Origin of the sequence: Streptomyces chryseus, assembly GCF_014650755.1 — a bacterium.
Classification (GTDB): Bacteria; Actinomycetota; Actinomycetes; order Streptomycetales; family Streptomycetaceae; genus Streptomyces; species Streptomyces chryseus.
The window spans coordinates 55,155-111,132 of sequence record NZ_BMVO01000020.1 but is presented as its reverse complement, the minus strand read 5'-3'; the positions used below and the strand labels follow the sequence as shown (position 1 = coordinate 111,132).

Sequence of the window (55,978 nt, the reverse complement as noted above, 5' to 3'; positions counted from 1 at the left end):
TGAACGGCGACTCCAGCACCGATCTGGTGGTCGCCGGGATCGTCGACGCCCCCAACGTCTTCGGGACGGACGCCTGGTTCGTCAAGGGCGGCTCGACGCCGGCCTCCGGCAAGACCCTGCGCCTCACCACCGATTACGCCGACCCCCAGAAGGGCGTGATCGCCGACTTCAACAAGGACGGATACGGTGACATCGCGTTCGGCACGATGATGAACGCCAACTACAAGGGCCAGGTGACCGTCTGGTACGGCTCCTCGACCGGCCCCGCCACCAGCGCCCGCATCACCCAGGCCACGAGCGGTGTGGCCGGCACCCCCGAGACCAACGACCGCTTCGGCTCCTCGGTCTCGGCCGCCGACATCAACGGCGACGGTTACAAGGACCTCGCGATCGGCGTCCCCGGCGAGAAGCTCGGCGACCAGGCGGACGCCGGAGCCGTGCACGTCCTGAAGGGCAGCAGGAGCGGCCTCACCGGTACCGGCTCCCAGTGGTTCGACCGCGACACCGCCGGCATACCCGGCACCGTCCAGTGGAACGACAACTTCGGCGACCTCACCCGCCTCCGCGACACCGACCGCGACGGGTACGCCGACCTGTACGCCACCGGCATCGCCGCCGACTCGCTGCGCCTCCCCGGCACGGCGTCCGGCGTCACCACGACGGGCGTCTCCTCGGCCGACGCCGACGTCATCGCAGGCATGCTCCAGTAGGAGCCACCGCGCACCCGGCCGCAGAGGCAACGTCCCCTGCGGCCAGGTGCCGAGCCGAGTTCCCCCTGCGGCCAGGTGCCGACAAGCTCCCCCTGCGGCCGGGTGCCGAGCCACGTTCCCCACCCGGTCGCACAGGCAAGGCAGCCCCCGGCTACTCCCCGCCCAGTTCCGCCAGCGCCCCGTCCGTCAGGCGGTACACCGTCCACTCGTCCTGCGGCTCCGCGCCCAGCGCCCGGTAGAAGTCGATCGACGGCTCGTTCCAGTCCAGTACGGACCACTCCAGCCGTTCGTACCCCCGCTCGACGCAGATCCGCGCCAGCGACGCCAGCAGCGCCTTCCCGTGCCCGCCGCCGCGCTGCGCGGGCCGCACGTACAGGTCCTCCAGGTAGATGCCGTGAACTCCCCGCCAGGTGGAGAAGTTCAGGAACCACAGCGCGAAACCGGCGACCTCCCCGTCCTCCGTCTCCGCGATGTGCGCGTACGCCGCCGGACGCTCCCCGAACAGCGCCTCCCGCAACTGCTCCTCACTGGCGCGCGCCTCGTGCAACGCCTTCTCGTACTCGGCCAGTTCGCGGACCATCGCGTGGATGACGGGGACATCGGCGGGTGTGGCGTCTCGAATCATCCCCGCAGCGTAAGCAATACCCGCGCGACCTCCGCCTGCTCCCCCGGCAACTCGCCCTCCTCCTCGTCCTCGTCCTCCAGGTCCCACAGGCTGTTCTGCAGTACGCGCCCGAGCGTCCACGCCCGTGCCCGCGCCCGGTCGAGCCCCAGGACCTCGGTCATCAGGTGGAAGCGCGGCAGGACCTGGTCCGCCTCGAACCGGTTCACCAGCGCCGGCAGCAGCTCGAACCCCGGATCCCCCGCCAGCGGCTTCGGGTCGATCACCACCCACGGCTCGCGCCGCCCCGAGCCCGGCAGCGGCGCCAGCACGTTCTCGAAGTGCAGGTCCCAGTGGAGCAGCCGGCCGCCCGCCTCCCCGACGACCTCCCGCACCGCCCCCGCGCACCGCTCCAGCAGCCGCCGCTCCGCCGGATCACCCAGCGCCCGTACCGCCCGGGGCACTTCGTCGAGCATCGCCGCCGCGACGTCCTCCAGACGGCGTACGCCCCGGGGCGCCGTCACCGCGTTCAGCCGCACCAGCAGTTCCGCGAGCACCCGGACCGCCGCCGTCGTGTCCGCCAGCACCGACAGGTGCCGGGACTCGTCCAGCCGCTCCAGCAGCATCGCCCCGCTCAGCGGATCGTGCTCCAGCAGCCGTACGACACCGTCGCCGTCCCACGCCCGCAGCGCGGCGGCCTCCCCCTCGGTCTCCTCGTCCAGGAGCTGCAGCTTCAGCGCGGCCGGCGTCCCGTCGGTCCGCTCCACCGGCAGCACCAGCGAGACCGCCCCGTGCATCGAGGGCCCGGTGAGCCGCAGACCCCAACGCTCCAGGTACGCCGCCGCCTCACCGGGCAGCGCGGCGATCCACTCCCGCCCCGCCGCCCCGTTGACCTCCGCCTGCGTCACGGCCAGCACTTCCGGAATCACGATCACCCTCCGGATCCTACGACCGCACCCGGACGGGCCCCCGTTGCCGCACCCGGACGGGCCCCCACCGTTGCCGACCCCGCCCCGGCCCGCTAGCGTCCCCGCCACCACCGCTGATCAGCAGCGGAAACGAACGCAGGGGCATCATGAGCACCGTCAACGGCGGCATCTCCTACTGGTACGCGAACGAAGGCATACCCGACCCCCGTGAGCCCCTGCCCGGCGACGCGACGGCCGACGTCTGCATCGTCGGCGGCGGCTACACCGGCCTGTGGACGGCGTACTACCTCAAGAAGGCCGTCCCCTTCCTCAACATCACGGTTCTGGAGGCCAAGTTCTGCGGATACGGCGCCTCCGGGCGCAACGGCGGCTGGCTCTACAACGGCATCGCCGGCCGCGACCGCTACGCCAAGCTGCACGGCCACGACGCCGCCGTCCGCCTCCAGCAGGCCATGAACGACACGGTCACCGAGGTCATCAGCACCGCCGCCGCCGAGAACATCGACGCCGACATCCACCACGGCGGCGTGCTCGAAGTCGCCTACACGCCCGCCCAGCTGTCCCGCCTCAAGCACTTCCACGCCGCCGAGATCGCCTTCGGCGAGAAGGAACGCACCCTCCACGGCGCCCGCGAGACCGCCGAACGCGTCCGGGTGACCGGCGCCGTCGGCTCCACCTGGACCCCGCACGGCGCCCGCCTGCACCCGGTCAAGCTCCTCAAGGGCCTGGCCTCGGCGGTCGAGAACCTCGGCGTCACCATCCACGAGTCGACGCCCGTCACGGAGATCAAGCCCAAGCACGCCGTCACCCCCTACGGCACGGTCCGCGCCCCGTACATCCTGCGCTGCACCGAGGGCTTCACCGCCGGCCTCAAGGGCCAGCGCCGCACCTGGCTCCCGATGAACTCCTCGATGATCGTCACGGAACCGATCCCCGCCTCCGTCTGGGAGAACATCGGCTGGGACGGCCGCGAGACCCTCGGCGACATGGCCCACGCCTACATGTACGCGCAGCGCACCGCCGACGACCGCATCGCACTCGGCGGGCGGGGCGTGCCGTACCGCTACGGCTCGCGCACCGACAATGACGGCCGCACCCAGCCGGCCACCATCGAGGCCCTGCGCGAGATCCTCGTCCGCTTCTTCCCCACCGCGGCCGGCGTCCCCATCGCCCACGCCTGGTCGGGCGTCCTGGGCGTCCCCCGCGACTGGTGCTCCACCGTCGCCCTCGACCGCTCGACCGGCATCGGCTGGGCGGGCGGCTACGTCGGCAGCGGCGTGGCGACCACCAACCTCGCCGCCCGCACCCTGCGCGACCTGATCCAGCAGGACTCCGGCCAGGGCGGCCCCACCGACCTCACCACGCTGCCCTGGGTCGACCACAAGGTCCGCAAGTGGGAGCCGGAGCCGTTCCGCTGGCTCGGAGTCCAGGCCATGTACGCCGCCTACCGCACCGCAGACCGCCGCGAGGCGTCGGGCCGTACCGCCGAAACGGACCCCATCGCCCGCTACGCCGACCGCATCGCCGGCCGCCACTGAGTCGGGCCGCCTCCGACCGGACCGCCCCCGAGCCGGCAACCGAAAAGCCCAGGTCGCATGTGCTGCGACCTGGGCCGTGGAGCCCCCTGTCGGATTCGAACCGACGACCTACGCATTACAAGGGCCTGCAGGTTCGTGACGAACACTGCCGGCACATGCCGTTCGGTACCGTTTCCACAGGTCACAGGCGGGCGGCACCCTCAACCAAATCACGGGGTGCCGCCTGCTGCCGTACCGTCCGCTCACGCAATGCTCACGCAACACCGGCTCCGCGGGTCTTGCGGCCAGGAAGTCGGCGGCGTGGCGGCGTCAGCGGATGAAGAACCGCGCCGCGATGATCTGGATCGCGATGGCACCGCCGGCATAGGCGGCACCCTTCAGCACCTGGACCGCGAGCGCCCAGCGGAGGAAGCGCAGCCGGCGCAGGATCTTGCGCCACGAGCGCCAGACGGCACCACCGCTGGAACCGTCCTGGCGCATCCAGGCAGCCTTGATCTTCCTGGCGACCCTGGCCAGGTAGGCCGTACAATTCATCAGTGGGAACTCCTTCTCGTATTCGATTCGAAGTAGGGCGTTTCCTGCAGGGGAGGTTGGACGCGGTTGGGAAGCCTTCTGTCCAGCCTCTCCTGCTCTGCCCGTGCGGGGGCGCACGGCAGTCGGCACCGAATGACCGGCTACGACAGCCCGATAATTCAGCAGTCACAGAGTAGCCTCTCCGGCAGTCGAGAAATTCACCAGTGCAGCTCATGCAATCCTAGTCACACCCAAGGGCGGCAAGCGCGATCTTCACGGTATCCCGACCCGCAGATTCCGCCGACCGCAGAAGTACTTCTATTTCAGGATTCATCCGATTCTGCCCCAGTGCCGACACCAAAGAGCCGCACTCACCCTCGTGCAGAGTCGCCCCGAGGTTCCACAAAAAGGCGGTTCGAGCCGCCAATGGAAGCGCGGCAAGGTAAACCGGAGTGCAGCATTCCGTCTCATCGGCGGCCGCGCTGTTGCGCCGGTCCCCGTCGTCAGCCTGCCTGCCGAAACCGTTGCGCCGGTCCCCCTCCGCAGCCTCGCCGCCGCAGGCGCACGCGCCCGCGCGGCGGCAGCAAGGGGCCTTCCGTGCCGCCAGCAAGAGCCGCTCCGCCCGCGCGAAATCCTCACCCAGGCGGACCGTTACGGCGTTCTGCGCAGGCTGCGCCAGACGCCTCAAGGCCGCGAGGACTCCCGGCCGGGGCAGCCTCCTCCCATGCAGCCAGTGCGAAAGCAAGGAAGAGGAGACACCGAGAGCCCGCGCCTTCTCGGCCATGGTCACTCCCGGGAGGACCTGGGGCAGCACCTCCTGGAAGGCGAGCGCAAAAGCCTTCACTTCCTCCGTGGCCTCGCCCACACAGGAGCGTTTGATTGATCCGAGTGACGGCACGCAAAGGGGCCTCTCGCTCGCCGGAGATCGGCAGGGTTGCGCGATCATCGGAAGCCTAGCCCTTCCTTGCGACATCGGGGAGCGGTCCGGCGTTATTACGCAGATGTATTTATGGCAGCGGACACAATGAATCCATAAATGCCCACTTAAGGGACGAAACGGATCTTTACTTCAACGGGAAGCGTAAAGATCCAGGAACTACTGGAGTAAGCGATACCGCCTGTGCTAATAATGAGCAAGAATCGCGGCCCGAGATGCACCCTCAGGACTGCACCGAAACACTGCATGAAACGGAGGCGCTGTGACGCCATCGTGGCGCGATGACAGCCTCGGAACGATGAAGCGAGTCGCCCTCTGGCTCGTGTCGGAGGTCGGCGAGGGGCAGCCCTTCACCAAGGAGGCACTGCGCGATGCGTTCCCCGGGGTGTCCCAGGTGGATCGACGCATGCGGGATCTCCGCGACTTCGGGTGGCAAATCCACACAAACAGGGAAGACGCAGTACTCGACTCTCACGAGCAGCGTTTCGTGAAGCGCGGCGACCCCGTCTGGGAACCCGGCCGCGCCACCCGGAAGACCGGTACGACGGCCATCGGCGCAGGACGCCGGCGCGAGGTCCTCCAGCAGGACGGCAACATGTGCCGGTCCTGCGGGATCGTTCCCGGCGAGACTTACGCCGGCACATACGAAGCAGCCCAGCTGGACATCGCGCGGCGCGAGGTCTTGAAGCCCGACGGGTCCACGGCCACCGAGCTGATCACCGAGTGCAAGCGGTGCCGCATCGGCGGCAGGGAGCTGGTCGCGGACCTGGGCCGAGTCCTCAAGGAAGCCGCCGGACTCAGCTCCATCGAGCGCGAGGTACTGTCCGGCTGGGTGGAAGCCGATGAGCGCCAGTTCAGCCGACTGGAGCAGCTCTGGAGCGACTACCGATCCCTGCCCGAGAAGTCGCGCGCCCACCTTCGCAAAGAGCTCGGCCTCGACTGAGCATCCGGCAGGTGCGGAGGACATCCGAAACATGACGAGCAGAGGCAGGAGCGAGAACAGCGGACATGGCTAAGGATTACGGGCTGCCGCCCAGGGCTGAGGAGAACCGGGCTACCGTTCAGGCCCGGCTGGCGGAGAGCGCCGCCGGCGGCGGCACCCGCGAGACGTTCACCGTCGAGTGGCGGGGCAAGCCCGAGCACCTCGAAGTGATCGAGATGCAGGTCGGCGACCTGTACTACAACCCGGCGACCCATCGGATCCGCGCGCAGGCAGATCATGACCCTGAGAAGTCCGCGATCCTCGTAACAGACCCGTGGAGCACAGACGGTCAGCGATACCTGGGTCGTCTACTGCAGGTGGTCCCTGCCGATCCGGCGAGGACCGACCCCGCGTTCGACGAGCTCTCCGCGAGTCTGAAGGAGTTCGGGCAGACCGAGCCGGGCTTGATCACCCAAGAGGGCATCCTCGTCAACGGCAACACGCGGCGCGCCGCGCTCCTGGAACTACACGGGCCGAACCACCCCGTGCGCGTGGCTGTGCTACCCGCTTCTTGCGACTGGAAAGACATCGCTGCCGTTGAGCTCTCGCTGCAGCTGCGCAGGGAGCACCGGCGTGATTACTCATACATCAACCGGCTTATCGCCGTGGAGGAACTGGTCGACCAGGGCACCCCGCTCGCGGCGATCGCTACCACCTTCCGCAGCACGGCTGCACGGGTCCGGCAGGACCAGTGGGTGCTGTCCGTTATCCGCCAGTTGATCAAGCGCAGTGAGACCTCCGGGGAGCGGTTGTCACTGGTCGCGTTCGAGGAGCACGCGGAGAAGTTCCGCGAGCTGCATCGCGCCTACGAGAAGCAGTACAGCGTCAACCCCGAGCGGGCCGATCTACTCATGGAGAACCGCCTGGCCGCCATGCTCATGGGCTTCGCCAAGACGGACGTGCGCTTCATCGATGACAAGTTCCGTGACGCGTACCTGTCGAAGAAGCTGCCAGACGGCATGGCCCCCGAGTCACAAGGGGGTGTAGCGATCCCGGGCCTGGGACGTGCCGTACAGGGCCCCAGTCGTGCTGTCTCGGCAGCTAGAGCCCTGACAGATGCCGTGCTCCACGCTAGGGCGGTCACCCAAGTCGGCAGCTCCGCGCCGACGGAGGTAGTCACTTCAGCGCAAGACGAGGTCAAGCGCATACACAAGGCGATGGACCAAGCCATCACCGACGCCGGCCGCGACGCCCGCATCACCAAGCGCAAGCAAGCTGCCCCAGCTCGCCTCGCCGACGCGAACCGCAGCATCGAGCAGTGCATCACGGACCTTGTCCTCTCCCGGTCTCAGCGAAGCCTCGACGAGGACGCCTTCGACGATGCCATCGTCGAACTGCGGAAGAGGCTGGAGAAGCTCGCGATCGAAGCCCGACGGACTGTCGGCGAGCCCGGCGACGGCTTGTCCTGGCTCCTCGAAGCCACGGGAAAGGCACGCTGAGTGGGTAACCAGCCCAGCCTGGTGATCGGCTTCGACACCACGCGCACCCAAGCGGCGCTCAGGACCGTGCCCGAGTGCCGCGGCGAGTTGGGGCAGATGATCGCCAGCTTCCCCAGTGGCCGGATGACCGACCGCCTATCCGCTGCTGTCCCCATAGACAGCTTCCTGGCCAGTCTCGGCTCCCTAGCGGCATGGCCGCAGCCCGAGAGCGTGGTCTGGGAGGACGACTTCCGCCTCCTTGTCAGCGAGATGCTCGACACCGCGGAGACGGCGGATCGGCTGCTGAACGGCACGCCGACCGAGAAGAGCGTTGCTCCGGAAGGGGTGCCAGCCCTGCTGGGCGATGCCTGGACGGGGCCTCTCACCCCGTTCCAGCTCCGGGACATCGCCCGGCTGCTCTCGGTCGGCCACGGGGCCAACTTCAGCGTGCCCGGCGCCGGCAAGACCCGCGTCTCCCTGGCCGTGTTCTCGGCCCTGCGGGAGCAGGGAGCGGTCAACCGCATCCTGGTAGTCAGCCCGAAGTCGGCCTACGAGGCGTGGCAACTGGAGGCGCGGGAGTGCTTCTCCTCGCCTCTGGACGTACAGGTACTCGGCAAGTCGGTGCCTCCGGCAGCAGACATCCTCCTTCTCAACTACGAGCGGCTGGACCGGGCGCTCGCCGGCCTGTCGCAGTGGCTGAAGGCGGCCCCGACCATGCTCATCCTTGACGAGGCGCACCGCATGAAGCTCGGCGGCGCGGGTGTCTACGGCGCGGCCTGCATGGCGCTGGGCCCGCTCAGCCGCGTGCGCATGATCCTTAGCGGCACCCCGGCGCCGAACGGGGCGAAGGATCTGGAGAACCTGCTCTCCTTCGTCTGGCCTGGCCACGGGCGACGCGTGGTCACCCAGGCGGTAGACGGTGGCGACCTAGCCCATGCAAGCCAGGTACTGCGCCCCCTCTACACCCGGACGACGAAGGCAGAGCTGGGGCTTCCGCCTGTCGACTTGCGCGTCCGCCCGCTCAGCATGCCTCCCCTGCACCGTGAGATCTACGACGCCTTGATCGGCAAGTTCTCTCCGCGCGCAGCTGCCGACCGGGGCGATTTCGAGGCATTCGGCAAGGCAGTCCTGCGTCTGCTCATGGCCGCGACCAGTCCAGCGCTCCTCGTCGGCGGCTCGACCCGCTACGAGCCGCTGAGCTTCCAAGTCCCGCCGTTGGATGTCCCGGAGGGGGACTCGCTGACGGCCCTCCTCCGCAAGCTCCCCGATTACGAACTGCCGCCCAAGTACACGGAAACGCTGTCCATCGTCTCCGCCAATGCCGCGGCCGGCCGGAAGACCCTGGTGTGGACGGGCTTCGTCCGGAGCATCACGTCATTGCAAGCGCTGCTCGCACCGTTCCAGCCCGCCGCAGTGCACGGGGGGACCCCCGACCGGGAGGAGGAGCTGCGCCGCTTCCGCGAGGATCCGGATTGCAGTGTCCTCATCTCCAACCCGGCAACCCTGGGCGAGGGCATCAGCCTCCACCAGGTCTGCCATGACGCTGTGTACGTCGACCGCGACTTCCAGGCAGGCCGGTTCCTCCAGAGCCTGGACCGCATCCATCGCCTTGGCCTCGCCCCGGATACGGAGACGCGGGTCACCGTCCTCACCGCGGTGGGAAGTGTCGATGATGTCGTCTCCATGCGGCTCGGAGAGAAGCTGGAGTTCATGGGCAGCATCCTCGACGACCCCGAGGTGCAGCAGCTCGCTGACCCGGAGGACGAGGCCCCGATGGCGGCAGGGATGAACTCAGCCGACGTCCAGGCACTGCTGGAACATCTCAGAGGGCGCCCGGCGTAGCGGGCACCACCAGCCCTCCGATACCCGTCAAAGCGTGCCCTCGCCGAGGAGCCGCTCGATGGCGTCCGCTTCCCGCTGCAGCACGATGCGCCCGTCGCCGTCGCTGAAAGCGAGAAGGCGGCTGCCTGCATCGAGCCCTGCCTCCGCTAGGAGGCCGAGAGGGAGTACGACCTGCCCGTCATCGCCGACCAAGAGTTCTGCTGGTTCGCGTATCACGCCCAGCAGTCTGCCAGCACCGTCCCGCAACCGCCTGCCCCAGCACATCCTCTGCCGATAGAGTCCCGCTGTGGACGGCGAAACGATCAGCGTGCAGGCACCCCTGTGGCCAGTTGGTGAGAGCGATGACCCGGCCTTGGAGGCGGTGGCCGAGGAGATCCTTCGCGCGGACCCGGACGGCAGCCGGTTCGCTGGCGCGGTCCGCCGCAGCATCGACATGCTGCTGGACGGCCAGCACACCGGGCGCTTCCGATGGGACCAGCTCTTCAAGACCGAGAAGGCCCACCTGGGGACCCTGATCGAGATCAATGTGCAGCGCGAGTTCGGCTTCGCGGACGGCGCCAGCATGGACTACTCGATCTCCGGGTCGGACGTCGACTGCAAGTACTCCCAGACCCTCGGCCAGTGGATGATCCCGCCCGAAGCCCACGGGCACCTGCTGCTCGTCGTCTGGGCCAGCGACGAGCAGTCCCAGTGGTCGGTGGGACTCGTACGGGCATTGCCCGAGCGGCTCAACAACGGCGGCAACCGCGACGCGAAGAAGACACTGAACGCGGCCGGCCGGGGCGCAGTGCGATGGCTGTTCCGCGACGCGCCTCTCCAGGAGAACATGCTGCTGCGCCTCTCCCCGGCGGACATCACCGCTGTCTTCTCCCACAAGAGCGGCCAGCGCCGCGTGGACGAGCTGTTCCTCCGGGCGCAAGGGCGCAGGGTCAGCCGCAACGTCGTTGCTACGGTGGCTATGCAGGAGGACTACATGAAGCGCGTCCGCTACAACGGTGGATCGCGCTCCAGGCTCCAGCGCCACGGGATAGTGATCTTGGGTCACTACACCCGCCACGGGCGCATCGCCGAAGTCCTGGGGCTGCCGGTTCCGGGCCCCGGTGAATCTGTCAGTGCCCGCCTGTCCCCTGCACGGGCCCACCACGTAGGGGTACCGACAGTAGAGCTGGACGGACAGGAGTGGGTCCTGGCCCTGGCCGACGACCCCGAAGAAACAGTACCGAGACTGCCGGAAATATGAACGGACACAGCAAGCGCTGCACGGTGCCGGAGTCGGAGCCCCAGACAGGACCGTGGGTCCCGCCCGACGGCTCGTGGGCTTCGTCAGCCGCGAACCGACGCAGCATGCTGGGCAACCGGAGCCGCGACACGGCTCCGGAACTGCTGCTGCGGTCACTCGTCCACGCAGCGGGGCTGCGCTACCGGGTAGCGGCCAAGCCCCTGCCGAAGATGCGGCGCACAGCCGACATGGTCTTCCGCCCCGTAAAGGTGGCTGTGTTCATTGACGGATGTTTTTGGCACTGCTGCCCCGACCACTTCGTCATGCCGAAGACCAACCGTCCGTACTGGGAAGACAAGATCGGGCGGAACGTCCAGCGCGACCGGGACACCGACCAGCGCCTCGCCGACGAGGGCTGGCTAGTGCTGCGCTTCTGGGAGCACCTCGACCCCGAGGCATGCGCCGACACCGTTATCGACGCGGTGAAGTCTCGGCGGCAGGCGGTAGCGGGGCCGCGGGACCCCCAGTAGGACCCGCGAACACCGCTCTCCTCCGTCGAACACGCCCTCAGCGGGTCAGCTGATCTTCGCCTGGTTCAGCGAGAACAGCTCGTGCCGCTGGTGCCCCTCCTGGCCAACAAACGCCTTGAAATCGCCAAGGCTGTAGGCGTAGGTGCCGCCGGAGCGCTGCTCTCTCCGAATCTCGAAGTCCCTTTCCAAATGGGCAATGTGCCGCTCGACCTCGGGCTCAGACAGGCGCTTGCCGGCCTTCTCCAGCCGCCCGATGATCTGGGTGATGCCGATGAACCTCTGCTTCTCCGCCTCCGCGCGGAGCAATTTGTAGACAGGGTCGTGGACCGTCTCCATGTCCTCGACCAACTCAGCCGGAGCACCCTCCTTGTTCAGCGCGCGAGCGATGGACCGGCCGATCGCTTCGGCTACAGGGGGAGGAAATGCGTTCCCAACCTGACGGTACCGACTGGTCTTCTTCCCTTCGAAGACCCACTTGTCCTCAGGCTTCCATCCCTGGATACGCGAGACCATTTCCACCGTGAGCTTCGGTCCGGGCTTCCCTTCAGCGGGCTTCCAGTTTTCGTCGGGCGCGTCGTCTGACACGCCGTGCGCATCAACCCCGAGCTTTGCCCAGGCGGCCTTCGCGCGCGTCGGCCCCAGGTCTGCCCCACCGTGCTTCTTGGAACCGCCGACGATGGTCGGCGCAATGTCGTTAGCGCCCTCGGCCCACTTCTCGGCTCCTTTCCATCCCCTAGCGGCCATGAGGTCGTAGAGCGTCTCGCCGACTGTCGGTCGCTTACCCTCCAGCGGCTTCGGCCAGGCGAAGTAAGGGGCATATTCGCGCTGAAGCGCCACAAGGACGAATCTCGGGCGCAGCTGTGGCACGCCGAAGTCCGCAGCGTGGAAGAGCTCCCACTGCGCTACGTAATCAGCAGCTTGCAGTGTGTCCAGGACGTTTTGCCGGTAGGCAGCAAACCGGTTCGCGCTAAGCCCTCGCACGTTCTCTAGCAGAAGGGCCTTGGGCCGAACCCGCTCGGCCAGCCCGACCGCCCAGGCGAAGAGGTCTCGCTCGTCGGTGGCGCCGAGCTGCTTGCCCGCGATAGTGAAGGGAGGGCATGGAACGCCACCGGCAATCAGATCCGGGGTCCCTCGCTCAGCGCAGAACCGCTCCGGGTCCCAAACGGACCGGTCAGCCACGTCCCCCGTGCGTACATCACAGCCCGGCATATTGGTCTTGAGGGTCTCCGCGGCCCACGGGTCGAGCTCCACGGCAACAGCGTGCTCGAACCCGGCACGCTCCAACCCCAGAGCCTGCCCGCCGGCACCCGCGCAGATCTCGGCAACCTGCAGCTTGGCCATTTGTCCTCCATACGTGCGCACTGCCCGCCGCGCGCTCGGCTGCACTCGCGACGGGCCGGACTCGAACACGCTAGCGAGTCCGTCTCGCTCACGAACATCCCAGCAAGATCTCAACAAGTCCACTGAGTCGGGGCAAGAACAGCTGAGCTGACCGCGAACGCGGCCAGCGAGGTGGCCCATATTAGTTCGTCGGCATCAGCCCTTGCCGTTGTCCACAGGCCCTGCTTGGCAAAAAGGGACGCGTGTCTCACTCTGAAACGCCGGGAATCCGCCGCCCGGCCCCTTGCCGAGGATTGGGGTGCACTGACCGATCAGGCCGTGTCTGGGCACGGCCGCACCTGGGCAGGTACCGAGCGTGAACGGAACTTTGGCGGTGTGGGCTCACACCGTGGCCGAGGCTGAACTGAGAGGGCCGCTTCCTCGTCGGTGGCTGCACTCACTAGGAGTCTCGCAGCGTGCCGCTGAAATCGCTGAGCTGGTTGAAGGGGATGCGGAGCTGCTGGCCTCTGCCGCTGTTCTTCACGACGTCGGCTACGCACCCCGGCTGACCGTCACTGGATTTCATCCGCTCGACGGTGCCCGCTTCCTTCGCGAGACCCATGCTGCAGAAGAACGGCTGACCCGCCTCGTGGCCAACCACTCCTTCGCTTTGCTGGAAGCGGAGGAGCGGGGATTGCGGGCCGTACTCGAAGCAGAGTTTCCGCTACTCGACGATCAGCGCCTCGTCGATGCCCTCGTGTACTGCGACATGACGACCACGCCCGATGGCGAGGTCACGTCGGCCGATGCTCGGTTGGCCGAGATCACCGGGCGGTACGGGTCCGACAGTCTGGTGGGGAGGTTCATCCGTCGGGCGTCACCGGAGATCCTGGCGGCCGTGGGGCGGGTGGAAGCAGCGTTGGCGGCTCAGCCCAGGTAGGGGTATGTGCCGGCAAGGTAGTCGCCGATCTGCTGGCGCATGCTGGGATGGATGTCGTAGTCGTCCAGGTCGTTCGGCTGGACGTAGCGGACGCCATCGGCTTCGTCGTTGATCGTGGGCTCACCGCCCACAGGGCGGCCGATGTAGGTGTTCTCGTACTGCTGGCGGATCTCGCCGTCCGTGTAGGCCACGATGTGGTTCGGATTTGTGTAGACCCCCAGGAAACCCGTGACCTCGGCGATGATCCCGGTCTCTTCCAGGCACTCACGCACAGCGCACTGGGCCGCTGTCTCGCCAATGTCCTGGGCACCGCCCGGCAGGGCCCACTGGCCGGTGTCCCGGCGGCGCTGGAGCAGTATGGCGCCGTTGTCGTCGACGACAAGGAGGTTGTTGGCGGGGATGAGCGTGTTCGCCTTGGGGGCCTTGGGGTCGTTGTAGTACTCAGTCCTGCCCATGTGACGAGGGCCCCTCCTGTTCGGGTGTCCAGGGCCGTGCGGTGGCCCAGACAGCTTCGAAACTCTGAGCGTAGTTGTCGAACCAGCCTGCGGTGTCAGCTCTCTTGAGATGCAGGAGGGGATTGGCGCTGGCCGGCTGGCCCCAGACGTGCGGGTTGACCAGGAGGTCGTTGTCGTAGCGGAACATGGACGTGTAGAGGGTGGTGTCGTGCAGTCTCACTTCGCAGCCTGCCTCGGACAGTAAGGCCGGTAGTAGGTGAGGGAGGCGCGGATCTTGGCGGCAAGGGTGTCGCCGATGCCCTCCTCTCGGCCCCGGATGGCTGCTGCCTGACCGTTTGAGTCGCCGAAGCAGAGCCGCACTCGCACCCCGTCCGATGCGCGCTCAGCGAGCATCTTCGCGACGTGGGGGTTGGACTGGGCGAAGAAGGTGCCGGAGAAGACGAGGACGCCGATCTGCTCCTGCGCGCCTTTGAGCAGCGACAGCCACGTGTCCCGTGGGACGCTCGCCCGGTTCTGGTAGGTCGTGACGAGCTCTGGTTCTGACCCTGCGGCTTGCTGTAGGGCACTGCGCGCCGGCGCCGGCCATAGGAACAGCTCCTCCACCCGCAAGTGCCGGGCGACGCGGAAGCGGTGGCGAGCGTGAGGAACACGTCCGCCGAGCCATCGGCTAACCGTTTTGGGGTCTACCTCGCAGACTTCGGCGAGGGATTCAGGTGGGATGCCGCGCTGGGCGAGTACGGAGTGCAGTCGCTCGTTCACAGGCGCCATACAAGCTGACGGCGTCGGGAGCGGCAAGGACGTTACGGGACGTTCTGCGGAAGGTCGACGGCCGACCACGGTGCTTACGCTGGGCGTATGGAGCTCATCGTCCTGTGGGACATCGACCACACGCTGATCGATAATGCCGCGGTCAGCAAGGAGATTTACGCCGCTGCCTTCACGGCGCTGTCGGGGAGAGCGCCCATGGGGCCGGCGCGGACGGAAGGCCGTACGGACCGCCTGATCATGCGCGACATGTTCCACCGAAACGGTGTGGCCGAGCCGGGCTGGGCCACTGTCGAGAAGGCTCTCGCCGCCGCAGGGGAGGCGCGCCTCTCCGAGCTCAGCCGACGTGGGACAGCCTTGCCCGGCGTGCGTGAAATCTTGAAGGAAGTCTCCGTACGCAATACCTGGGTGTCCTCGGTACTCACCGGCAATATCGCGGCCAACGCCCGAGTGAAGGTATCGGCGTTCGGCCTTGACCCCCTGCTCGATCTGCGAGTTGGCGCCTATGGCGCTGATGCTCTCCAGCGGCCGGACCTGGTCGCTGTCGCCCGTGAGCGTGCCCAACAGCTGCGAGGCGCACCAGGCGACGTGCCCGTCGTGCTCGTGGGCGATACGCCCAGGGACGTTGAGGCCGCGATCGCCACGGGCTCCGAGATCATCGCGGTCGCCTCCGGCGTCCACAGCGCCGAGGAACTGGCCGCTGCCGGTGCTCAAAGGGTGCTGCCTGACCTCATGGACACCGTTCGTGTGCTCGGGATCCTGGAGACGTTCGCGGCGTCCTGAAAACGTCCCAGGACGTCCTCGGAGCGTCCCGAGACGCGGTGACGGGGTCCGTACCTGTCCCGCCAATATCAGGTCTCCCACCAGGCAAACGCCCGAAGGAGACCCTCGTGATCAGCGAAGTCACCGGGATCCGCAGAATCCGGATGCTGTATCTGCAGCTGCTGTACCGCTGCAACTTCGAATGCCTGCACTGCTTCCACGGCCAGCGGCTCCAGCACGCCGACGCCTTCACCGCGGACGAGGCGATCAACCTCCTCGCCCTCATGCGCGACCAGTACGGAACCGAGGCCGTGACTCTGCTGGGCGGCGAACCGTTCGTCTACCGGGACCTCACCCAGGTCGTCCAGTACGCCAAGCGGGATCTTGGGCTGCGGGTCGAGATCTGCACCAACGGCTACCGGATCGAGCGCCGGCTGACCGAGATCGCCCCCGACCTGGACCTGCTCCGGGTATCGCTGGAGGGCATCGGCTCGACCAACGACCACATCCGCAAGTTCGGAAGCTACCGCAGCGCGTTGAGCGCCCTCGAAATCGCCCAGCGACTCGGTGTCCGTGCCGGGGCCACCATGACGGTCACCTCACGCAACATCGAAGAGGTGCTGCCGCTCGCTCGCGTACTCCAGGGCTATGGCGTGGAGCAGCTGAAGCTGCACTGCCTCCGGCCGGTCGGCAACGCCGCAGCTCACCCCGAGCTCCTGATCACCGACCCCGCGGCCTACACGCGTCTTCGAGGCCGGCTGGATGCGGCCGACCTGGAGATCGAGGTGATCGTCGACGAGGACCTGTCCGAGGGCGGAGCCTCGGACGCCTGCCTTCCTGACGGGGGCCCCGTCGAGATCGAGCGGATCGAGGCCGACCCCCGCGGCGCGCTCACCATGTCCTGCAAGGCCGTCGGCAAAGACTCGCACGCCTTCTGGTACGACAAGCTCGCTGACCACATCGACCACCGGCCCTCCCCCACCGACGAGCTCACGCTCGCGGTACCGGATGTGGTGTATGCCCGTGTCTGACGGTCCGCTGTTCGAGAGCCTCGAAGGGCTCCGCGGCACCGGAAAGTCGACCATCGCTCCGATGCTGGCAGCGGCCCGCCGCGCCGTCCTAGTCCCAACCGTGCCTCTCTTCTACCAGCCTCTGCGCCGTGAGGTGGACCGGCGTGGAAACACCGAGGCCCGGATGTGCTTCTACCTGTCCGCGCTGTTCACCGTGACCGATGAGATCCAGCGCCTCCTAGCCGAGGGCACCTCGGTGGTCGTGGAGAGCTACTTCGCCCGCTGCCTGGCCAACCACCAGGCACTCGGCTCCAGCCTCGGCGTCAGGCTCCCGCCCAGCCTGCCCCAGCCCGTGACGTACCAACTGACGTGCGGCAAAGGCGAGCGCGGGCGCCGGCTCGCCGAGCGCATCAAGCCGGTCTCCCGCTGGGACGTCCTGGCAGAAGAGGTGGCAGACCGCGTTACCGACGCCTATGCCCAGTTCCCGATGCACCACGTGGACACCACGCATCTGGCCCCCGACGAGGTCCTCCAGACGATCCTGTCCATCGACACGCAAGGAGCCCGCCACCGTGCAAACGCAGAGCCTGTGGGAGCACACCCTCACGTTCTTCCCCCAGTTCCTCGCCGCGCTGAAGGAGCGTGCCGCTCCTAACGCCACGGTCATGGTTGTGGGGGCGAGCGACGGTAAGTTCGTCCTGCCTCTGGCCGCCGCCGGCTACCAGGTGGTCGCGGTAGAGCACGACCCGCTCGCCCTGCACGGTGGCGAGGTCATCCTCCCGGGTGACAACCGGGCCCACGCGATGGGCCTCGTCGACCGCCTCAAGCTCGAATCGCTCCACGACCGCGTACAGATTGTGGAGAAGGACTTCCTCCAATGGGAGTCTTCGGGCACGCCCTGCGATGCCATCTGGACGAGCTGCTCCTGGCATTACAGTGCCAACCATCATCGCCCGCTCGCTGATTTCGTCACCCGCATGCAGTCCTCCGTCGGCCAGAGCGGCCTGTACGGCGCGGAGTTCATGATGCCTGTCACCCAGCGCCAGCACTTGATCGAGCACTACACGTCCCCCGAGAAGCTCAGGCGCCACTTCATCGGCGACTGGGATGTCCTGCTGACCCTGCGCACGAACGAGTTCGCCGAGCGCGCCCACATCGGCCAGCTCCAGGACCACACCCACCGGATGGGCCTGCTCCTTGCAGCCCGCACCCCCTCCTAGTACGAAGGAAGAACCCGTGAAGCACGAGTACGAGGCCAAGTTTCTCGCCATCGACGTCGCCGGCCTCCAGGCCAAGCTGACCGCCTTGGGCGCCACGCAAGCGTTCCCGCGTACCCTCCTGACCCGCAAGATCTTCGAGAACGACGCACTCGAAGGAGGGGCCTGGGTGCGGCTTCGGGACGAGGGCACCCGATCGACGCTGACGCTCAAGCAGGTCACCGACGCCACCACGATCAACGGCACCACCGAGATCGAGACAGAGGTCACGGACCTGCATGCCATGGCCGAGATCCTGCGCAGCCTCGGCATGCGCGAGGTCCGGTACCAGGAGAACTACCGCGAGGAATGGCGCCTCGGCGAGGTCGCCTTCGACTTCGACACCTGGCCGGACCTCCCCACCTTCGTCGAGATCGAGGGCCCCGACGAGGCATCGGTCCGCCAGGCAGCCGCCCTGCTCGACCTCGACTACTCAGAAGCACGTTTCGGCAGCGTCGATGAGATCTACAAGAGCGAGTCCGGCAGGGACATCCTGGCCGAACCCACTCTCCTCTTCGCCGACGGCGACAAGCAGGCTTCGGCCAGGGCAGCTGTCCCGAGCGAGTGATCTTGAGGACCGAGCTGTGTTTATAGAACTGGCCATGACGCCTCGGGTCATACCCGGCATCGCCGAGTTCGCCCGCGGCGGTCTGCCCGCTGCGGCAGACACTGACGACGGCAATACGTGGACGGACGGATTCTGCTGGCTCTACTGCGGCCAGCGATGGACCCGTGTTCTATGGATCGGCCCGGTGAGTGTGGCTGGTGCCCAGGCGGCGATGTTTGCCTGTGGTCCGTGCATCCGCGCTTTGCAGGAGCAGGTCTGGCAATCCCTTCTCCTTCACGATGAACCGGCTCGTCCGGCCCCGGTGAGCACGGCCCCCGCGCCCGAGCAACCTGGCGGACGCCGTGTCGGAAGGCATCGCGCGCGGGGCGGCCTGTTCAGTCGTGGATGAGGCCGTCGGAGGCATCGAGCCTGTGCCGCCCCTTCACAGTGCTCTCGGGGCATTGGCGCTCTCGGGCGGCTGGGCCGGTCACCAGGCGTGGTGACCGGCCCAGCCGTCGTTACCCACGCGCATCAGCAGCGTTGGCTGGCTCCAGATGGGGTGGCAATGAGCGTGGCTGGGGGCGTGGCCCCTGTTGCTGACCGGTCTCTATGGATCTGGCTCTCCTCAACGGTCAGCGGCGAGGTCGGCTCGGCTGGCTCGTGGGGGCGGTTGCCGCGCGCGGCTGGGTGCCGGGGGACGGCACGCTGAAGGCTGACGCGGTGGTGCTCCGTAGGCGGGCTGCTTCGGCGCGGCGGTTGGGTGCGGGGTTGCGGCTGGTGTGCTGGATGCGGGTGATCAGGACGCGGGCGGGCCTGTGGGCGGTGCCGAGCTCACGGTGGGCGGCGGCTTCTTTGAGGAGCTGGTGGGGTTTGTGGCCGCCAGCTTCGGCGTCGGCGAGGACCATGGCGAGCGCGGGCCAGCCGGGGTCGGAGAGGATCCGCTCGGCGTGTTCGGGGACGGCTGCGCGTACGTCGTTGGCCAGGATGCGACGGGTCTCCTCCTTGGAGGGGCGGGCTGCCAGTTCAGTGAGCGTCGGACTGAGCGCGTCGTCGGCTGCTGACTGCAGGTGCTGGACGGCTTGGCGGGCGGCGTTGGCCTGGTGGGCGTGCCCCTTGGCCTCGTGCCAGCGTCCGGCGAGGACGGCGGCCCAGACGAGCGCGGCGATCAGAGCTGCGAGGGCACTGCCGTCGGGCCCGGTGGCAGTGTTGACGATGTCGCGGGCCGCAGACCGCAGGGCGTGGGCGGCGCGGTCTTCGGCACGGATTTGAGAGCGCTGGGCACGGGCGAAGGCCCGGCTGGCCGCATGCAGTTGCGCACGGATATCTGCGGGGGCTTTCTGGGCGGTGGCCTCAATGAGTTCGCCCAGCGCGATGATGTGCGCCTGTGTCTGTGCGTCCCCATCGGCGCTCGATTCAGTGATTTCCGTGTGGAGGGTGTCGAGAGCTTCGGCGGCCTGATGCCACGGAGTGGCGAGCTGGTTGCGCCGGGCGGTGGGGTGTTCCTCGGGCGCACTGGTCTCCAGACGAGCCTTCAGCTTGGGCAGGGACAGGTCGGGGGCGATCTTCCCGCCGGGGTGGTAGATCTGCTCGCCGTCCTTGTTCAGGTCGCCGGGGCGGCCTACGGCGTAGCCGAGGAGGTCTCCAGAGGGGCCGCGACGGGGCTTGACCAGGATTTCGCCGGCTTCGAGATAGGCGAGGAGTTCCTCGGCGCTGGTGGCGTGCGGGATGGCGGCGCGGATGCGGTCCTGTAGCCACTCGCGGCTGGTCTGCTCCCAGCCGAGGCGATTGGCTTTATGCATCTCGGCCTGGGTGGCGCCCCGCGTACCGGTGCGGTCGCCCTTCTTCAGGCAGCGCAGTCCGTAGTCCTTCTCGATCTCCCGGCAGGCGTCGCCGACGCGGATGCCGCTGTCGTGGAGCTTGGGGCGGCGGCCGTCTTCGCGGACGGTGGTCGCGACGATGTGGATGTGGTCATCGGCATGGCGTACGGCGATCCACCGGCAGGCCAGATCATCGCCTGCGGGGGCAATGCCTGCGGCCTGAACGATGCGCTGGGCGATCTCGCCCCACTCGGTGTCGGAGAGGTTGCGGTCTTCGGGTGCTGCGCGGACGGGGCAGTGCCAGACGTGCTCGGTGACAGGCTTGCCGAACTCGCTATTACGCAGGCGTACGGGCTCGTCGAGGTGGTGGCCGAGTTCGGTCAGGGTGGCGTTTTCGTCGCGGCCGGGGTCGGGCATGCCGAGCATGGCGAAGGCGGCGACGAGGTGCGGGTCGAGGTGTTCGTCGTGCCGGCCGGGACCGTAAAGGTAGGCGAGCAGACCGCGGGTGTTGGACCCGGCGGGTTTGATGGCGGCGATCACGCTGACGATTCCTCCCTCGGGTCGGTGGGCTGACGCAGGGCCTCGGCGATCAGGGTGAGCAGGTGGTGGAGTTCGTCGAGGCGCTGGCGGATGTCAGGCGGGGTGAGGTCGCTGTTGAGCGCGCGGGCGATCTGGTTGATGTTGCTACCGATGCGGTTGAGGGCGCGGAGGACCTGGGCGCGGAACATGTGGGTGCGGCGGCGGTCCTCGGACAGGCGAAGGTTCGCGGTGAAGCGGCCGTCGATGAAGGCGAGGACTATGTCCGCGGCGAAGCCCGATTCGCCCTTGTAGCCGTGCTCGGCTGCGGCCTCGCGCAGGCGGGTGCGCTCGTCGTCGATGAAGCGCAAGGGCCCGACGCGCTCGATGCGCTTGTCGCCGTTGAACCGGCGGATCGTTGGCTGCACGCTCTGCACAGAGGGTTCGCCGGCGGCGGAGACGCCAGTAGGCGTCGGGCGAAGGATCGCTCGCTGGGCGGCGTGAAGCGTGTCCGGGGTGGGGCCCTCCTCGGCCACGGCCACCGGGTCCGGCGCCCCCTGGCGCTGGGCCTTCTCCGCCACCCCCGGGGCGGAGACCCCCGAAGACCGGCCAAGAGTCAGACTCGGGGTACTACTGGCTCCGCCAGGAGCCGTCCGTCCGAACGCCCGCCGCAGACGTGCCAGCAGCGTAGGGGACTGCGGCGACGCAGACGGCTCAGCGTGGGTGTCGTCGGGCAGGTGCTGGTTGTGCGTCAAGGAAGATGCTCCAAGTGCGGCTGAGCGAGCGGGGCGAAGATGTCTGCGCGGCGCGGCCATCGCGCTGTCCACAGGTGTGGAAATCTGCGGGCCGGTTGGCCGACGCCCGGGTGACCGAAAGGGTTCCGGTCACCCGAGCAGGCCCGGCGTCAGCGCCTGGATACCTCGATACCGGCGGCTTCGAGTTCCGGCCGAAGTAGCTCCATCACCTCGGTCTGCCGCTCACTGCCGATCGTCAGGTCTCGGTCCTTCACAGCCGCTCGGAGCAGGCCGCGCGTGAGTTTGCCGTGCTGATGACCGGTGGCCCGGCCGATATCCGTTAGCTCCGCGATGGTCGCCTTCGGCGGTCGGCCACCGCTCGGTTTGCTCTCCGATGTCTGGGACGCAGGTTCCGTCCGCTCGTTACTCGGGGCTTGCGCACCATCGGGAGCTGAATCCGGCCGGTGGCTGTGGCTGAAGTCACCGACCGACCGTTCCTGCGCCTGTACGGAACCGGAGTTCGGAACGTCGTCCGGCGGTGCGACGAGTTGGTGGATCTGTCGCATCAGGACGCCGAAGGCGACCATCGCGGCGGCCGGAGGAACGGCTGCGACCACATAGTCGAGGAACGGTACGGCGCCCGCGTGTCCGGTACCACTGACCCCGGCGACGTTCAACGCGATGGAGCTGACTGATCCGGCAGCGGTCACGGCAATCGCCCAGGGGTCGGTTGTGCGGCGCAGTGCTGCGCGCAGCATGAGCAGTTCGCCCGCGATGATGAACGCGTCCAGGGTGGCGGGCCAGGCCCACCGGCGGGTGGGGGATGCGCCGAGCCCGTGCTGGCCGGCGACGTCGGCGAGGTGCGCGTAGGAGAGCCAGAACGCTCCGGCTGTCAGGGCGACGATGACAATGCCGGCCGCGCCGAGCGCAAGCTGTTCGGCGTCAGCACGCTTCTTGGGTTGCCGTTCGCTGCGGACGTCGTCTCCTGACTGTGGTGATGGCGTGGTGAGGTGCAGGGCGGTCAAGCGGGAAGCTCCTGGGGGTAGTGGTGTGGGGCGTCTTTGCCGTCTCGGCCGTTGCACGTGCAGGTCAGCGCGGGACGGCAGCGCTCCGGACGCGCCGTTTCGGCGGACAGCGTCACCTTCTTGTCCCGAGTCGGGACAAGAAGGTGGCAGCTTCCGGCCCGGGCTCTGCACGGGCTCGGCCTCCTGCCGGGACGGCTGCTTCGCGGCAGTCGTCCCGGCAAGCAGGACTGTGACCTGCGGCGATACGGCGGGGACGCCTGGGACGGGGCAAGACGGATTTGGACTCTGTCTTTTGGCTGGCTACACGCGCGGAGACGCGTGCGTTGCCGTCTTGCCCTCGGCTGCCGTCTTGCCGGTGTGTGCTCTGACCTGCGAGATCACGGCAGGGACGGCAAGTACGGCAACCAGGGAGGGTGGGGTTCAGCCTTCGACGCGAGGGGCGTCGACCGGGTGGACGGTGGGGCAGTACCGCCGCCAGGCGTCGAGGAACTTGTTGCGCGTATAGCCCTTGCGCTGCGACCGGTCGGCCATGCGCACGTTGCCTGGCCGGATGTCGTAGTCGCGCAACATCCCGCTGAGTTCCCGGGAAGTCAGGCCGTAGCGCCCACGCTCGCCCCACGGGGCTTCGGCATCCGCGTTCAGGTAGTGCAGCAGATCCTCGGTAGAGAGGCTGTCCGCCTCCCGCTGGGCGAAGAAGACCCGCCGGATATCGGCGAGGATGCGCGCCCCACTGGGGTGGTCCTCCTCGGCCGCCACTTCGGCGGCGACCATCCGCGCGCACGCCATCCGCGCGAGCCGGGGCCAGCGACCGCCCGCCAGATCGGCGACGGTCATCAGAGGCTCCCACGTGTCGGCAGCACGGTCCTCGACCGGCATGCCCGGCTCCAGGTTCGCGGCATCCTCCAGCAGCGGGCGGGCCCAGGTGTGGATACGGTCGCGCAGCTCGCGCAGGGCCGGGATATCGCGCCGCGAGCGGAAGGGTTTGACCTTCTCGCCCTCAGCCCTCCGGCGCATGCGGATGACGACCGACCGGTCCATGACAGTGTCCGGGAGGTCCCCGATGCCCGCGATAGCCGCCATGGCGAAGGTGGCGAACTTGTGCGGGGTGTGGTCGTTGCCTACGACCCGGGTGACGTACCGGCCACGCTGATGGCCGGCGTTGAGAAGGCCGCGCGTCTCCTCGTTCTTTTCCGCGACCTTGGGGCCGAAGATGGTGTCGGCCTCGTCCACCAGCAGCGTCGGCGGTTCCTCCTCGTTGATCGAGCGGAAGATGGCCGCTGGTGTGGTGTTGATGGTGAGCATCGGCTCGTAGACCGTCTCGGTCAGCACGTCCAGCAGCCGCGACTTGCCGCAGCGCTTCGCCGGCCCCACCACCGCCAGCCGTGGGGCGTGCTGCCACGCGGGCTGGAGATGCGTTGCCACCACCCACAGGGTGATCGCGTCCAGCGCCTCGGATGAGGGTGGGATCACGAACTGAGCTATCTGGGAGCGCAGTTCGTCCAGCAGTTTCGAGCCGGATGTCGGTTCCGCGTCCGGTATGGACTCCAGTCCGCTCGCCAGGTCCGCCTCGCTGGCGCTGCCGTCGGCTGTACCGTCGCTCGGGTCCGTCGTGGCGCTGTCGGCCTGCGTGGGACGCAGGTGGGCGCCGGGCCGGCCGGGGATGGCTGTGGTGGGCCACGCCGCTCGTGCGGGGGCGGAATGGGGCTCAGGGTTCTCGGGTTGCACCTGGCGGCTCCTCGTCTGGCGGTGTCGGGCTCGCACGCCCCTGCCGCCGGGTCGGTTCTCATGGGATTGGTCGGGAGTCCTGGGGCCTCCGGCGTTGCACCGCCGGAGGCTCTCCCCCCTTCTCGCGGGCTTGTCGGCACCGCGAGCGACCACGGACAGTACGTCCACGCCGCACCACAGTCCCGCGTTTCTGTGTCAGCTCAGCGCAGAAGCGCCTGCTATGCGGCAGGCGCTTCACGCCGCCAGCCCCAGCAGGGCCAACAGGTCTGCGGTCACCACCCGGTAGGCGTTCCCGAGCCTGAGCACCTTGCAGGGGTACTGGCCGCGCTTGGCGAGCTCATACCCCTTGCTCCGCCCAAGCCCCAGCGCCCGGTTGCCTGTCTCCAGGTCAACGGCCGCAGGAAGCTCCAGAAGCTCCCCACGACTCATCCCCTTTACTCGGTCAGCCTGTTCGCTCTCAGGCATACGCACTCCATCCATCACTGAGCCCACGGCGAACGCGGCTACCGCGCCCGTCTCCAGGTCTTGGAATCAACGCTAAGCAAGCTAATGTGTCTCCATGACACAACGCCGCAGCGACCATGGATCAAAGAAGGCCGACGACGAGGACGACGTCCTTGAGTGGGTGGACCAGGTCATGGCCACCGTGGCTGCCGAGGTCCGCAGACGACGGAGGGAACTGGGTTGGAGCGCGCAGGACTTGGCCGACAAGTGCGAGGAGATGGGCCACCCGATCCCCCGCAACGTCATCGCCAACATGGAGTCCAGGCGCCGCTCCAACCTGCCCCTGGTCGACGTCATGGTCCTGGCCCAGGCGCTGAACACCCCTCCTATCTGCCTCATCTATCCCGTCGGCTACGTCGACGTCGTGCAGCGGCTCCCGCTCCAGGACTCCACCTCCCCCCTGAACGCCCTGCGCTGGTTCACCGGGGAGGAGACCGAACTCGGCGCGGACGACGACATGCTCCGTTACTTCCGGGCCCACCACGCTGCCCAGGAGCGACTGCGAAGCGCGCGACGCGACGAGGAGTACTCCCGCTACCACGCCGAGACCGCCCCGAACGCCGACCGGAAGGCCGAGGCCCTCCGCTCTCAGGCGCGTGCCGCAGAGACCGCCGACGACGCCGCAAGCCGCCTGCGCAGAATCCGCGCCTTCATCAAGGAAGAGGGCGTCACGCCCCCGTTCCTGTGGCCCGACGTGGCCACCGCAATCGACTCATCCGGGACCGAACCCGATACCACCGAGGAGAACGATCTTTGAAGGGCTCCACCTACCGCCGCTACTCCTGCCGCGACCCCAAGACCGGCAAGGAACTCGGCACCTCCTGCCCCAAGCGCAACAGCAGGAACCACTGCACCTACTCCATACGCCAGGAGCTGCCATCCCGCGAGGACGGCGGCCGACGCTCCTTCGCCCGTGGCGGGTACGGCAGCCTCAAGGCGGCCCAGGCCGACCTCGACCACGTACGCGCCCTCCTGGGGCTGGCCGAGTCGGACGACCCCGAGGGCACCGACCTCATCGCCGAGATGCTGGCCGAGGTCAGCCGCGAACGGTCACCTCTGCCCGAGGTCGAGGAAACGAGGCGGCGGCTCAACGCCGGCCAGGACCTCATCGGCAGCCTGACCGTCGCCGAATGGCTCGACCGTTGGCTGGCCGGCAAGCGCATACGCACGTCCGGCCTCAACCGCTACGAGACCGATATCCGCATGCACCTGAAGCCGCGCATCGGGAACCGGCGTCTGGACCGACTGCGCGTCAGCCACCTCAGCGAGATGTTCACCGACATCCGCGACGCCAACGCCCAGGTCCTGGAGGACAACGCCCAGCGCCGAGCCGCGATCGACGAGCTGGCGACCGTGCCGTGGAAGGGCGTGGAGAACCGAGCCCGACGCAAGGCGATGAAGGCCGCCATCGACGAGATGCCGCCCTTCCGCCGCATCACCGGACCCGCCACGCGCCAGCACGTCAAGGCGACGCTCCGGGCCGCCCTGAATGACGCGATCGGTCAGCAGATCATCACCTTCAATCCCGCAGCCCACGTCGAGATTGACCCCGTACGCAAGCCGAAGGCGCTCGTGTGGACCGACGAACGAGTCACCAAGTGGGAGCAGACGGGCGAGAAGCCGTCGCCCGTCATGGTCTGGACACCCCAGCAGACCGGCGCCTTCCTCGACTTCGTCGCCGAGGACCGGCTGTACGCGATGTGGCACCTCATCGCCTTCCGCGGCCTGCGCCGTGGCGAGGCGTGCGGGCAGCCCTGGTCGGAGACGAACCTCGACACCCACTCCCTCACCGTCTCCTCCCAACTCGTGCAGGACGGCTGGGATATCGAGGCGTCTGATCCCAAGACTGACAGCGGCTACCGCGTGGTCGCACTCGACGACGACACCATCGACGTCCTGAAGCGCTACCGCGAACGGCAGGGCCAAGACCGCGAGAAGTGGGGCACAGCTTGGGTCGAGACCGGCCACGTCTTCACCCAGGAAGACGGCTCCTGGCTCCACCCGGGCAAGGTCACCGACCTCTTCGAACGCCGCGTCGCCGCTTCCGGCCTCCCGCCGATCCGACTGCACGACCTCCGCCACGGCGCGGCGACGCTCATGCTCGCCGCCGGCATCGACATCAAGATCGTGTCGGACACCCTCGGCCACAGCGACACCCGGATCACACGGGACATCTACCAGAGCGTCCTGCCCCACGTCGGCAGGAGCGCCGCCGAGGCCACCGCGAAGCTCGTCCCCCTCCAGCGCAAGGCCGAGGCCGAGAAGGCGGCACTCAAGGCCGCGAAGAAGGAGAAGGCCAAGAAGGCTGCGGCCAAGAGCGCCGGCAGGGCCAGGGGCGGCAAGCCGAGCAACAAGGCGAAAGCCCAGGCCAAGGAGGCCGTGAAGGCCAAGCGCCGGAAGCCCAAGAAGTAGGGGTCCCTGAGCGGCTCCGCTCACGCAGCGCTCACGCAGGCCCTCCCGCCGCGCTCCGGCCATCCGGCACGCCAGCCCCGGAACAGCAGAAACCCCAGGTCACGGGCTATGTGACCTGGGGTTTCACCGAGCCCCCTGTCGGATTCGAACCGACGACCTACGCATTACAAGTGCGTTGCTCTGGCCAGCTGAGCTAAGGAGGCGTACCGGAGCAGTGTAACCAAACCGGATCCGGTGCCCGCCGGGAATTCGATCAGTCCCCGACTGCTGACAGAACCGTTTCCGCCAGGTACCGTCACGGCAGGTTCACACCTGTGGACTACACCACTCCCTTACTCGGATCGTCCGGCACGTTCCTGCCGGTGAAGGAGAACATCACCATGGCCACTGTCACGTTCGACAAGGCGACCCGGATCTACCCGGGTTCCACCAAGCCCGCCGTCGACCAGCTCGAGATCGACATCGAGGACGGCGAGTTCCTCGTCCTCGTCGGCCCCTCCGGCTGTGGGAAGTCGACCTCCCTGCGCATGCTCGCGGGTCTTGAGGACGTCAACGGCGGCGCCATCCGCATCGGTGACCGCGACGTCACGCACCTGCCGCCGAAGGACCGGGACATCGCCATGGTGTTCCAGAACTACGCGCTCTACCCGCACATGTCCGTCGCCGACAACATGGGCTTCGCGCTCAAGATCGCCGGCGTGAACAAGAGCGAGATCCGCAAGAAGGTCGAAGAGGCCGCGAAGATCCTCGACCTCACCGAGTACCTGGACCGCAAGCCCAAGGCCCTCTCCGGCGGTCAGCGCCAGCGTGTCGCGATGGGCCGCGCCATCGTGCGTGAGCCGCAGGTCTTCCTCATGGACGAGCCGCTGTCGAACCTCGACGCCAAGCTCCGCGTCTCGACCCGTACGCAGATCGCGTCGCTCCAGCGCCGCCTCGGCATCACCACCGTGTACGTCACGCACGACCAGGTCGAGGCCATGACGATGGGCGACCGGGTCGCCGTACTGAAGGACGGTCTGCTCCAGCAGGTCGACTCGCCGCGCAACATGTACGACCGCCCCGCGAACCTCTTCGTCGCCGGCTTCATCGGCTCGCCCGCCATGAACCTCGTCGAGGTCCCGATCACCGACGGCGGCGTGAAGTTCGGCAACAGCGTCGTCCCGGTCTCGCGCGAGGCGCTCTCCGCCGCCGCCGACCGCGGCGACACGACCGTCACCGTCGGCGTCCGCCCCGAGCACTTCGACATCGTCGAGCAGAACGGCGCCGCCGCCGCGTCGCTCAGCAAGACCGCCGCCGACGCCCCGGCCGGTCTGGCCGTCACCGTGAACGTCGTCGAGGAGCTCGGCGCGGACGGTTACGTGTACGGCAGCGCGCAGGTCGGCGGCGGGCACCAGGACCTCGTCGTCCGCGTCAACGGCCGCGCCGTCCCGGACAAGGGCACCGAGCTGCACGTCGTCCCGCGCGCGGGCGAGACGCACGTCTTCTCCACGTCGACCGGCGAGCGCCTCAGCGACTGACACCGACGCCGTCGGCAGTACGCGTGAAGGGCTCCGCACCTCGGTGCGGAGCCCTTCACGTGTGCCCTGTGGGGCGGGGGGTGTCGACAAATACCCCGGCATATCCGGCATTTCGAATTCCGTACGTCAACGCGTATTCGAAAAATGACATCGAACCATCCCCCGGAAGAGTGACTAAATGTCGCCAAATCATTACTGGCCGCTACGCTCACTCGCGTGACCCACACAGCCCGCCGAATCGGCCGAAGTCTCGCTCTCGTCCTGCCCGTCGTCCTGGTGCTCTCCGGGACCCTCGCGGTCGCCAACGTCCCGTGGTCCACGAGCGGACCCGAGTCGCAGGTTCTGACCGCGTCCTCCGAGAAGGTAAACGTACGCGCCAAGTCCCGCGCTCCGCAGGACATTCTGCGCGACAAGCTTCTTCTGGAGCTCCAGGAGAAGGACCCCGGCGTCGCGTTGACGCACCTCCAGCGCGAGGTCGAGCGCCGTCCTTCGCTCGCCCAGCACTGCATGTCGATCGCCCGCTCGCTCGGCCGCGCCGCCGTGAAGCAGTACGGTCCGACGCGCGCGCAGTCGTTCTCGCGCCCCGTCTGCGACACCTCCTTCGCCTCCGGCGTCGCCCAGCAGACCGGCTGAACGGGGACCGACGGCTCCTGCCGCATATCGTGCCCCGTATGACCCGTACGACGACGTACCCGACGCAGGCCGTGGTCCTGGCGGGCGGCCAGGGCTCGCGCCTGCGCCCGTACACCGACGACCGCCCCAAGCCGATGGTCGAGATCCCCGGAACCGGGACCCCGATCATCGGCCATCAGCTTTCCTGGCTCGCCGCCGAGGGCGTGACCGACGCGGTCATCTCGTGCGGCCATCTCGCCGGCGTGCTCCAGGAGTGGCTGGACACGGCCGACCTCCCGCTGCGTGTCACCACCGTGGTGGAGAGCGAGCCGCTGGGCCGCGGCGGCGGCCTCAAGTACGCCGCCGCGCACCTGCCCGACCCCCGGAGCCCGTGGTACGCGACCAACGGCGACATCTGGACGCGCTTCTCGCTCCAGGACATGGCCGCCTTCCACAACGAGCGCGACGCCACGGCGACCCTCGCCCTGGCCCGCCCCCGGATCCCGTGGGGGGCCGTCGAGACCGACACGTTCGGCCACATCACGGACTTCATCGAGTCGCCGCCGTCGCCCTACCTCATCAACGCGGGCGTGTACGTCTTCTCAGCGGCCTTCACAGGGCTTCTCCCGGACCTGGGCGACCACGAACGCACCACGTTCCCCCGGCTGGCGCGAGAGCGCCGTCTGGCGGGCTTCCCGCTGCCGCAGGGGGCGTACTGGCGGGCCATCGACACCGCCAAGGACCTCAGCGAGGCCGCCAAGGAGCTCGCCGCCGCCCGCGGCTGAGCCCGCGAGCGACCGGACCGTACGGCGAAGGGCCGAGCGACCGACCGTACGGCGAGGGGCCCGGCGCACATCCCTTGGGTTCTAGGAGTCGTTGCAACACCCCAGTTCAGGGGATGCGATGGACTTCAAGATCCGGGACCGGTCCGTTGTCCAGGGGCGCCGTCCCTTGTCCGAGGAACGGCGCCTCTACCTTCAGCTCATGCAGCAGGGTGTGAGCAACAGAGAAGCGTGCCGGATCGTCGGCATCAACGAGAAGACCGGGCGGCGCTGGCGTAACGGCCGCGCCCCGTCCGGCGGGAACGTCGGGGCGTCACCGATCACTGCGGTGGCGCCCTCGTCCGTTCCCTCGCGGTATCTGTGTGAGGCCGACCGGATCCACATAGCCGACCGGGTGCGGGAGAAGGCCACGATCCGGGCGATCGCGGCCGAGCTGGGCCGCGGCCCGTCCACGGTCAGCCGGGAGATCCACCGCAACCGGCACCCCGAGAACAGGCAGTACCGGCCCTTCGCGGCCCAGGCCCGCGCCGACGGGCGCCGGCCCCGGCCCAAGCCGCGCAAGATCAGCCTGAACCCGGAGCTGCGGGACGCGGTCCAGGCCGGGCTGGACGAGCTGTGGAGTCCGGAGCGGATCTGCCAGGCTCTGCGGGCACAGTTCCCGAACCGGCCGGAGATGCACGTGGTCCACGAAACCGTCTACCAGGCCCTCTACCTGCAAGGACGCGGCGAACTACGGCGCGAGCTCGCCGGAGCACTGCGGACCGGACGCGCCCGCCGCAAGCCGCAGCGCCAGGACCAGCAGCGCCGGCCCCGCTTCGCCGAGCCCATGGCGATGATCAGCGAGCGGCCCGCCGAGGCGGAGGACCGGGCGGTGCCCGGTCACTGGGAAGGTGACTTGATCATCGGCAAGGACAGCGGGTCCACGATCGGAACCCTGGTCGAGCGCGCCACCCGTTACGTGATGCTCGTGCACCTGCCGGACGGCCGGGGCGCCGAAGCCGTCCGTGACGCACTCCAGGAGACCGTGCAGCGGCTGCCCGCGCACCTGAAACGGTCCCTGACCTGGGATCAAGGTTCGGAGATGGGCCGCCATCACGAGTTCACCGTCGCGACCGACGTCCCGGTCTACTTCTGTGATCCGGCCAGTCCCTGGCAGCGCGGCTCGAACGAGAACACGAACGGTCTGCTGCGGCAGTACTTCCCGAAGGGCACCGATCTCTCGGTCCATACCCGCGAGCACCTCGATGCCGTCGCGGCCCAGCTCAACGGCCGCCCACGCAAAACGCTCGGCTGGGAAACCCCAGCCGAGCGTCTGCATAAACTGCTCGCGGCCTGATCAACACGACCACGTGTTGCGACGATCCCTAGAAACCGCCACCCGAGGCGCGGGCCCTTCGCCGTACCTCGGGGGCCGTCTAACCGAGCAGGCCGCCGATCACCCTGCCGCCGTTGCCACCGCCGCCGCTGCTGCCACCGCTGCCGCCGGTGGTGCCACCGCCGCCCGTGGCGCCACCGGTGGAGCCGCCCGTCGTGCCGCCGCCGGTGGTGCCGGCGCCGCCCGTGGTGCCGCCACTGCCCGCACCGCCGCTGGACGTCGGTCCGGCGCTGGTGGGGGGGGCCTGCGGGGGCGGGGGCTGCTGCTGGGACGGGGCCTGGCCGGCCGTGGCGCCCTGCGTCTGCGTCGGCCGCTGGGCGTCCGTACCGACCGTGCCGGTCTCGCGGACCGTGCCGGGGGTGGTGGCCGGGGCCGAGGGGCCGGCCGAGCTGCTGGCAGTGGGGGACGGGCTGCGGCCCGCGGGGCCCTGCGAGGCGCGGCCCGTGCTGCTGCCGGTCTCCTGGGGCAGCGGGGCCCCGGGGAGGTGGTTGGTCGGGTCGTCGTTCGGGCCCGGCACGGTGACCATGTCGGAGGAGCGTACGGCCCCGCCCAGCATCGAGCCGATCAGCAGCGTCACACCGAGCACGAGGGAGGCGACGACGGTGCCGCGCCGCAGTACGCGCCGCCGCAGCTCCCACAGTTCCGAGCGCGGCCCGAGCTTGCGCCAGGCCTCGCCGGCGAGGCGGCCGTCGACGGAGTAGACGGGCGCGCCCGCGATGATCAGCGGGGACCAGGCGGCGAGGTAGATGATGTCGGGCGCGTCGTACGCCGGTACGGTCTTCCAGCTCACCGTCATGATCAGCGCGGCGGAGAGCAGCGTCCCGAAGCAGGCGGCGACGCGCTGCCAGAGCCCCAGCACCGTCAGCACGCCGACGACGACCTGAAGGAACGCCACGGTCAGACCGGCGCCCACCGGGTGGCTCAGGGCGAAGTCGCGCAGCGGCTCGGCGACGGTCCAGGGGTGCAGCGACGTGAGCCACTTGACCATGGAGCCGCGTTCGCCGCCGTCGAAGTACACGGGGTCGCAGAGCTTGCCCATGCCGGCGTAGATGGAGATGAAGCCGAGGAACACGCGGAGCGGCAGCAGCACCACGCCGAGGTTCATCCGTCGCCCGGGGTAGTACGCGTGCCGGACCGCGTCGGCGTTGCGGCGGGCGGCCTCACCGCCCGCTCCGTACGCGTCGTCGTCGATGTAGTCGTCGTCGAACTCCTGGCCGGAGCGGGTGTCCTCGACGTCCGGCAGGTCGTACGCGCCGACGGCCTGCTTCATACGGGGCAGCATCTGCGTCATGGGCGGCTCGGAGCCGCGCGGCCCGATGACGGTGGGGATCGCCTCGGTGTCCTGCCCGCTGTCGGCCTCGGAGAGCCGGGGGATGACCTGCGTGGCGCCGCTGTCGAGGCGCTCGCCGGACGAGGAGTTCCGTACGGCCTGGAGCAGGCCGGTCGCGCCGGGGTCTCCCGGCTCGGACTTCCCGCTCCAGACGACGGGTGTCCGCCGTCGGCCTGCGGTCGCTCCGGCCATCGCGGGAATGCGCGCCGTGTCCCCCAGCCCGCTGCTCACACCGCCCGCCCCCGCGTACGGCGGGACGGGCCGCCGGCTCTGGGCCGGGGCGAGCTGCACGCGGAAGCTGGCGTGGTTGACGATGACCTGCGCTGGATCGCAGGGCACCTTGACCATGCTCAGGGCGGGCTGATCGTCGAACCCGGGTGTTCTGGTGTCCACACTCATCTAACCGAGTGACGTGTGGTTAGGACACTGCCTTGACGGCCCCGATCTGTCCGAGACCCGTCAAGACACCCTTACCAGGACATAACCGGCCCTGCCCGCCGACCGCTTCACCGCCGGCGCTGCGCCGCCTCCCAGAGCACGATGCCCGCCGCCACACCGGCGTTCAGCGACTCCGCGCCGCCCGGCATCGGGATGCGCACCAGGTAGTCGCAGGTCTCGCCGACGAGGCGGCCGAGGCCCTTGCCCTCGCTGCCGATGACGATGACGACCGGGCCGCCGAGCTGCTCCAGGTCCTGGACCGTGTGCTCGCCGTCCGCCGCGAGGCCGACGACCGTGATGCCGGCCTTCTGGTAGCCCTCCAGGGCGCGCGTCAGGTTGGTGACGCGGGAGACCGGCGTACGGGCCGCCGTACCGGCGGAGGACTTCCACGCGCCGGCCGTCATGCCCGCCGCGCGGCGCTCCGGCACGACCACGCCGTGGCCGCCGAACGCGGAGACGGAGCGGACGATCGCGCCGAGGTTGCGCGGGTCGGTCACGCCGTCGAGGGCGACGATCAGCGGGTCCTCGTGCTTGTCGTACGCCGCCGCCGTGAGGTCGTCCGGGTGCGCGTACTCGTACGGCGGGACCTGGAGGACGAGGCCCTGGTGGTTCAGGCCGTTCGTCATCCGGTCGAGCTCCGGACGCGGGGCCTCCATCAGGTTGATGTTGCCACGCGCGGCCGCGAGCTGGAGTGCCTCGCGGACCCGCTCGTCGTTGTCGATGAACTGCTGCACGTACAGCGTGGTCGCGGGGACGCCGTCGCGCAGCGCCTCGAAGACCGGGTTGCGGCCGACGACCATCTCGGACGTGCCCTTGACGCCGCCGCGGCGCGGGGCCGGGCGGCGGACCGCGGCCTGCTTGGCCTTGGCCGTGGCGATGCGGTTCTTCTTGTGCTTCTTGCGGGCCTCGGCGGGCGGCGTCGGGCCCCTGCCCTCGAGGCCCTTGCGCCGCTGGCCACCGCTGCCGACCGTAGCGCCCTTCTTGTTGGACGTGCGGCGGTTCCTGCGCTGGCTGTTCCCGGCCATGACCTGTTACCTGTTCCGTTGCTTCAGACGTGCGTACGTATAAGGGAAAGTGTGCCGCCCGGGACGCCGGGCGGCACATCGCGCGTGCCGGTCAGCGTGAGCCGAGGGTCCATCGCGGGCCCGACGGGCTGTCCTCGATGACGAGGCCGGACTGCTGGAGCTGGTCGCGGATCGCGTCGGCGGCCGCCCAGTCCTTGCGGTCGCGGGCCGACTGCCGCTGGTCGAGTACGAGCCGTACGAGTGTGTCCACGACCCCGTGCAGGTCCTCGCCGCGCTCCGTGCCGCCGCCCGACCACTGCTCGGAGAGCGGGTCGAGGCCGAGGACGCCGAGCATCGCCCGTACCTCCGCCAGACGTGCGACGGCCTCGTCCTTGTCGTCGGCGGCCAGCGCCGAGTTGCCCTGGCGGACGGTGGTGTGGACGATCGCGAGCGCCTGCGGGACGCCCAGGTCGTCGTCCATCGCCTCGGCGAACGCCGGCGGGACCTCGGTGGCGGGCTCGACGACGCCGCCCGCCTTCTCCATCACCCGCTGGACGAAGCCCTCGATGCGTGCGAAGGCGGACTCGGCCTCCCGCAGGGCTTCCTCGCTGTACTCGATGGTGGAGCGGTAGTGCGGCGTACCGAGGTAGTAGCGCAGCACGACGGGGCGCCACGCCTTGACCATCTCGGACACGAGCACCGAGTTGCCCAGCGACTTCGACATCTTCTCGCCGGCCATGGTGACCCAGTGGTTGTGCACCCAGTACGTGGCGAAGTCGTCGCCGAACGCCTTGGCCTGGGCGATCTCGTTCTCGTGGTGCGGGAAGATCAGGTCGATGCCGCCGCCGTGGATGTCGAAGGCGGAGCCCAGGTACTTGTGGGCCATCGCGGAGCACTCCAGGTGCCAGCCGGGACGCCCGCGTCCCCACGGGGTCTCCCAGCTCGGCTCGCCGGGCTTCGCGGCCTTCCACATGGCGAAGTCGCGCGGGTCGCGCTTGCCGGTCTCGCCCTCGCCGGACGGCTGGAGGAGGTTGTCCAGGTCCTGGTTGGAGAGCTCCAGGTACCCGGGGTGGGAGCGCACGTCGAAGTAGACGTTCCCGTCGGCCTCGTACGCGTGGCCGCGCTCGATGAGGCCGCGCATCATCTCGACCATCTCGGTGACGTGGCCGGTGGCGCGGGGCTCGTAGGTGGGCGGGAGGCAGCCGAGGGCGGCGTAGCCGTCGTTGAAGGCGCGCTCGTTCTCGTACCCGATGGACCACCAGGGGCGGCCCTGCTCGGCCGACTTCTTGATGATCTTGTCGTCGATGTCCGTGACGTTGCGGATGAACGTCACGTCGTAGCCGCGGTAGGTGAACCAGCGGCGCATGATGTCGAAGTTGAGGCCCGACCTGATGTGCCCGATGTGCGGGGCGGCCTGCACGGTAGCGCCACACAGGTAGATCGAGACGCAGCCCGGCGTGAGCGGGGAGAAGTCGCGAGTCTGCCGGGCGCTGGTGTCGTACAGCCGAATAGTCACTACACCAGGGTAGTGGGCGGACGGCAGTGCCCAGCGCCCCTTTCCCTTGCCGGGGGCGGCGCGGCGCCCGGCGGGCCGGTGGCCTGTTTCCCCCGTACGAGGTCACCGGTGCTCCGCGGCGCTTCAGCCCGTACGAACCACCAGCGCCGTGGCGATCGCCGCGAGGCCCTCGCCGCGTCCGGTGAAGCCCAGGCCGTCGGACGTCGCGGCCGACAGCGAGACCGGGGCGCCGACCGCCGCGGAGAGCACCTTCTGCGCCTCTTCCCGCCGCTTGCCGATCTTCGGGCGTACGCCGACCACCTGGACGGCGACGTTCCCGATCCGGAAGCCTTCGGCCCGTACGATCCGTGCCGCCTCGGTCAGCAGGGTGATGCCCGACGCACCGGACCACTCGGGGCGTCCGGTGCCGAAGTGCGCGCCGAGGTCGCCGAGGCCGGCGGCGGAGAACAGCGCGTTGCAGGCGGCGTGCGCGACCACGTCGGCGTCCGAGTGGCCGGCCAGGCCGGGCCCCTCGCCCTCCCAGAGCAGCCCGCCGCACCACAGCTCGCGGCCCTCCTCGAAGGCGTGGATGTCCGTGCCGACGCCGACGAGCGGCAGCGGCGGAACGGGGACGTCCGGGGAAAGCTCAGAAGCCATCGTTGGCCCTCCTGCGGGCGAGTACGGCCTCGGCCAGGACGAGGTCCAGCGGCCGGGTCACCTTGAATGCCTCTTCGTGGCCGGGCACGACGACGACCCGCACGCCGAGCTGCTCGACCATGCCGGCGCAGTCCGTGGCGCCTTCCCCGCTCGCGGTGATCGTGTCATGGGCGCGCACCAGCGTGGCGCGGTCGAAGCCCTGCGGGGTCTGTACGGCGCGCAGCCGGGCCCGGGCGGGTGTGGCGACGACCGGCTCGGGTTCGCCCTTCTCGGCGGGCTCGACCTCCTTGACGGTGTCGGCGAGCGGGAGGGCGGGCACCACGGCCGGGGCTCCGTCGCGTACGGCCTCGACGACCGCGTCGACGGTGTCGACGGGCACGAGGGGGCGGGCCGCGTCGTGCACCAGGACGGCGGTGATGTCGGCGGGCAGCGCCGCCAGGCCGAGCCGTACCGACTCCTGGCGGGTCTCGCCGCCCGGTACGACGAGGAAGTCCGTCCGTTCGGGCAGCGCGTGCTCGTCGAGGAGGTTCTTGACCTCGGCGGCGCCGTCCTTGGGGGCCACCACGACGACGAGGGAGACGGCCCGGGAGTTGGCCATGGCCCGTACCGCGTGGATCAGCATGGGGGTGCCGCTCAGCGCGCGGAGCGCCTTGGGCGCGCCGGGTCCCAGCCGCACCCCGCGGCCGGCCGCGGGAATCACGGCGGCGGTGCGCGGAGTGGGCGTGGGGCGCGATTCGTCTGTCATCGGTAGCTCCGGGGCCGACAAGCTTCGGGAACGGGTTTGGCTTCGCCAGGTTTGTGTCCGCGGCCTCGGTGGGTATGGCCACAGCGTGCTGGGCGCGACGCCTTGACCGGCCCCTTCCGTGACGACCGGTCGAGCCGGCTGCCCGGGCCCGGCACGTCAGGCACCAGGGTCACAGGGGATCAGGGGCACGCTGAGCACGCGAACGGGAAACGCGGGCGAAGCGAACGCGACATGCCGCAGCGCCCGGCAACAAGGGCTGGAAAGCCTTTGTCGGCGGACACCGCGGCATCGTTACTGGGTATCAGGGAAGGAGTCCCTGGGACCCGGAGTCAGGACGCGAGGACCTCGTCGAGCAGAGCCTCGGCCTTGTCTTCATTGGTGTTCTCCGCGAGCGCCAGCTCGCTCACCAGGATCTGACGCGCCTTCGCGAGCATGCGCTTCTCACCTGCGGAGAGACCGCGCTCACGCTCACGGCGCCACAGGTCGCGCACTACCTCGGCGACCTTGATGACATCACCGGAGGCGAGCTTCTCGAGATTTGCCTTGTAGCGCCGGGACCAGTTCGTCGGCTCTTCGGCGTACGGTGCGCGCAGCACCTCGAAGACCCGGTCCAGCCCTTCCTGACCGACTACATCGCGTACACCGACGAACTCCGCATTGTCCGCAGGCACACGAACAGTCAAGTCACCCTGGGCGACCTTGAGCACCAAGTAGGTCTTGTCCACGCCTTTGATCTGGCGAGTTTCGATAGCCTCGATCAGCGCGGCCCCGTGATGGGGATAGACCACGGTGTCGCCAACCTTGAACGTCATGTGACAGGTACCCCTTCCGTGGCTATCCAGAGTAACACGGATACGGCTTCTTCTGAATGGCGTTTCCGCAGGTCAGGGCATATCTCGGGGCTTGACAACAGCAACAGGAACGTGCTGCGCCGGGCTTCCGGAAGCGGGTATTCGCAGGTCGGAGCGGCTGTACGGGCACAGAGAAACGCGTACGTTACACCCATCGCAGACCCCGCCGAAGACGCCGAACGTCCCGATTTGCCGGGTTCCGAGCGGCGCATGTGGCGTACTCCGTTCGCCGATCGGTCACCCGTTCGCCGGAATCAGGAATTGATCAAGTACGCCCGTGATCAATTTCCCGGGCCTTCCCCGGGCCACCCGCATTCCTTACGGATAATCCGCCCCGGCGACTCCCGGACGACCTGTCCGGGATATGTGAACGGCGTACGGAACAGGCCGCCGCGCCTCCCGAGGCCGGTATGGGCGGGCGGGGTGGGGCGGGTCGGGTGCGAGGGGCGGACGACGGCTCGGTAACCTGAGCGCGCTGACACACCCTTGGGGCGGCTGTACGCCGCTCGAACCCGTCTAACAGGAGATGCCTCCCCCGTGAGCCGCAGCCTTCGACGCGGTGCCCTCGCCGCCACCGCCATCGTGTTCTCGATCGCTTCGCTTGCCGCCTGCGGGGCGGGCAACGACGCGCAGACGCTGGGGGTCAGGCCGGACAACGCCGCGACCACCGTCGACGACGTCAAGATCCAGAACGCGACGATCGTCACCCAGCCGAAGCTCGACGCCGAAGGCCCGGCGGTCGTCACCGGCATGGTCTTCAACAACGGCAGCAAGGCGGAGACGCTCGAAGCGGTCACGCTGCCCGGCACCAGCGCCAAGGTGAAGCTCAAGCCGGCCAAGGGCTCCGGGCCGCTGACCGTTCCGGCCGGCGGCTCGCTCCAGCTCGGCGGCGAGGGCAACGCCTCCGCCGTGATCGAGAACGGCCGCGAGGCGGCCAAGGACGGCGACGCGCAGCCCGTCCGCTTCGAGCTGAGCAAGACCGGCACCGTGGAGCTGCGGGCGTTCGTCGTCCCCGCCACGCACTACTTCAAGGACGTCGGCCCGACCGAGCTCCCGAAGCCGGCCCAGACGCCGTCCGGCTCGGCGACCACCACCCCCTCGGGCTCCCCGACGGGTTCGGCGACCGGCGAGGCGGGCGCCACGGCGTCGACGAGCCAGTCGGCGGATGCCCCGGAGGGCGGGGACTCGGACGACGCCGGGGACCACGGCGCGGACCACTGACGCCCGTACGACGCGCACATGGGGAGGCCCCGCCGGTACGGACCGGCGGGGCCTCCCCATGTCGTGTCACGCCGCTGTCGGGTCACGGCCGCTGCCGCGCCCGGCCGCTGCTGTCTACGGCTCGAACTTGTAGCCGAGTCCTCGCACCGTGACCAGGTATCTCGGCGCGCCCGGGTCCGGTTCGATCTTGGCGCGCAGGCGCTTGACGTGAACGTCGAGCGTTTTCGTGTCGCCCACGTAGTCCGCGCCCCAGACCCGGTCGATCAACTGCATGCGGGTGAGGACGCGGCCCGCGTTGCGCAGCAGCATCTCCAGGAGGTCGAACTCCTTCAGCGGGAGGTCGACCTTGCCGCCGCCGACCGTCACCACGTGGCGGTCGACGTCCATCCGTACCGGACCGGCCTCCAGAGCCGCCGGAGTGACCTCTTCCGGCTCCCCTCGGCGGCGCAGGACCGCGCGGATACGGGCGACCAGCTCGCGCGAGGAGAAGGGCTTCGTGACGTAGTCGTCGGCTCCTATCTCCAGACCGACGACCTTGTCGATCTCACTGTCCTTGGCGGTCACCATGATGACCGGAACGTTGGAATGGCTGCGCAGCTGACGGCAGACCTCGGTGCCGGGCAGGCCGGGGAGCATGAGGTCCAGCAGGACGAGGTCGGCGCCGTTGCGCTCGAACTCGTCGAGCCCGTCGGGGCCGGTGGCCGCGATGGCGACCTCGAAGCCCTCCTTGCGCAGCATGTAGGACAGGGCGTCGCTGAAGGATTCCTCATCCTCGACGACGAGCACTCGGGTCACGGAAGGACCTCCGGGTGGGAAATGGGTTAGCGATCAGTGGTCTCGTACGGACCGACTGCGTCGTCTGCGGAGTCGTCGACGTCGTCGTCCGGGGCGGCGACCGGGGACCGGTCGCGTGACGCGGCCGCCTCGGGCAGCCGCAGGGTGAACGTGGAGCCCTGTCCTTCGGAGCTCCACACCGTGACTTCCCCGCCGTGCGAGGCGGCCACGTGCTTGACGATGGCCAGGCCGAGGCCCGTGCCACCGGTGGCCCGGGAGCGGGCCGGGTCCACGCGGTAGAAGCGTTCGAAGATCCGCTCGCGGTCCTTCTCGGAAATGCCGATCCCCTGGTCGGTGACGGCTATCTCGACCAGGTCCCCGCCGGGGGCGGAGATCCGACGGCCGGCTATCCCCACACGGGTGCGGGCCGGGCTGTAGTTGACGGCGTTCTCGACGAGGTTGCCCAGGGCGGCGGCGAGCTGCCCCCGGTTGCCCCAGACGTACAGGCCGTCGGTGCCGCCCGCGGCCATGGTGATGTTCTTGGTGGACACGGCGTGGCGGCTGCGGTCCATGGCCTCGGCGACCAGTTCGTCGACGCGGACCGGTTCGGCGTCCTCCAGCGGGTCGTCGTTCTGGACGCGGGAGAGATCGATGAGCTCCTGCACCAGATTGGTGAGGCGGGTCGCCTCTATCTGCATGCGGCCCGCGAAACGGGTGACCGCCTCGGGGTCGTCCGAGGCGTCCATGACCGCTTCGGAGAGCAGGGAGAGCGCACCGGTAGGAGTCTTGAGTTCATGGCTGACATTCGCGACGAAGTCGCGCCGGACCGCTTCGATGCGGCGGGCCTCGGTGAGGTCCTCCACCAGGAGCAGGACCAGGCGCGAGCCCAGCGGGGCGACGCGGGCGGAGACCGCGAGGGCCTCGCCGCGCCCGGTGCCGCGACGCGGGAGGTCGAGCTCGACCTGGCGTATCTCACCGTCGCGGCGGGTGTCCCGGGCCATGTGGAGCATGGGTTCGACGGCCAGCTTGCCGCCCCGGACCAGCCCGAGGGCGTACGCCGCCGAGCTGGCCTTGACGACGCTGTCGCTCTCGTCCAGTACGACGGCGGAGGAGCGGAGCACGGACAGCACGGTGTCGACGCCCGGCGGCAGCACCGCGTTGACGTCGGGCCGCATGGAGGACCGGGTGGGCCTGGCCTGCTCGCGCTCGCTCCAGCGGAACGTCAGCACGGCGATGACACCGGTCAGCAGACCGGCGATCGCTGCTGCTGCGGCGACTGCCGCGTTCACGTCCATGCACTCAGGTTAAGCGGGGGCGACCACAGTGCCCCAGCCGAATGGGTGGCACCTCGAACACTCGTCGCTCAGAGTTCACCGAGGGGATGGGGTTGGTTCACTTGGGGTGCCGGAATCGGACGCGTAACGGACAGAACGTGGGAGCGTGGGGTTCCAGAGGCCTCAGAAGGACAAGAGAGGGACTTTCATGCGCGACGCGTACCACGAGGAACTTGACTCGATCGGTGAAGCCCTGGTCGAGATGGCCCGGCTGGTCGGGTCCGCCATCGGGCGGGCCACCACGGCCATGCTCGACGCGGACCTCAAGCTCGCCGAGAGCGTGATCGCCGCCGACCAGAAGGTAGACGATCTCCAGCACGACCTGGAGGCCCGGGCCATAGCCCTGCTGGCCCGCCAGCAGCCGGTGGCGACGGATCTGCGGATCGTCGTCACCTCCCTGCGGATGAGTGCCGACCTGGAGCGCTCGGGCGACCTCGCGCAGCACGTGGCGAAGCTCGCCCGGCTGCGCTTCCCGGCCTCCGCCGTGCCGCACGACCTGCACGCCACCATGCTGGAGATGGGGCAGCTCGCGCAGCGCCTGATGGCCAAGGCCGCCGAGGTCATCACCACGAAGGACGTGGACCTCGCGCTCCAGCTGGAGCACGACGACGACGAGATGGACCTGCTGCACCGCACGCTGTTCCAGCACCTGATGGACGACCGCTGGAAGCACGGCATCGAGACGGCGGTCGACGTGACGCTGCTCGGCCGGTACTACGAGCGGTTCGCCGACCACGCCGTGTCGGTGGCGAAGCGCGTGGTGTACCTGGTGACGGGTGAGCACGCGGACGAGCTCCAGGCGGCGTCCGGTGCGACGCCGCCCGCGCCGGGCGAGTAGGGCCGGAATCCGGGATTGCGCGTGTGCGCCGTTGATGCGCCCGCACGAGTGGGCATCCAATGGGCAGCAGGAGTACGCCACGTGCCCCTTCGAGGAGGATCCCCATGGCCGATTCCCCCACGTCCGACTCCCGGCAGGACCCGCCCGCCGAGGCGGCCCGCCACCGCCCGACGCTGCCCGTCCTGGGCGCCTGCGGCTGCGGCGCCGGCTGCGGCTGCGGCTGCCAGTCGGGCGCTCCGTGCCAGTGCGGCGGCTAGTGCGGCGGGTGCGTGCGGTGCGTCCGATGTGACGGTGCGTGCGGTGCGCGCGACGGGTACGGCAAGGACCCCGTCCTGATACGGACGGGGCCCTTGCCGGTCTCGCGGGCGGCCCCGGGGACTCGGTCTACGTCTGCGTAGTCACCGGGTGCAGGTGCTGCGAGCGGCGCTGCGGCATGTCGACGTGCCAGTAGCCACGGAGCACCGGAGCCACGGGAGCCACGGGAGCCACGGGAGCCACGGGCTAGACGCGGTCCTGGAAGACGCAGTTCCACACGTAGGTGCCCGCGACGCTGCCGTCGGCGCGCACCGCCTCCAGCGTGTAGAAGTACGTGTTCCCTCTCGTCGCCGTGGCGTCCTCCCACACCCGGTCATCCGCCGGGAGCATTCCGTCGTGCTGGGGCTCGTACGCCTTGGTCGCCGGGTTCCACCGGCTCACGCGGTAGCCGGTGACCGTGGCGCAGCGGGCCGTGTCGGTGCACTGCCAGTCGACGGACGGACGAGTGGCCGTCCGGTTGTGGCCCAGACTGCCGAGGCTCCAGTCCCGGGTGACGGTCACGGACGGCCGGACGTCGAGCTCGGTGGCCTCGACCACGGTGACCTTCGGGTCGCTCGGGTGCAGCGTGTTGCCCCAGTGGTCCTTGGCCATCACCGCGTACACGTGCGTCTCGCCGTCCGGCAGGTTGCCGCAGAGGATCGCGAGCCAGTTGCTCGTGCCCTCCGAGCAGGTGTCGGGGCCGAGCCACTTGACCGTGCCGTCGGCCTGCCGGACGCCCTTCCACACCACGTACTCGTCGATGTCGTCCTCGGGCGAGGCGGCCCAGCTCACCAGCATGCCGTCGTTGCGCGGGGTGACCTTCACGCCGGTGACCGGGCCGGGCGCCACGGTGTCGCCGGTGCGGACGACGACCGGCGCGGAGTACGCCGACTCGTTGCCGTACGGGTCCACCGCCGTGACGGCGTACGTCACGTACGTGTTCGCGGGCATGTCCACGTCGTAGCAGTTGCCGCCGTTGCCCGCCTCGTCGCTCTCCTCCGCGACGCAGGTCACCTGGGTGCGCGCGGTCGGGTCGAACGTCTTGCCGGGCGAGCGGTACACGCGGTAGTGCCCGCCGTTGTCCCAGTCCTCGAAGAAACCGTCGGGCTGGCTCCAGTGCACGTTGGTGTAGCCGGGACGGGCGCCGGCGGTGACGTCGGTCGGGGACTTCGGTGGCATCCGGTCGACGCCGTCGCTGGTGACCGTCGCGTACGCCCCCGGGTTGCCGGCTGCGTCGAGGGCCCGGACCCGGTAGTACGTGTTCGTGTTCACGGCGCCGCTGGTCCGGTACGACGTCGTGGTCGTCGTGCCGCGCAGCTCGAACGGTCCGGCAGCCGCGGACGAGGCGTACACCTCGTACTTCGCCGTGTCGGCGACTCCCTGCCAGTTCAGGGTGTCCCACCACCCGTCGCCGGTGGCGACCGTGAGTGCGGTGGGGGCGGCCGGCCCGGTGCGGTCGACGGTCGTCGCCGTCACGTCCGGGCTGCCGGTGGACTCGCGGCCCGCCTTGTCGACGGCGCGGACCTCGTACAGGAAGGTCTGGCCCGTGGCGGGCGTCGCGTCCACGAAGGACGATGAGGTGAGCGGCGACGCGCCGCTGACCTTCGCCCACGAGGTGGTGCTCAGCCGGCGGTACACGCGGTAACCGGCGAGGTCCATCTCCTTGTTCGCGGCCCAGCGCAGGGTGGTCTTCGTGGTGTCCCGGCTGTACGCGGCGGTGAGGCCGGCCGGGGCGAGCGGCTTGACCGTGTCGACGGCGGACTCGGTGCGCGGGGCGTACGTGAAGGCGGCGTTGGCGACGCCGGTCCAGGCGACGTAGTCCACGCGGATCGTGTGCTTGCCGGCCGAGAGGGTCAGGTCGACGGTCTTGCGGGCGGTGGTGGAGACGTTCTTCCACAGGTCGACCTTCCGCTCGCCGTCGACGTAGACGCGCATGCCGTCCTGCGTGGCGGCGGAGAGCCGGAAGGGGCCGCCGGAGCCGAAGTCCCGGGTGAGGGACCAGCGGACGGAGAAGCCGTCCTTGGGCAGCGTGACGCCGGCCGGGTCGCCGGTCCCGTAGTTCTCGCTGATGGCGGAGTCGCAGGCGGTCAGCTTCGGCGTGCCGCTGAAGGTGGAGTTGCCGAAGAACTGCGCCTTCCAGACGGGAGAGGCGCAGGTGACGGCCGCGGAAGCCGGGGCGGCGGTGATCAGGCCGCCGGTGGCGGCGAGGGTGGCTGTCGCTGCCAGCGCTGTCAGCCGGGTACGAATCATCACAGGGGGTGGGGCCCTTTCCGGACCAGGGGAAGCAGGCGAAAGGTAACGCCTGTGTGACCCATGAGGCGGGGTCAGGGTTGCCCCGCCCTCCCACCTTTCTCAGAGCCGGCCCGGAGCAGACGAAAGCCCCTGGCCCGCACCACAAGTGCGGGCCAGGGGCTTGACCGAATGCGCTACTTCTTCTTGCCCTGATTCTTCACGGCCTCGATGGCGGCCTTCGCGGCCTCCGGGTCGAGGTACGTGCCGCCCTTGGTGAGGGGGCGGAAGTCCGCGTCCAGCTCGTAGTAGAGCGGGATGCCGGTGGGGATGTTCAGGCCGGTGATCTCCTCGTCGGAGATGCCGTCGAGGTGCTTCACCAGGCCGCGCAGCGAGTTGCCGTGGGCGGCGACCAGGACGGTGCGGCCCGCGAGCAGGTCCGGGACGATGCCGTCGTACCAGTACGGGAGCATGCGCTCGACGACGTCCTTGAGGCACTCCGTGCGGGGGCGCAGCTCGCTGGGGATCGTCGCGTAACGCGGGTCGTCGGACTGGGAGAACTCCGTGCCGTCCTCGAGGACCGGCGGCGGGGTGTCGTACGAGCGGCGCCAGAGCATGAACTGCTCCTCGCCGAACTCGGCCAGGGTCTGCGCCTTGTCCTTGCCCTGGAGGGCGCCGTAGTGGCGCTCGTTCAGGCGCCAGGAGCGGTGCACGGGGATCCAGTGGCGGTCCGCGGCCTCCAGCGAGAGCTGGGCGGTGCGGATGGCGCGCTTCTGGAGCGAGGTGTGGAGTACGTCGGGCAGCAGGCCGGCTTCGACGAGCAGCTCACCGCCGCGCACCGCCTCCTTCTCGCCCTTCTCGGTGAGGTTGACGTCCACCCATCCGGTGAACAGGTTCTTCGCGTTCCACTCGCTCTCGCCGTGGCGGAGCAGGATCAGCTTGTACGGTGCGTCGGCCATGCGTACGAGACTAATGGACGCCCCCGACGGTTGACCGCTCGCGTCAATTGGGTGGCTGTGGCCGGCGGGCCGCTTGTAACTTGCGGGTACCGCATCAGCCGCTTACAGGCGTCCACCGCCGCCGAAGGTCCCTGGGGGGATGACGTATGTCCATGGCCACGCTCAGACGTGCCGCGAAGGAGTCGGTCTCGGGGTTGCCCGACGGGTTCTGGTGGCTGTGGACCTCGACGCTGGTGAACCGCACCGGGGCCTTCGTCCTCACCTTCCTGTCGCTGTACCTGACGCAGGAGCTGGGCTACTCGGCCTGGTACGCGGGGCTCGTCATAGCGCTGCACGGGCTCGGCGGTGTGGCCGGTTCGCCGCTCGGCGGCATGCTCACCGACCGGTGGGGTCGGCGGCCCACGATGATCGCCGGGCACCTGGGCACGGCCACGGGCGCGGCCGCGCTCGCCGTGGTGACCAGTGCGGTGGCCGTCGCCGTCGTGGTGCTCCTCATGGGCGTCACCATGCAGTCCGTGCGGCCGGCGATCGGCGCGACCATCGCCGACCTGGTGCCGGAGCACGAACGGCGGCGCGCGTACGCCCTGAACTACTGGGCGCTCAACCTCGGCTTCGCCATCGCCGCGCTCGGCGGCGGCGCGGCGATCGTCTTCGGCTACCGGACGCTGTTCCTGGTGGAGGCCGCCGCGACCGTGCTGTGCGCGGTCATCGTCTTCCTGCGGCTGCCGGAGACCCGGCCCGCCGTCCCGGCGGCGGCGAAGGGGGCGGACGCGGGCGCCCCGCTGCCGAAGGTGAGCCTGGTCGAGGTGCTGCGGGACGGGCCTTTCCGGACGCTGGTGCTGCTCAACCTGTTCGTCTGCCTGATCTTCACCGCGCCGTGGGTCGGCCTGCCGCTGACCATGGCCGGCGAGGGTCTCGAACCCAGCGCGTACGGCATGGTCATCGCGGTCAACGGGGTTGTGATAGTCGGCTTCCAGCTCCTCGTCAACAAGATCACCGAACGGCGGTCGCCGGCCGCGCTCCTCACCGTCTCCTCGCTGCTGTTCGCCGCCGGGACCGGGGCGACCGCGCTGGCCGGCACGCCGCTGGTGTTCGCGGCGACCGTGGTGGTGTGGACGCTCGGCGAGATGGTGCACGTGCCGACCAACGCCGCCGCCACCGCGCGCCTGGCCCCGGAGCACGCGCGGGGGCGGTACCAGGGCGTCATGGGCATGTCCTGGGCCCTCTCCGGCTTCCTCGCGCCGATCCTGGCGGGCTGGATCGTGGACGGGCCGGGGCCGGACGTCCTGTGGATGGCGTGCGGGGTCATCGGCGTGATCGCCGCGATCGGGTACGCGACGTTGCTGCGGCGGGTGCTTGCGGAGGCGGAGGGTGCGGAGGGTGCCGGAGGCTCGGAAGGGGCGGGGGATGCGGCTGTGGCCGAGGGTGCGTCCGCTGACCCGGTGGCCACGGTCGCGGTGGCCGTCGCACCCGTTCCGGCGCCCGAGACCGGGGGCCGGAAGGTCAGCGGGTGAGGGCTCGTTGGGCCTCGTAGAGGTGGCGGGTCCCTGGGGCGGGGGCTTTGGGGTCGGTGCCGTTCCGGGGCGTCTCCTCCCGGCAACCCGAGTGCGCGGGGCGGCGTCGCTCGGCCCCGGCGTGGGGTGGCGTGGGTGGGATGGCCTGCTCGGGGTGGCCCGGGCGGGGTGTGGGACCGATCGGAGGCAGCGGTCTCCCCCGTCCGGATGACCGTTGGCGTGTGCCGCCGTCATGTGCGCGGGGGGTGAGGTGAAGTCAGTCCCCGTCAGGCCCCACCCGTCACGTACGTACAGGAGAGCGAAACATGCTTCGTCGCGTCGCGATCACCCTCGCCGGCATCACCGCCGCCGGCTTCATGGCAGCCGCGCCCGCCGCTGCCACCGCCATGGACTTCGACGGCGGCCCCTCCGACGGCGGCCACTACAGCGACAGCCCCTTCAAGTCCGACCGCTACGGCTGCGACAACCAGAGCGGCGACTTCTACCTCTCCAACGTCGGTGGCCCGTACGGCATCACCGAGATCGAGGCGTCCCACTCCTGTGGGCGCGACCACCACAAGGACAACGGCTACAACGGGCGCGACGGCCACAACGACAAGGACTGACGGCGTCCCCTCGCCGCGTCCGGCCCCGCCTCCCTCGGGAGGCGGGGCCGTTCTGTCAGCGGGGCCGGGTCAGGTGCGTGAACGCTTCGAGGTTTCTGGTCGATTCACCCCGCGACACCCGCCACGCGTACTCCTTGCGGATCGCACCGGCGAAGCCCAGTTCCAGCAGGGTGTTGAAGCTGCCGTCCGCCGCCTCAAGGACGCTGCCCAGCAGGCGGTCCAGTTCGTCCGGGGTCACCGCCGACAGGGGCAGCTTGCCGGCCAGGTAGATGTCACCGAGGCTGTCGATCGCGTAACTCACGCCGTACAGGCGCAGGTTGCGCTCCAGCAGCCAGCGGTGCACCGCCGCGTCGTTCTCGTCGGGATGGCGGATGACGAAGGCGTTGATGGACAGGGAGTGCCGGCCGACCTTCAGTGAGCAGGTCGTGGACAGCTTGCGGGTGCCGGGGAGTTTGACCACGTACGAGCCGGGCTCGGGGCTCTCCCATTCGAGCTCCGCTTCCTTCAGCGTCTTCTCGATGACCTGCTGCGCGTCAGCCATGGTGCGAGCGTACGCGACGGCGGTGTTCGTGCATCGCGGCCGTGTAGACGTCGGCCGTGGCCGACGCGGCGGTGTCCCAGCCGAAGCCCTGCGCGTGCCGGGCTGCCGCCGCGCCCATGGTGTCCACCAGGCCCGGCTCGTCGATGAGGCGCCGCAGCGCGCGGGCGTATCCGGCCGGGTCGTGGCCCTCGACGAGGATGCCGGTCCGCCCGTCCCGTACCGCTACCGGAAGGCCGCCGACCGACGCGGCGACCACCGGGGTGCCGGACGCCTGCGCCTCTATGGCGACCAGGCCGAACGATTCGCTGTACGAGGGCATGACGAGCGCCGAGGCCGCCCGGAACCAGTCCGCCAGGCGGTCCTGGCCGACGGGCGGGCGGAAGCGTACGACGTCGGCGATGCCCAGGCGCGCCGCGAGCTTCTGGAGGCCCTCGGGCTTGGCGAGGCCGCTGCCGCTGGGTCCGCCGACGACCGGCACCACGATCTTCGCGCGCAGCGACGGGTCCTCGTCGAGCAGTACGGCGACCGCGCGCAGCAGGATGTCGGGGGCCTTGAGCGGCTGGATGCGGCCCGCGAAGAGGGGGACGAACGCGTCCTGGGGCAGGCCGAGGCGCTCGCGGGCGGCGGCGCGGCCGTCGGCCGGGCGGAAGCGGTCGAGGTTCACGCCGGGGTGTACGACGGCGGTCTTGGCGGGGTCGGCCTCGTAGAAGCGGGTCAGTTCGTCCGCCTCCTCCGCCGTGTTGGCGATGAGGCGGTCGGCCGCCCGTACGATCTGCGTCTCGCCGATGACGCGCGCGGCCGGTTCGGGGGTGTCGCCATCGGCGAGTGCGGCGTTCTTGACCTTGGCCATGGTGTGCATGGCGTGGACGAGGGGGGCGCCCCAGCGTTCGGCGGCGAGCCAGCCGACGTGGCCCGAGAGCCAGTAGTGGGAGTGCACGAGGTCGTAGTAGCCGGGGCGCTGGCCGGCCCAGGCCTGCATCACGCCGTGCGTGAAGGCGCAGAGCTGCGCGGGCAGCTCCTCCTTGGCGAGGCCCTCGTAGGGGCCCGCGTCGATGTGGCGCACCAGGACGCCGGGCGACAGCTCGACGCTGGGCGGCAGGCCGCCGGTGGTCGCCCGGGTGAAGATCTCGACCTCGATGTTGATGGCGGCGAGGCGCTTGGCGAGTTCGACGATGTAGACGTTCATGCCGCCCGCGTCGCCCGTCCCCGGCTGGTGCAGCGGGGAGGTGTGGACGCTGAGCATGGCGATCCGGCGCGGCTTGCGGTGGTGGCCGCCGGGCAGCCGGAGGCGGGGCGGCGCCGCCAGTGTGCCGGCGAGTCGGGAGACGTACTGGCTCACGTCGACGGTTCCTCCTCGCTCGGGGCATGACGCGGGGAGAGCGCGGTCACGGCCCTCCGTGAGCGCAAACAGCGGAATACCCCCCTCCCATTTCCGTTTTGCCAAATCATTACTTCAGCCGCCTCAACCTTTGCGGGGGCGTGCGGGCGCTTACCCTCGCTTCATGCCCTCCCGCACGTCCCCTTCGCGCCCCGTCGGCGCCGTCACCCGCGGGACCACCAATCCGAACCGGCTGCGTCGCATGGACCGCTGGATCGCCGCCGCGCACGGCCCCGAGCTGCGCCGCAGCGCGGACCCGGTCGCGGTGGACCTCGGGTACGGGGCCGCGCCCTGGACCGCCGTCGAGCTGCTCGGGCGGCTGCGCACCGCCGCGCCCGCCGCCGAGGTCGTGGGCATCGAGATCGAACCGGCCCGGGTCGCGGCCGCGAAGCCGTACGAGCGCGACGGTCTCGCCTTCCGGCACGGCGGCTTCGAGGTCCCGCTGCCCGACAGCCGCCGGCCCGCCCTGATCCGGGCGGCGAACGTGCTGCGCCAGTACGACGAGGGCGAGGTCGCGGCGGTCTGGGCCCGGCTGTGCGGGCGGCTGGCGCCCGGCGGTCTGCTGGTCGAGGGGACGTGCGACGAGATCGGGCGGCGGCACGTGTGGGTCGCGCTGGGGGCGGAGGGGCCGCGGACCGTGACGTTCGCGACCCGGCTGGGGTCGTTGGAGCGGCCTTCCGACCTCGCGGAGCGGCTGCCGAAGGCCCTCATCCACCGCAATGTGCCCGGCGAACCGGTGCACGCCTTCCTGCGGGACTTCGACCGGGCGTGGGCGGCGGCGGCTCCGTACGCCTCGCTCGGCGCCCGGCAGCGCTGGATCAAGTCCGTGCGCGACCTCTCGGCCGACTGGCCGCTGGCGGACGGGGAACGGCGGTGGCGGCAGGGTGAGGTCACCGTGAACTGGGCCGCTCTCCGGCCGCGCACCGGCTGAAACCGTTCGGGATCTTCCCGAACGAGTGATCGCCGGAGGGAACGCGGCGAGCTGCCTGTTCGTCAGAAACCAGTGTGCGGGGGCCTCTGTCGTTTTGACGGGCGGCATGGCAGCATCCCTTTCGCGCCTATGTTACTGACGGTAAATCACATGCGCGAGGTATGTGATGTGGGATCCGGGGGAGCTTGTGAACCGACGTCGCAGCGCCGCGACCGCGATCGCGCTGGTCTGCGCCCTGACCGTGCTGGCCGCGCCGGGACAGGCGTACGCCGATCCCAGTCCGCCGCGCAGCGAGCAGCGGCTCCAGGAGGTGCGCGGCGAGATCGACGCCCTGTACCGCAAGGCCGGGGCGGCCACCGACGCGTACAACCTGGCCGAGGAGCGCGCCGACAAGCAGTCGTCCGAGATCGTGAAGCTGGCCAAGGAGATCGTCGAGGGCCAGCAGCGGATCGAGGACCTCAAGCGGAGGATCGGGGCCGAGGCGCGCGCCCAGTACCGCAGCGGCGGGCTGCCGCCCGAGGCGAAGCTGATGCTCAGCCGCGACCCCCGGCACTTCCTCGACGGGGCGGGGCGGCTGCGCGAGGGGCAGCAGGCGGCCAAGGGGCTCCTGGGCGAACTGTCCCGTACACAGACCGACTTGGAGGCGTACACCGAGGACGCCACCGCCCAGTGGAAACGACTGGAGTCGAGCCGCAAGAAGAAGGAAGCGGCGAAGAAGGAGATCAAGAAGCAGATCGCCGCCGCGGAGAAGCTCGAGTCGACGCTGGAGAAGGACGAGCGCGAGCGGCTTCTGCGGATGGAGCAGGAGGCGGAGTACCGGGCGCAGACCGCCTGGCTCGACTCCGGCGCGCTCGGGGACGCCGCGGGCAGGGCGACGAAGGGCGGCGAGGCCGCCGTCGCCTTCGCGACGGCCCAGATCGGCAAGCCGTACGTCTGGGGCGCCGAGGGCCCGGGCTCCTTCGACTGCTCGGGGCTGACGTCGCAGGCGTGGCTCGCGGGCGGACGCGCCATACCGCGGACGTCGCAGGAGCAGTGGAAGCAGCTGCCGCGCGTCGACGTGAGGGACATGCGGCCCGGCGACCTGATCGTCTACTTCGACGACGCCAGCCACATCGGGATGTACGTGGGCGACGGCGCGATGGTGCACGCGCCCCGTCCCGGCCGGGACGTGACGATGGCCGGGGCCGGTTCGATGCCGATTCTGGGCGTCGTCCGTCCGGACAAGTAGAACCGGATCCCCGGGGGCGCGGCCGAGCCGTCGCGGGCGGCCGTACGGGTGGTCCGGGGCGTGATGTTCGTCATGACCCGGCACCCTGCCGATACGGCCGGATGCGTTGCGGGAGGCGGCATATGGCCCTGGCGGCTTTGCGCACGGCATTCCGCTGGGGCGCCGGGTGACGCTATGGTCCCCGTTTGGCGGAACGTCGATCGTCGTGCCGCCGCACCCTCGGGGGGTGGGAAGGAAACCGAAACCGATGCCCGTACCCGTACCGCGGCAGCGTGAGAGCACGGCCGTGGAGCACGGTCAGGTCCTCCTGCCGAAACAGCAGGCCGGGAGCAGCATGCAGACCGCGGCAGCCGCAGCACCGGTGGCAGCCACGGTCCAGGCCGCCCCGGCCTCCCCCGGCATGTCCGCGAACAGCACCGATCTCACCCTGCTGGTGATCGAGGACGACCCGGCGGGGACGTTCACCGTCCCGTCGCTGCTCGACGCCGCCGGCACCCGTGTCCGTATCCGTACCGCCCGCAACCTCACGGAGGCCGAGCGGCTGCTCACGGACGACGTCCACTGCATCCTGCTCGACCTCGCCCTGCCCGCCCCCTCCTCGGGCGGCGACGGCGAGGCCGGGGACCGGCTGGCGGCCCTGCGGCACGTGCTGCGGCTCGCGCCCCGGCACGCCGTGCTGGCGCTGACCGCCGAGACCGACGCCGACCTGGCCGCCGAGGCGGTGCGCGTCGGCGCGCAGGACTACCTGTTCCGCGACGAGCTCGACGGGCGTCAGCTCAGCCGCGCCATCCGTTACGCCGTCGAGCGCAAGCGCGCCGACCGGGCGCAGCACAAGCTGGCCGAGTCGCGGCTGCGCGCGCAGGAGAACGCCCGCCTGGAGCGCGGCCTGCTGCCGACCCCGCTGCTGGAGGGTTCGAACCTGCGCTTCGCGTCCCGCTACCGGCCCGGGCGCTCACGCGCCCTGCTCGGCGGTGACTTCTACGACACGGTCCGCACCTCCGACGGCACGGTCCACGCGATGATCGGCGACGTCTGCGGCCACGGCCCGGACGAGGCCGCCCTGGGCGTGGAACTGCGCATCGCCTGGCGCGCCCTGACGTTCGCGGGCCTGTGCGGCGACGAGCTGCTGTCCACGCTCCAGCAGGTCCTGGAACACGAGCGGGAGAGCGAGGAGATCTTCGCGACGCTCTGCACGGTCGACATCGCTCCGGACGGCCGGCGGGCCGGGCTGTGCCTGGCGGGCCACCCGTCACCGCTGATCGCACGCCAGGGCCGGGCCGCGCAGCTGCTTCCGTACGAGGACGGGGGCCCGGCGCTCGGTCTGCTGCCCCGCGCCCGCTGGTCGCGGCGGCAGGTCGAGCTGGGCGGCTCGTGGAGCCTGATGATGTACACGGACGGCCTGATCGAGGGCCGTGTCGGCCCGCCCGGGTCGAAGCAGCGGCTCGGTCAGGACGGCATGGTCGACATGATCAACCGCCAGCTGGCGGCCGGGCTCCGGGGCGAGGCGCTGCTGGAGGCGGCGGTCACCGAGGCACGCGACCTCAACGGCGGCGAGCTGACCGACGACGTGGCGCTGCTGCTCCTCGACCGGGGCTGAGGGCCGCCCCTCCCCGGCCGGAGGCGAAGAGCCGCCGCGCCCGGTGGCTAGCGTCCGCCGTTGTACGGCCCGTACGGGCCGTCGCTGCTGCTGCCGCCCTTGCGGCCACCGCCGCCGCCACCCGACACCTGCTTGATCGCGGGCCGTACGTCGACCATGAAGACGATGGTCGCGACCAGTCCGGCGATCTGCAGGAACAGCATCGGGACGAACAGGTTCACGGCGACCGTCACGCCCAGCAGGACCAGCCAGAAGACCTTGGTCTGCTTGTCGGTCGCGCGGTACGCGTCCTCACGGGCCGTCGCGGCGAAGAACAGCGCCACCACGGCGAGGACGAGCATGGCGAGGTTGAGCAACGACAGCAGAGTGCCGAATCCCGAGAGCAACATGCTGGACACCGCCTAGAGAGTGGATGAGCGCCTCGCGGCCAAGGTACCCGGACAACGAGCCGGACACCCACAAGGTGCCCGGCTCACGCCCGTACGGACCCGGCCACCGCCATCGCCGTACGCGCCGCACGTGCCGTCACATGCGGCGCCCGTCCTACTTCTCGCCGGCCGGCGAGGTCTTCTTCGCCGGGGCCTTGCGCGCGGCCGGGGTCTTCTTCGCCTCGGCGGCCTTCGGCTCGTCCTTCCGGGGCTCCGGGTCGGGCTCGACGGCGACGGCGATCTCGTTGATCTCCTCGGCCGCCTCGCCGCGCCACGTCTTCACGCTCTGCTCGCCGTGCTCGGCGACCTTCTCGTACGCCTCACGCGCCTTGACCGCGTACTCGGCGGCCACGCCCACGCTCCGCAGGGCCAGGTCCTGCGCCTGCTCGGTCAGCTTCTTGAAGTCGGTGTCGAGCGCGCCGAGCACCTCGGTGACCTTCGCCTGGACGGTGGCCTGGGCCTCCTTGGCCTGCGTGGTCACCTTCTCCTGGACCGCCTTGGGGTCCGTGTTGCGTACGGCGTCGATGCGCGCCGGGGCCTCGGCCCGCAGCTGCTCGATGAGCGCGGGCACCTTCTTCGCCTGCTGGACGGCCAGGTCCGCGGTGCCGGCCGCGAAGTAGAGGGGGGTCGGGTCGGTGAGGGTCTTGCGCAGGTCATCGGTGATGGCCATGACTGTGGTCCTCCCGGAGCTCAGTTCACTGTGAGGGTGGTGGTGTGCCTGCATCACTGCCGGCCGCGTCGCCAAAGCCGTCGGCGGGGGCGTCCGTACGCGCGTCCGTCTCGACGTCCGCCGCGTTCTCCTTCTGGAACGACTCGTAGATCTGCAGCAGCACCTGCTTCTGCCGCTCGTTGATCGACGGGTCGGCGAGGATGACGGCGCGCGTCTCCAGCTCCTCGCGCCCCTGCTCGTCGAGGATCCCGGCCTGGACGTACAGCGTCTCGGCGGAGATGCGCAGCGCCTTCGCGAGCTGCTGCAGGATCTCCGCGCTCGGCTTGCGCAGGCCGCGCTCGATCTGGCTGAGGTACGGATTGGACACCCCGGCGGCGTCGGCGAGCTGCCGCAACGACAGCTGCGCGTTGCGCCGCTGCTCGCGCAGGTAGCCGCCGAGATTGCCGACGTTGAGTGATGCCATGCCCTCGATAGTGCGGCATGGGCGCTAACTTTTGCAAGCGCATGCTTGCAAAAGTGTTCGCGTGTCGCCCGGGAGGCCCAGGCAGGCCGTCAGGAGCCGGTACGGCCGTCCGCCAGCTCCCGCAGGATGTCCAGGTGCCCGTTGTGGCGGGCGGTCTCCTCGATGAGGTGCAGCAGGATCCAGCGCAGGTTGACGGGGCTCCCGTCGCGCCGGGCGCGCTTCGCCTCGGTGTCCAGGTCGTGGTCGGCGACCAGCTTCCGGTAGCGGGCGCACTGAGCCTCGTAGGCCGAGAGCAGGTCCGCCAGCGGGATGTCGACGGCGATGCGCATCTCGCGGTCGGGGTCCTCGTCCGTCCACGGCCCCTCGTCCTCCTCGCCGAGGAACACCACCTGGAACCAGTAGTACTCGACCCAGTGGAGGTGGCTGATGAGTCCGCACAGCGTCATCAGCGGGGAGCCGGGCAGCGGTGCCTTGCGGGCGTCCTCCTGCGACACGTCGTCGCACTTGGCGCGCGCGGTGTCGCGGACGTAGTCGAGGAAGGTGGCGAGCGAGGCGCGCTCGTCGGGCGTGGGAGGTACATCGGTTCGTGTCATCGGGGTGAATGTTCTTGGCCGGTACGCCCGCTGTCGAGCGATTTTGCGCCACCACGGGCGCCAGGGGTGACCCTGGAGGGTGTCCGGCACCACGACGGGACAGCGACACGGCGAGAAGGAGCAGCACACGTGACAGCGCAAGTGACACGCGCAGACAGCGGTGGCGACGGCACCGGTGCGGTGAAGCTCAGCCCCACCGGCTGGGTGGCCGAGCAGGCCGAGCTGTACGAGGAGTCCGGCGGCACCAGGGGCACCACCGTGCAGGGCGCGCCCTGCCTGCTGCTGGACTACGTGGGGCGGCGCAGCGGCACGGTCCGCCGCACCGTGCTGATCTACGGGCGCGACGGCGACGACCACCTGGTGGTGGCGTCCAAGGGCGGCTCCGACGATCACCCGCTGTGGTACCTGAACATCAAGGACAACCCGCAGGTGCGCCTGCGGGTCGGCACCGAGCGGTTCACCGCCCTGGCCGAGACGCTCTCCGCCGAGGAGAAGGCCCGGGTGTGGCCGCACCTGGTGGACGTCTTCGCGCCGTATGAGAGCTACCAGAAGAAGACCAGCCGCGACA

56 protein-coding genes, 1 tRNA gene and 1 pseudogene (2 of these 58 only partly in view) are annotated in these 55,978 nt (G+C 69.7%); 28 read left to right on the top strand and 30 right to left on the bottom strand.

Annotated elements, in window-relative coordinates:
- A protein-coding gene (locus tag IE185_RS25040) for an FG-GAP and VCBS repeat-containing protein (RefSeq protein ID WP_138898893.1) crosses the window boundary here: on the top strand, positions 1-710 show its 3' portion. Its footprint begins 637 nt before the window's first position; only the last 710 of its 1,347 coding nucleotides appear in the window; its start codon lies beyond the left edge, outside the window; its stop codon occupies positions 708-710.
- A gap of 151 nt (positions 711-861) precedes the next feature.
- On the opposite strand, the gene IE185_RS25035 is transcribed toward IE185_RS25040, so the two are convergent.
- Complete coding sequence (locus IE185_RS25035; protein ID WP_138898894.1) at positions 862-1,335, bottom strand: GNAT family N-acetyltransferase; 474 nt, start codon at positions 1,333-1,335, stop codon at positions 862-864.
- Complete coding sequence (locus IE185_RS25030) at positions 1,332-2,255, bottom strand: aminoglycoside phosphotransferase family protein (protein ID WP_373303754.1); 924 nt, start codon at positions 2,253-2,255, stop codon at positions 1,332-1,334. The genes IE185_RS25035 and IE185_RS25030 overlap by 4 nt, the downstream gene beginning before the upstream one ends.
- Before the next feature lie 131 nt (positions 2,256-2,386).
- On the opposite strand from IE185_RS25030, the gene IE185_RS25025 reads away from it, so the two are divergent.
- Positions 2,387-3,778 carry an NAD(P)/FAD-dependent oxidoreductase gene (locus IE185_RS25025; protein WP_138894090.1) on the top strand — a complete coding sequence of 464 codons (1,392 nt, stop codon included), beginning with the start codon at positions 2,387-2,389 and terminating at the stop codon, positions 3,776-3,778.
- Between the two features lie 309 nt (positions 3,779-4,087).
- Here IE185_RS25025 and IE185_RS25020 read toward each other — a convergent pair whose 3' ends face one another.
- Entirely contained in the window at positions 4,088-4,312 is a 225-nt protein-coding gene (locus tag IE185_RS25020) for a hypothetical protein (protein ID WP_138894089.1), read from the bottom strand.
- A 220-nt stretch (positions 4,313-4,532) separates the two neighbouring features.
- Positions 4,533-5,156: a helix-turn-helix domain-containing protein gene (locus IE185_RS25015; protein ID WP_170198251.1), complete on the bottom strand. Its 624-nt coding sequence runs from the start codon at positions 5,154-5,156 to the stop codon at positions 4,533-4,535.
- A gap of 370 nt (positions 5,157-5,526) precedes the next feature.
- On the opposite strand from IE185_RS25015, the gene IE185_RS25010 reads away from it, so the two are divergent.
- The 3 genes from IE185_RS25010 (at position 5,527) to IE185_RS25000 (ending at position 9,470) form a co-directional block, all read left to right on the top strand.
- A complete protein-coding gene (locus IE185_RS25010; RefSeq protein ID WP_138894087.1) occupies positions 5,527-6,171 on the top strand; it encodes a KpnI family restriction enzyme N-terminal domain-containing protein in 645 nt (214 codons plus the stop codon).
- Between the two features lie 65 nt (positions 6,172-6,236).
- Complete coding sequence (locus IE185_RS25005; protein ID WP_138894086.1) at positions 6,237-7,649, top strand: ParB/RepB/Spo0J family partition protein; 1,413 nt, start codon at positions 6,237-6,239, stop codon at positions 7,647-7,649.
- Positions 7,650-9,470: an SNF2-related protein gene (locus tag IE185_RS25000; protein WP_138894085.1), complete on the top strand. Its 1,821-nt coding sequence runs from the start codon at positions 7,650-7,652 to the stop codon at positions 9,468-9,470.
- A 27-nt stretch (positions 9,471-9,497) separates the two neighbouring features.
- Here IE185_RS25000 and IE185_RS24995 read toward each other — a convergent pair whose 3' ends face one another.
- On the bottom strand, positions 9,498-9,686 hold the full coding sequence (locus IE185_RS24995) for an AbrB/MazE/SpoVT family DNA-binding domain-containing protein (RefSeq protein WP_138894084.1): 189 nt from the start codon (positions 9,684-9,686) through the stop codon (positions 9,498-9,500).
- A 70-nt stretch (positions 9,687-9,756) separates the two neighbouring features.
- Here IE185_RS24995 and IE185_RS24990 point away from each other — a divergent pair, with 70 nt between their 5' ends.
- The gene (locus IE185_RS24990) at positions 9,757-10,710 is read left to right on the top strand and encodes a NaeI family type II restriction endonuclease (RefSeq protein ID WP_138894083.1); all 954 of its coding nucleotides are present in this window, start codon (positions 9,757-9,759) and stop codon (positions 10,708-10,710) included.
- Positions 10,707-11,219, top strand: coding sequence for a very short patch repair endonuclease (locus IE185_RS24985; RefSeq protein ID WP_138894082.1), 513 nt, complete (start codon positions 10,707-10,709; stop codon positions 11,217-11,219). The genes IE185_RS24990 and IE185_RS24985 overlap by 4 nt, the downstream gene beginning before the upstream one ends.
- Positions 11,220-11,264: 45 nt before the next feature.
- Here IE185_RS24985 and IE185_RS24980 read toward each other — a convergent pair whose 3' ends face one another.
- Positions 11,265-12,560, bottom strand: coding sequence for a DNA cytosine methyltransferase (locus IE185_RS24980; protein ID WP_138894081.1), 1,296 nt, complete (start codon positions 12,558-12,560; stop codon positions 11,265-11,267).
- 355 nt (positions 12,561-12,915) lie between these two features.
- On the opposite strand from IE185_RS24980, the gene IE185_RS24975 reads away from it, so the two are divergent.
- Positions 12,916-13,479 (top strand): HD domain-containing protein, encoded by a 564-nt coding sequence (locus tag IE185_RS24975; RefSeq protein ID WP_138894080.1) that lies wholly within the window; start codon positions 12,916-12,918, stop codon positions 13,477-13,479.
- Here the strand turns inward: IE185_RS24975 and IE185_RS24970 are convergent.
- Positions 13,467-13,934 (bottom strand): NUDIX hydrolase, encoded by a 468-nt coding sequence (locus IE185_RS24970; RefSeq protein ID WP_138894079.1) that lies wholly within the window; start codon positions 13,932-13,934, stop codon positions 13,467-13,469. The genes IE185_RS24975 and IE185_RS24970 overlap by 13 nt on opposite strands.
- Positions 13,921-14,693, bottom strand: a pseudogene (locus IE185_RS24965) (XRE family transcriptional regulator). Before IE185_RS24965 ends, IE185_RS24970 begins: the two are co-directional and overlap by 14 nt.
- 96 nt (positions 14,694-14,789) lie before the next feature.
- Here IE185_RS24965 and IE185_RS24960 point away from each other — a divergent pair.
- From IE185_RS24960 to IE185_RS24940, 5 genes are all read left to right on the top strand, one after another.
- Positions 14,790-15,482 carry an HAD family hydrolase gene (locus IE185_RS24960; RefSeq protein ID WP_138894078.1) on the top strand — a complete coding sequence of 231 codons (693 nt, stop codon included), beginning with the start codon at positions 14,790-14,792 and terminating at the stop codon, positions 15,480-15,482.
- Positions 15,483-15,589: 107 nt separating this feature from the next.
- Positions 15,590-16,492 carry a radical SAM protein gene (locus IE185_RS24955; RefSeq protein WP_138894077.1) on the top strand — a complete coding sequence of 301 codons (903 nt, stop codon included), beginning with the start codon at positions 15,590-15,592 and terminating at the stop codon, positions 16,490-16,492.
- Entirely contained in the window at positions 16,485-17,126 is a 642-nt protein-coding gene (locus tag IE185_RS24950; RefSeq protein ID WP_189716050.1) for a P-loop nucleotide/nucleoside kinase family protein, read from the top strand. Before IE185_RS24955 ends, IE185_RS24950 begins: the two co-directional genes overlap by 8 nt.
- Entirely contained in the window at positions 17,044-17,691 is a 648-nt protein-coding gene (locus tag IE185_RS24945; protein ID WP_138894076.1) for a class I SAM-dependent methyltransferase, read from the top strand. Before IE185_RS24950 ends, IE185_RS24945 begins: the two co-directional genes overlap by 83 nt.
- Before the next feature lie 16 nt (positions 17,692-17,707).
- The gene (locus IE185_RS24940) at positions 17,708-18,295 is read left to right on the top strand and encodes a class IV adenylate cyclase (protein ID WP_138894075.1); all 588 of its coding nucleotides are present in this window, start codon (positions 17,708-17,710) and stop codon (positions 18,293-18,295) included.
- A 611-nt stretch (positions 18,296-18,906) separates the two neighbouring features.
- On the opposite strand, the gene IE185_RS24935 is transcribed toward IE185_RS24940, so the two are convergent.
- The 5 genes from IE185_RS24935 to IE185_RS24915 all read right to left on the bottom strand — a co-directional run bounded on the left by IE185_RS24935 (position 18,907) and on the right by IE185_RS24915 (position 24,556).
- Entirely contained in the window at positions 18,907-20,631 is a 1,725-nt protein-coding gene (locus IE185_RS24935; protein ID WP_138894073.1) for a relaxase/mobilization nuclease domain-containing protein, read from the bottom strand.
- Positions 20,628-21,188, bottom strand: coding sequence for a MobC family plasmid mobilization relaxosome protein (locus IE185_RS24930; protein WP_138894072.1), 561 nt, complete (start codon positions 21,186-21,188; stop codon positions 20,628-20,630). The genes IE185_RS24935 and IE185_RS24930 overlap by 4 nt, the downstream gene beginning before the upstream one ends.
- A 323-nt stretch (positions 21,189-21,511) precedes the next feature.
- Positions 21,512-22,366, bottom strand: coding sequence for a DUF2637 domain-containing protein (locus IE185_RS24925; protein WP_138894071.1), 855 nt, complete (start codon positions 22,364-22,366; stop codon positions 21,512-21,514).
- A 420-nt stretch (positions 22,367-22,786) separates the two neighbouring features.
- Positions 22,787-24,091, bottom strand: coding sequence for a DUF3631 domain-containing protein (locus IE185_RS24920; protein WP_138894070.1), 1,305 nt, complete (start codon positions 24,089-24,091; stop codon positions 22,787-22,789).
- A 234-nt stretch (positions 24,092-24,325) separates the two neighbouring features.
- Positions 24,326-24,556, bottom strand: a complete 231-nt coding sequence (locus tag IE185_RS24915) for a hypothetical protein (RefSeq protein ID WP_189716048.1) — start codon at positions 24,554-24,556, stop codon at positions 24,326-24,328.
- 94 nt (positions 24,557-24,650) lie between these two features.
- On the opposite strand from IE185_RS24915, the gene IE185_RS24910 reads away from it, so the two are divergent.
- Together IE185_RS24910 and IE185_RS24905 are read left to right on the top strand one after the other, a co-directional pair.
- Positions 24,651-25,352: a transcriptional regulator gene (locus IE185_RS24910; RefSeq protein ID WP_138894069.1), complete on the top strand. Its 702-nt coding sequence runs from the start codon at positions 24,651-24,653 to the stop codon at positions 25,350-25,352.
- Positions 25,349-27,007, top strand: coding sequence for a tyrosine-type recombinase/integrase (locus IE185_RS24905; RefSeq protein WP_138894068.1), 1,659 nt, complete (start codon positions 25,349-25,351; stop codon positions 27,005-27,007). The genes IE185_RS24910 and IE185_RS24905 overlap by 4 nt, the downstream gene beginning before the upstream one ends.
- A gap of 129 nt (positions 27,008-27,136) precedes the next feature.
- Here IE185_RS24905 and IE185_RS24900 read toward each other — a convergent pair.
- A tRNA-Thr gene (locus tag IE185_RS24900) sits at positions 27,137-27,210 on the bottom strand.
- A gap of 177 nt (positions 27,211-27,387) precedes the next feature.
- Between IE185_RS24900 and IE185_RS24895 the strand changes: the two genes are divergently transcribed.
- From IE185_RS24895 to IE185_RS24880, 4 genes are all read left to right on the top strand, one after another.
- The gene (locus IE185_RS24895; RefSeq protein ID WP_138894067.1) at positions 27,388-28,524 is read left to right on the top strand and encodes an ABC transporter ATP-binding protein; all 1,137 of its coding nucleotides are present in this window, start codon (positions 27,388-27,390) and stop codon (positions 28,522-28,524) included.
- 216 nt (positions 28,525-28,740) lie between these two features.
- The gene (locus tag IE185_RS24890; RefSeq protein ID WP_069928181.1) at positions 28,741-29,157 is read left to right on the top strand and encodes a hypothetical protein; all 417 of its coding nucleotides are present in this window, start codon (positions 28,741-28,743) and stop codon (positions 29,155-29,157) included.
- A 38-nt stretch (positions 29,158-29,195) separates the two neighbouring features.
- Entirely contained in the window at positions 29,196-29,921 is a 726-nt protein-coding gene (locus IE185_RS24885) for a nucleotidyltransferase family protein (RefSeq protein WP_138894066.1), read from the top strand.
- A 118-nt stretch (positions 29,922-30,039) separates the two neighbouring features.
- On the top strand, positions 30,040-31,254 hold the full coding sequence (locus tag IE185_RS24880) for an IS30 family transposase (protein ID WP_138894065.1): 1,215 nt from the start codon (positions 30,040-30,042) through the stop codon (positions 31,252-31,254).
- A 79-nt stretch (positions 31,255-31,333) separates the two neighbouring features.
- Here the strand turns inward: IE185_RS24880 and IE185_RS24875 are convergent, their stop codons facing one another.
- From IE185_RS24875 to IE185_RS24850, 6 genes are all read right to left on the bottom strand, one after another.
- A complete protein-coding gene (locus IE185_RS24875) occupies positions 31,334-33,022 on the bottom strand; it encodes a DoxX family membrane protein (protein WP_189716046.1) in 1,689 nt (562 codons plus the stop codon).
- A gap of 107 nt (positions 33,023-33,129) precedes the next feature.
- Positions 33,130-34,086 carry a 23S rRNA (guanosine(2251)-2'-O)-methyltransferase RlmB gene (gene rlmB / locus IE185_RS24870; RefSeq protein WP_138897798.1) on the bottom strand — a complete coding sequence of 319 codons (957 nt, stop codon included), beginning with the start codon at positions 34,084-34,086 and terminating at the stop codon, positions 33,130-33,132.
- A gap of 91 nt (positions 34,087-34,177) precedes the next feature.
- Positions 34,178-35,581, bottom strand: a complete 1,404-nt coding sequence (gene cysS / locus IE185_RS24865) for a cysteine--tRNA ligase (RefSeq protein ID WP_138897797.1) — start codon at positions 35,579-35,581, stop codon at positions 34,178-34,180.
- Between the two features lie 123 nt (positions 35,582-35,704).
- A complete protein-coding gene (ispF, locus tag IE185_RS24860) occupies positions 35,705-36,217 on the bottom strand; it encodes a 2-C-methyl-D-erythritol 2,4-cyclodiphosphate synthase (RefSeq protein WP_138897796.1) in 513 nt (170 codons plus the stop codon).
- Entirely contained in the window at positions 36,207-36,962 is a 756-nt protein-coding gene (gene ispD / locus IE185_RS24855) for a 2-C-methyl-D-erythritol 4-phosphate cytidylyltransferase (RefSeq protein ID WP_138897795.1), read from the bottom strand. Before ispD ends, ispF begins: the two co-directional genes overlap by 11 nt.
- A gap of 329 nt (positions 36,963-37,291) precedes the next feature.
- Positions 37,292-37,774, bottom strand: a complete 483-nt coding sequence (locus IE185_RS24850; RefSeq protein ID WP_006380568.1) for a CarD family transcriptional regulator — start codon at positions 37,772-37,774, stop codon at positions 37,292-37,294.
- Positions 37,775-38,350: 576 nt separating this feature from the next.
- On the opposite strand from IE185_RS24850, the gene IE185_RS24845 reads away from it, so the two are divergent.
- Complete coding sequence (locus tag IE185_RS24845) at positions 38,351-39,034, top strand: copper chaperone PCu(A)C domain-containing protein (RefSeq protein WP_138897065.1); 684 nt, start codon at positions 38,351-38,353, stop codon at positions 39,032-39,034.
- Between the two features lie 114 nt (positions 39,035-39,148).
- On the opposite strand, the gene phoP is transcribed toward IE185_RS24845, so the two are convergent.
- Positions 39,149-39,829: a two-component system response regulator PhoP gene (gene phoP, locus IE185_RS24840; RefSeq protein WP_028814608.1), complete on the bottom strand. Its 681-nt coding sequence runs from the start codon at positions 39,827-39,829 to the stop codon at positions 39,149-39,151.
- A gap of 26 nt (positions 39,830-39,855) precedes the next feature.
- A complete protein-coding gene (gene phoR, locus IE185_RS24835; protein WP_138897066.1) occupies positions 39,856-41,103 on the bottom strand; it encodes a two-component system sensor histidine kinase PhoR in 1,248 nt (415 codons plus the stop codon).
- A gap of 187 nt (positions 41,104-41,290) precedes the next feature.
- Between phoR and phoU the strand changes: the two genes are divergently transcribed.
- Both phoU and IE185_RS24825 read left to right on the top strand, forming a co-directional pair.
- The gene (phoU, locus tag IE185_RS24830; protein ID WP_138897067.1) at positions 41,291-41,980 is read left to right on the top strand and encodes a phosphate signaling complex protein PhoU; all 690 of its coding nucleotides are present in this window, start codon (positions 41,291-41,293) and stop codon (positions 41,978-41,980) included.
- A 104-nt stretch (positions 41,981-42,084) separates the two neighbouring features.
- Entirely contained in the window at positions 42,085-42,237 is a 153-nt protein-coding gene (locus IE185_RS24825) for a hypothetical protein (RefSeq protein ID WP_167518412.1), read from the top strand.
- Positions 42,238-42,481: 244 nt separating this feature from the next.
- On the opposite strand, the gene IE185_RS24820 is transcribed toward IE185_RS24825, so the two are convergent.
- Together IE185_RS24820 and IE185_RS24815 are read right to left on the bottom strand one after the other, a co-directional pair.
- A complete protein-coding gene (locus IE185_RS24820) occupies positions 42,482-44,524 on the bottom strand; it encodes a fibronectin type III domain-containing protein (protein WP_229843686.1) in 2,043 nt (680 codons plus the stop codon).
- Positions 44,525-44,700: 176 nt separating this feature from the next.
- The gene (locus IE185_RS24815; protein ID WP_138897069.1) at positions 44,701-45,462 is read right to left on the bottom strand and encodes a phosphoglyceromutase; all 762 of its coding nucleotides are present in this window, start codon (positions 45,460-45,462) and stop codon (positions 44,701-44,703) included.
- 152 nt (positions 45,463-45,614) lie between these two features.
- Between IE185_RS24815 and IE185_RS24810 the strand changes: the two genes are divergently transcribed.
- Both IE185_RS24810 and IE185_RS24805 read left to right on the top strand, forming a co-directional pair.
- Positions 45,615-46,976 carry an MDR family MFS transporter gene (locus IE185_RS24810; protein WP_229843681.1) on the top strand — a complete coding sequence of 454 codons (1,362 nt, stop codon included), beginning with the start codon at positions 45,615-45,617 and terminating at the stop codon, positions 46,974-46,976.
- Between the two features lie 305 nt (positions 46,977-47,281).
- Positions 47,282-47,581 carry a hypothetical protein gene (locus tag IE185_RS24805; protein WP_138896937.1) on the top strand — a complete coding sequence of 100 codons (300 nt, stop codon included), beginning with the start codon at positions 47,282-47,284 and terminating at the stop codon, positions 47,579-47,581.
- Between the two features lie 55 nt (positions 47,582-47,636).
- Here the strand turns inward: IE185_RS24805 and IE185_RS24800 are convergent, their stop codons facing one another.
- Positions 47,637-48,122, bottom strand: a complete 486-nt coding sequence (locus tag IE185_RS24800) for a type III secretion system chaperone family protein (RefSeq protein WP_138896938.1) — start codon at positions 48,120-48,122, stop codon at positions 47,637-47,639.
- Positions 48,115-49,461 (bottom strand): D-inositol-3-phosphate glycosyltransferase, encoded by a 1,347-nt coding sequence (gene mshA, locus IE185_RS24795; RefSeq protein WP_138896939.1) that lies wholly within the window; start codon positions 49,459-49,461, stop codon positions 48,115-48,117. The genes IE185_RS24800 and mshA overlap by 8 nt, the downstream gene beginning before the upstream one ends.
- Positions 49,462-49,624: 163 nt before the next feature.
- Between mshA and IE185_RS24790 the strand changes: the two genes are divergently transcribed.
- From IE185_RS24790 to IE185_RS24780, 3 genes are all read left to right on the top strand, one after another.
- Complete coding sequence (locus IE185_RS24790; protein ID WP_138896940.1) at positions 49,625-50,431, top strand: class I SAM-dependent methyltransferase; 807 nt, start codon at positions 49,625-49,627, stop codon at positions 50,429-50,431.
- Positions 50,432-50,597: 166 nt separating this feature from the next.
- Positions 50,598-51,659: a C40 family peptidase gene (locus IE185_RS24785; RefSeq protein WP_189716042.1), complete on the top strand. Its 1,062-nt coding sequence runs from the start codon at positions 50,598-50,600 to the stop codon at positions 51,657-51,659.
- A 400-nt stretch (positions 51,660-52,059) separates the two neighbouring features.
- A complete protein-coding gene (locus tag IE185_RS24780; protein ID WP_229843685.1) occupies positions 52,060-53,256 on the top strand; it encodes a PP2C family protein-serine/threonine phosphatase in 1,197 nt (398 codons plus the stop codon).
- A gap of 47 nt (positions 53,257-53,303) precedes the next feature.
- Here IE185_RS24780 and IE185_RS24775 read toward each other — a convergent pair whose 3' ends face one another.
- The 4 genes from IE185_RS24775 to IE185_RS24760 form a co-directional block, all read right to left on the bottom strand.
- Entirely contained in the window at positions 53,304-53,645 is a 342-nt protein-coding gene (locus IE185_RS24775) for a DUF2516 family protein (protein WP_138896946.1), read from the bottom strand.
- 154 nt (positions 53,646-53,799) lie between these two features.
- Positions 53,800-54,354: a hypothetical protein gene (locus tag IE185_RS24770; protein ID WP_138896943.1), complete on the bottom strand. Its 555-nt coding sequence runs from the start codon at positions 54,352-54,354 to the stop codon at positions 53,800-53,802.
- Positions 54,355-54,379: 25 nt separating this feature from the next.
- Complete coding sequence (locus IE185_RS24765; RefSeq protein ID WP_138896944.1) at positions 54,380-54,817, bottom strand: helix-turn-helix domain-containing protein; 438 nt, start codon at positions 54,815-54,817, stop codon at positions 54,380-54,382.
- Between the two features lie 89 nt (positions 54,818-54,906).
- A complete protein-coding gene (locus tag IE185_RS24760; RefSeq protein ID WP_138896945.1) occupies positions 54,907-55,410 on the bottom strand; it encodes a DinB family protein in 504 nt (167 codons plus the stop codon).
- A 129-nt stretch (positions 55,411-55,539) separates the two neighbouring features.
- Between IE185_RS24760 and IE185_RS24755 the strand changes: the two genes are divergently transcribed.
- Positions 55,540-55,978 carry the 5' portion of a nitroreductase family deazaflavin-dependent oxidoreductase gene (locus IE185_RS24755; RefSeq protein ID WP_229843680.1) on the top strand. 35 nt of this gene lie beyond the right edge of the window, so the window shows 439 of its 474 coding nt (coding positions 1-439); it begins with the start codon at positions 55,540-55,542; its stop codon lies off the right edge, out of view.

Excerpts from the sequence above, each read along its gene's own strand:
- phoU (WP_138897067.1), top strand. The coding sequence starts at position 41,291 with ATGCGCGACGCGTACCACGAGGAACTTGACTCGATCGGTGAAGCCCTG.
- IE185_RS24785 (WP_189716042.1), top strand. The coding sequence starts at position 50,598 with ATGTGGGATCCGGGGGAGCTTGTGAACCGACGTCGCAGCGCCGCGACC.
- IE185_RS25025 (WP_138894090.1), top strand. The coding sequence starts at position 2,387 with ATGAGCACCGTCAACGGCGGCATCTCCTACTGGTACGCGAACGAAGGC.
- IE185_RS24765 (WP_138896944.1), bottom strand. The coding sequence starts at position 54,817 with ATGGCATCACTCAACGTCGGCAATCTCGGCGGCTACCTGCGCGAGCAG.
- IE185_RS24810 (WP_229843681.1), top strand. The coding sequence starts at position 45,615 with ATGGCCACGCTCAGACGTGCCGCGAAGGAGTCGGTCTCGGGGTTGCCC.
- IE185_RS24820 (WP_229843686.1), bottom strand. The coding sequence starts at position 44,524 with ATGATTCGTACCCGGCTGACAGCGCTGGCAGCGACAGCCACCCTCGCC.
- IE185_RS24875 (WP_189716046.1), bottom strand. The coding sequence starts at position 33,022 with ATGAGTGTGGACACCAGAACACCCGGGTTCGACGATCAGCCCGCCCTG.
- IE185_RS25005 (WP_138894086.1), top strand. The coding sequence starts at position 6,237 with ATGGCTAAGGATTACGGGCTGCCGCCCAGGGCTGAGGAGAACCGGGCT.
- IE185_RS24775 (WP_138896946.1), bottom strand. The coding sequence starts at position 53,645 with ATGTTGCTCTCGGGATTCGGCACTCTGCTGTCGTTGCTCAACCTCGCC.
- IE185_RS24790 (WP_138896940.1), top strand. The coding sequence starts at position 49,625 with ATGCCCTCCCGCACGTCCCCTTCGCGCCCCGTCGGCGCCGTCACCCGC.
- IE185_RS24880 (WP_138894065.1), top strand. The coding sequence starts at position 30,040 with ATGGACTTCAAGATCCGGGACCGGTCCGTTGTCCAGGGGCGCCGTCCC.
- IE185_RS24895 (WP_138894067.1), top strand. The coding sequence starts at position 27,388 with ATGGCCACTGTCACGTTCGACAAGGCGACCCGGATCTACCCGGGTTCC.
- IE185_RS24850 (WP_006380568.1), bottom strand. The coding sequence starts at position 37,774 with ATGACGTTCAAGGTTGGCGACACCGTGGTCTATCCCCATCACGGGGCC.
- IE185_RS25020 (WP_138894089.1), bottom strand. The coding sequence starts at position 4,312 with ATGAATTGTACGGCCTACCTGGCCAGGGTCGCCAGGAAGATCAAGGCT.
- IE185_RS24915 (WP_189716048.1), bottom strand. The coding sequence starts at position 24,556 with ATGCCTGAGAGCGAACAGGCTGACCGAGTAAAGGGGATGAGTCGTGGG.
- IE185_RS24760 (WP_138896945.1), bottom strand. The coding sequence starts at position 55,410 with ATGACACGAACCGATGTACCTCCCACGCCCGACGAGCGCGCCTCGCTC.
- ispF (WP_138897796.1), bottom strand. The coding sequence starts at position 36,217 with ATGGCTTCTGAGCTTTCCCCGGACGTCCCCGTTCCGCCGCTGCCGCTC.
- IE185_RS24805 (WP_138896937.1), top strand. The coding sequence starts at position 47,282 with ATGCTTCGTCGCGTCGCGATCACCCTCGCCGGCATCACCGCCGCCGGC.
- IE185_RS24960 (WP_138894078.1), top strand. The coding sequence starts at position 14,790 with ATGGAGCTCATCGTCCTGTGGGACATCGACCACACGCTGATCGATAAT.
- IE185_RS24780 (WP_229843685.1), top strand. The coding sequence starts at position 52,060 with ATGTCCGCGAACAGCACCGATCTCACCCTGCTGGTGATCGAGGACGAC.
- IE185_RS24980 (WP_138894081.1), bottom strand. The coding sequence starts at position 12,560 with ATGGCCAAGCTGCAGGTTGCCGAGATCTGCGCGGGTGCCGGCGGGCAG.
- IE185_RS24985 (WP_138894082.1), top strand. The coding sequence starts at position 10,707 with ATGAACGGACACAGCAAGCGCTGCACGGTGCCGGAGTCGGAGCCCCAG.
- IE185_RS25010 (WP_138894087.1), top strand. The coding sequence starts at position 5,527 with ATGAAGCGAGTCGCCCTCTGGCTCGTGTCGGAGGTCGGCGAGGGGCAG.
- IE185_RS24885 (WP_138894066.1), top strand. The coding sequence starts at position 29,196 with ATGACCCGTACGACGACGTACCCGACGCAGGCCGTGGTCCTGGCGGGC.
- ispD (WP_138897795.1), bottom strand. The coding sequence starts at position 36,962 with ATGACAGACGAATCGCGCCCCACGCCCACTCCGCGCACCGCCGCCGTG.
- rlmB (WP_138897798.1), bottom strand. The coding sequence starts at position 34,086 with ATGGCCGGGAACAGCCAGCGCAGGAACCGCCGCACGTCCAACAAGAAG.
- IE185_RS24910 (WP_138894069.1), top strand. The coding sequence starts at position 24,651 with ATGACACAACGCCGCAGCGACCATGGATCAAAGAAGGCCGACGACGAG.
- IE185_RS25035 (WP_138898894.1), bottom strand. The coding sequence starts at position 1,335 with ATGATTCGAGACGCCACACCCGCCGATGTCCCCGTCATCCACGCGATG.
- phoR (WP_138897066.1), bottom strand. The coding sequence starts at position 41,103 with ATGGACGTGAACGCGGCAGTCGCCGCAGCAGCAGCGATCGCCGGTCTG.
- IE185_RS24970 (WP_138894079.1), bottom strand. The coding sequence starts at position 13,934 with ATGGGCAGGACTGAGTACTACAACGACCCCAAGGCCCCCAAGGCGAAC.
- IE185_RS24770 (WP_138896943.1), bottom strand. The coding sequence starts at position 54,354 with ATGGCCATCACCGATGACCTGCGCAAGACCCTCACCGACCCGACCCCC.
- IE185_RS24815 (WP_138897069.1), bottom strand. The coding sequence starts at position 45,462 with ATGGCCGACGCACCGTACAAGCTGATCCTGCTCCGCCACGGCGAGAGC.
- IE185_RS24825 (WP_167518412.1), top strand. The coding sequence starts at position 42,085 with ATGGCCGATTCCCCCACGTCCGACTCCCGGCAGGACCCGCCCGCCGAG.
- IE185_RS24800 (WP_138896938.1), bottom strand. The coding sequence starts at position 48,122 with ATGGCTGACGCGCAGCAGGTCATCGAGAAGACGCTGAAGGAAGCGGAG.